General features: G+C 42.6%; 55 protein-coding genes and 1 pseudogene (2 of these 56 cut by a window edge). 9 read left to right on the top strand and 47 right to left on the bottom strand.

Going from position 1 to position 57,671, the window contains the following annotated elements; all coding sequences use genetic code 11:
• The 18 genes from thrS to B6A27_RS10450 form a co-directional block, all read right to left on the bottom strand.
• Positions 1-314: the beginning of a threonine--tRNA ligase gene (gene thrS, locus B6A27_RS10535; protein WP_080862081.1), read on the bottom strand. Its footprint begins 1,618 nt before the window's first position; only the first 314 of its 1,932 coding nucleotides appear in the window; its start codon is at positions 312-314; the stop codon falls past the left edge of the window.
• Positions 315-831: 517 nt separating this feature from the next.
• Entirely contained in the window at positions 832-1,710 is an 879-nt protein-coding gene (ytxC, locus tag B6A27_RS10530) for a putative sporulation protein YtxC (protein ID WP_080862080.1), read from the bottom strand.
• Positions 1,711-1,804: 94 nt separating this feature from the next.
• Positions 1,805-2,731: a primosomal protein DnaI gene (dnaI, locus tag B6A27_RS10525; protein WP_221212038.1), complete on the bottom strand. Its 927-nt coding sequence runs from the start codon at positions 2,729-2,731 to the stop codon at positions 1,805-1,807.
• Between the two features lie 31 nt (positions 2,732-2,762).
• Complete coding sequence (locus B6A27_RS10520) at positions 2,763-4,151, bottom strand: replication initiation and membrane attachment family protein (protein WP_080862079.1); 1,389 nt, start codon at positions 4,149-4,151, stop codon at positions 2,763-2,765.
• Between the two features lie 59 nt (positions 4,152-4,210).
• Complete coding sequence (gene nrdR, locus B6A27_RS10515) at positions 4,211-4,672, bottom strand: transcriptional regulator NrdR (RefSeq protein ID WP_044745962.1); 462 nt, start codon at positions 4,670-4,672, stop codon at positions 4,211-4,213.
• A gap of 36 nt (positions 4,673-4,708) precedes the next feature.
• A complete protein-coding gene (locus tag B6A27_RS10510; RefSeq protein ID WP_080862078.1) occupies positions 4,709-5,107 on the bottom strand; it encodes a cytosolic protein in 399 nt (132 codons plus the stop codon).
• Between the two features lie 113 nt (positions 5,108-5,220).
• A complete protein-coding gene (gene speD / locus B6A27_RS10505) occupies positions 5,221-5,595 on the bottom strand; it encodes an adenosylmethionine decarboxylase (protein ID WP_080862077.1) in 375 nt (124 codons plus the stop codon).
• Between the two features lie 521 nt (positions 5,596-6,116).
• On the bottom strand, positions 6,117-7,145 hold the full coding sequence (locus B6A27_RS10500) for a glyceraldehyde-3-phosphate dehydrogenase (protein ID WP_080862076.1): 1,029 nt from the start codon (positions 7,143-7,145) through the stop codon (positions 6,117-6,119).
• Between the two features lie 121 nt (positions 7,146-7,266).
• Complete coding sequence (gene coaE, locus B6A27_RS10495) at positions 7,267-7,866, bottom strand: dephospho-CoA kinase (protein ID WP_080862075.1); 600 nt, start codon at positions 7,864-7,866, stop codon at positions 7,267-7,269.
• Between the two features lie 19 nt (positions 7,867-7,885).
• Entirely contained in the window at positions 7,886-8,710 is an 825-nt protein-coding gene (gene mutM, locus B6A27_RS10490; protein WP_080862074.1) for a DNA-formamidopyrimidine glycosylase, read from the bottom strand.
• A gap of 15 nt (positions 8,711-8,725) precedes the next feature.
• The gene (polA, locus tag B6A27_RS10485) at positions 8,726-11,359 is read right to left on the bottom strand and encodes a DNA polymerase I (RefSeq protein ID WP_139788110.1); all 2,634 of its coding nucleotides are present in this window, start codon (positions 11,357-11,359) and stop codon (positions 8,726-8,728) included.
• Positions 11,360-12,022: 663 nt separating this feature from the next.
• Positions 12,023-13,777 carry a two-component system histidine kinase PnpS gene (gene pnpS, locus B6A27_RS10480; protein ID WP_080862073.1) on the bottom strand — a complete coding sequence of 585 codons (1,755 nt, stop codon included), beginning with the start codon at positions 13,775-13,777 and terminating at the stop codon, positions 12,023-12,025.
• Positions 13,770-14,483, bottom strand: coding sequence for a response regulator transcription factor (locus B6A27_RS10475; RefSeq protein ID WP_044745984.1), 714 nt, complete (start codon positions 14,481-14,483; stop codon positions 13,770-13,772). The genes pnpS and B6A27_RS10475 overlap by 8 nt, the downstream gene beginning before the upstream one ends.
• A gap of 248 nt (positions 14,484-14,731) precedes the next feature.
• Positions 14,732-15,202 (bottom strand): MaoC/PaaZ C-terminal domain-containing protein, encoded by a 471-nt coding sequence (locus tag B6A27_RS10470; RefSeq protein ID WP_080862072.1) that lies wholly within the window; start codon positions 15,200-15,202, stop codon positions 14,732-14,734.
• Positions 15,203-15,289: 87 nt separating this feature from the next.
• Positions 15,290-16,228, bottom strand: a complete 939-nt coding sequence (mdh, locus tag B6A27_RS10465; protein WP_044745953.1) for a malate dehydrogenase — start codon at positions 16,226-16,228, stop codon at positions 15,290-15,292.
• Between the two features lie 20 nt (positions 16,229-16,248).
• On the bottom strand, positions 16,249-17,523 hold the full coding sequence (gene icd, locus B6A27_RS10460) for an NADP-dependent isocitrate dehydrogenase (protein WP_044745952.1): 1,275 nt from the start codon (positions 17,521-17,523) through the stop codon (positions 16,249-16,251).
• A gap of 75 nt (positions 17,524-17,598) precedes the next feature.
• Positions 17,599-18,717, bottom strand: coding sequence for a citrate synthase (citZ, locus tag B6A27_RS10455; protein WP_066146408.1), 1,119 nt, complete (start codon positions 18,715-18,717; stop codon positions 17,599-17,601).
• A gap of 297 nt (positions 18,718-19,014) precedes the next feature.
• Positions 19,015-19,470: a DUF441 domain-containing protein gene (locus B6A27_RS10450; RefSeq protein ID WP_044745983.1), complete on the bottom strand. Its 456-nt coding sequence runs from the start codon at positions 19,468-19,470 to the stop codon at positions 19,015-19,017.
• 280 nt (positions 19,471-19,750) lie between these two features.
• On the opposite strand from B6A27_RS10450, the gene ytvI reads away from it, so the two are divergent.
• Positions 19,751-20,869, top strand: coding sequence for a sporulation integral membrane protein YtvI (gene ytvI, locus B6A27_RS10445; RefSeq protein ID WP_080862071.1), 1,119 nt, complete (start codon positions 19,751-19,753; stop codon positions 20,867-20,869).
• Positions 20,870-20,993: 124 nt separating this feature from the next.
• On the opposite strand, the gene B6A27_RS10440 is transcribed toward ytvI, so the two are convergent.
• From B6A27_RS10440 to dnaE, 8 genes and pseudogenes are all read right to left on the bottom strand, one after another.
• On the bottom strand, positions 20,994-21,383 hold the full coding sequence (locus B6A27_RS10440; RefSeq protein ID WP_044745949.1) for an FxsA family protein: 390 nt from the start codon (positions 21,381-21,383) through the stop codon (positions 20,994-20,996).
• Between the two features lie 67 nt (positions 21,384-21,450).
• Positions 21,451-23,211, bottom strand: coding sequence for a pyruvate kinase (pyk, locus tag B6A27_RS10435; RefSeq protein WP_044745948.1), 1,761 nt, complete (start codon positions 23,209-23,211; stop codon positions 21,451-21,453).
• Positions 23,212-23,260: 49 nt separating this feature from the next.
• Positions 23,261-24,220: a 6-phosphofructokinase gene (gene pfkA, locus B6A27_RS10430; RefSeq protein WP_044745982.1), complete on the bottom strand. Its 960-nt coding sequence runs from the start codon at positions 24,218-24,220 to the stop codon at positions 23,261-23,263.
• Between the two features lie 232 nt (positions 24,221-24,452).
• Positions 24,453-25,430 (bottom strand): acetyl-CoA carboxylase carboxyl transferase subunit alpha, encoded by a 978-nt coding sequence (accA, locus tag B6A27_RS10425; protein ID WP_044745947.1) that lies wholly within the window; start codon positions 25,428-25,430, stop codon positions 24,453-24,455.
• Complete coding sequence (gene accD / locus B6A27_RS10420; protein ID WP_044745946.1) at positions 25,415-26,287, bottom strand: acetyl-CoA carboxylase, carboxyltransferase subunit beta; 873 nt, start codon at positions 26,285-26,287, stop codon at positions 25,415-25,417. The genes accA and accD overlap by 16 nt, the downstream gene beginning before the upstream one ends.
• On the bottom strand, positions 26,280-26,915 hold the full coding sequence (locus tag B6A27_RS10415) for a FadR/GntR family transcriptional regulator (RefSeq protein WP_066146418.1): 636 nt from the start codon (positions 26,913-26,915) through the stop codon (positions 26,280-26,282). Before B6A27_RS10415 ends, accD begins: the two co-directional genes overlap by 8 nt.
• A gap of 23 nt (positions 26,916-26,938) precedes the next feature.
• Positions 26,939-27,338 (bottom strand): annotated as a pseudogene (locus B6A27_RS19090) (NAD-dependent malic enzyme); the annotation flags it as partial.
• Positions 27,339-27,494: 156 nt separating this feature from the next.
• Complete coding sequence (gene dnaE / locus B6A27_RS10405; RefSeq protein ID WP_080862070.1) at positions 27,495-30,836, bottom strand: DNA polymerase III subunit alpha; 3,342 nt, start codon at positions 30,834-30,836, stop codon at positions 27,495-27,497.
• Between the two features lie 108 nt (positions 30,837-30,944).
• On the opposite strand from dnaE, the gene ytrH reads away from it, so the two are divergent.
• Together ytrH and ytrI are read left to right on the top strand one after the other, a co-directional pair.
• Entirely contained in the window at positions 30,945-31,286 is a 342-nt protein-coding gene (gene ytrH, locus B6A27_RS10400; protein ID WP_044745942.1) for a sporulation membrane protein YtrH, read from the top strand.
• The gene (ytrI, locus tag B6A27_RS10395) at positions 31,283-31,789 is read left to right on the top strand and encodes a sporulation membrane protein YtrI (protein ID WP_044745941.1); all 507 of its coding nucleotides are present in this window, start codon (positions 31,283-31,285) and stop codon (positions 31,787-31,789) included. Before ytrH ends, ytrI begins: the two co-directional genes overlap by 4 nt.
• 469 nt (positions 31,790-32,258) lie before the next feature.
• Here the strand turns inward: ytrI and B6A27_RS10390 are convergent, their stop codons facing one another.
• Complete coding sequence (locus tag B6A27_RS10390) at positions 32,259-33,206, bottom strand: DHH family phosphoesterase (protein WP_066146426.1); 948 nt, start codon at positions 33,204-33,206, stop codon at positions 32,259-32,261.
• An 89-nt stretch (positions 33,207-33,295) separates the two neighbouring features.
• Between B6A27_RS10390 and B6A27_RS10385 the strand changes: the two genes are divergently transcribed.
• On the top strand, positions 33,296-33,610 hold the full coding sequence (locus B6A27_RS10385; RefSeq protein WP_080862069.1) for a YtpI family protein: 315 nt from the start codon (positions 33,296-33,298) through the stop codon (positions 33,608-33,610).
• 17 nt (positions 33,611-33,627) lie between these two features.
• Here B6A27_RS10385 and B6A27_RS10380 read toward each other — a convergent pair whose 3' ends face one another.
• The 3 genes from B6A27_RS10380 to B6A27_RS18655 form a co-directional block, all read right to left on the bottom strand.
• Positions 33,628-34,944, bottom strand: coding sequence for a CBS domain-containing protein (locus tag B6A27_RS10380; RefSeq protein WP_066146433.1), 1,317 nt, complete (start codon positions 34,942-34,944; stop codon positions 33,628-33,630).
• Between the two features lie 125 nt (positions 34,945-35,069).
• On the bottom strand, positions 35,070-35,750 hold the full coding sequence (locus tag B6A27_RS10375; protein WP_080862068.1) for a metal-dependent hydrolase: 681 nt from the start codon (positions 35,748-35,750) through the stop codon (positions 35,070-35,072).
• A 239-nt stretch (positions 35,751-35,989) separates the two neighbouring features.
• Entirely contained in the window at positions 35,990-36,163 is a 174-nt protein-coding gene (locus B6A27_RS18655; RefSeq protein WP_161491042.1) for a hypothetical protein, read from the bottom strand.
• 75 nt (positions 36,164-36,238) lie between these two features.
• On the opposite strand from B6A27_RS18655, the gene B6A27_RS10370 reads away from it, so the two are divergent.
• The gene (locus B6A27_RS10370) at positions 36,239-37,333 is read left to right on the top strand and encodes a M24 family metallopeptidase (RefSeq protein ID WP_080862067.1); all 1,095 of its coding nucleotides are present in this window, start codon (positions 36,239-36,241) and stop codon (positions 37,331-37,333) included.
• Between the two features lie 38 nt (positions 37,334-37,371).
• Here the strand turns inward: B6A27_RS10370 and ald are convergent, their stop codons facing one another.
• The 3 genes from ald to B6A27_RS18825 form a co-directional block, all read right to left on the bottom strand.
• Complete coding sequence (ald, locus tag B6A27_RS10365) at positions 37,372-38,493, bottom strand: alanine dehydrogenase (RefSeq protein WP_080862148.1); 1,122 nt, start codon at positions 38,491-38,493, stop codon at positions 37,372-37,374.
• A gap of 119 nt (positions 38,494-38,612) precedes the next feature.
• Entirely contained in the window at positions 38,613-39,371 is a 759-nt protein-coding gene (locus B6A27_RS10360) for an SDR family oxidoreductase (RefSeq protein ID WP_080862066.1), read from the bottom strand.
• A 341-nt stretch (positions 39,372-39,712) separates the two neighbouring features.
• Entirely contained in the window at positions 39,713-39,868 is a 156-nt protein-coding gene (locus B6A27_RS18825) for a hypothetical protein (protein WP_201722558.1), read from the bottom strand.
• 117 nt (positions 39,869-39,985) lie between these two features.
• On the opposite strand from B6A27_RS18825, the gene B6A27_RS10355 reads away from it, so the two are divergent.
• Positions 39,986-40,444 carry a universal stress protein gene (locus tag B6A27_RS10355; RefSeq protein ID WP_080862065.1) on the top strand — a complete coding sequence of 153 codons (459 nt, stop codon included), beginning with the start codon at positions 39,986-39,988 and terminating at the stop codon, positions 40,442-40,444.
• A gap of 268 nt (positions 40,445-40,712) precedes the next feature.
• Here B6A27_RS10355 and argH read toward each other — a convergent pair whose 3' ends face one another.
• Both argH and B6A27_RS10345 read right to left on the bottom strand, forming a co-directional pair.
• Positions 40,713-42,095 (bottom strand): argininosuccinate lyase, encoded by a 1,383-nt coding sequence (argH, locus tag B6A27_RS10350; RefSeq protein ID WP_080862064.1) that lies wholly within the window; start codon positions 42,093-42,095, stop codon positions 40,713-40,715.
• Positions 42,092-43,300 (bottom strand): argininosuccinate synthase, encoded by a 1,209-nt coding sequence (locus B6A27_RS10345; RefSeq protein ID WP_080862063.1) that lies wholly within the window; start codon positions 43,298-43,300, stop codon positions 42,092-42,094. Before B6A27_RS10345 ends, argH begins: the two co-directional genes overlap by 4 nt.
• Before the next feature lie 198 nt (positions 43,301-43,498).
• Here B6A27_RS10345 and B6A27_RS10340 point away from each other — a divergent pair, with 198 nt between their 5' ends.
• Complete coding sequence (locus B6A27_RS10340) at positions 43,499-43,813, top strand: hypothetical protein (RefSeq protein ID WP_044745931.1); 315 nt, start codon at positions 43,499-43,501, stop codon at positions 43,811-43,813.
• Between the two features lie 137 nt (positions 43,814-43,950).
• On the top strand, positions 43,951-45,609 hold the full coding sequence (locus B6A27_RS10335) for an acetate--CoA ligase (protein WP_044745930.1): 1,659 nt from the start codon (positions 43,951-43,953) through the stop codon (positions 45,607-45,609).
• Between the two features lie 220 nt (positions 45,610-45,829).
• Here the strand turns inward: B6A27_RS10335 and B6A27_RS10330 are convergent, their stop codons facing one another.
• From B6A27_RS10330 to sppA, 8 genes are all read right to left on the bottom strand, one after another.
• On the bottom strand, positions 45,830-46,342 hold the full coding sequence (locus B6A27_RS10330; RefSeq protein ID WP_044745929.1) for a MogA/MoaB family molybdenum cofactor biosynthesis protein: 513 nt from the start codon (positions 46,340-46,342) through the stop codon (positions 45,830-45,832).
• A gap of 507 nt (positions 46,343-46,849) precedes the next feature.
• Positions 46,850-48,049, bottom strand: a complete 1,200-nt coding sequence (locus tag B6A27_RS10325) for an acetate kinase (RefSeq protein ID WP_066146456.1) — start codon at positions 48,047-48,049, stop codon at positions 46,850-46,852.
• A 543-nt stretch (positions 48,050-48,592) separates the two neighbouring features.
• Positions 48,593-49,585 carry a class I SAM-dependent methyltransferase gene (locus B6A27_RS10320; RefSeq protein WP_066146462.1) on the bottom strand — a complete coding sequence of 331 codons (993 nt, stop codon included), beginning with the start codon at positions 49,583-49,585 and terminating at the stop codon, positions 48,593-48,595.
• A gap of 109 nt (positions 49,586-49,694) precedes the next feature.
• Positions 49,695-50,195, bottom strand: a complete 501-nt coding sequence (tpx, locus tag B6A27_RS10315) for a thiol peroxidase (protein ID WP_080862062.1) — start codon at positions 50,193-50,195, stop codon at positions 49,695-49,697.
• 77 nt (positions 50,196-50,272) lie between these two features.
• Positions 50,273-50,737 (bottom strand): GerW family sporulation protein, encoded by a 465-nt coding sequence (gene ytfJ / locus B6A27_RS10310; RefSeq protein ID WP_080862061.1) that lies wholly within the window; start codon positions 50,735-50,737, stop codon positions 50,273-50,275.
• 16 nt (positions 50,738-50,753) lie between these two features.
• Positions 50,754-51,440, bottom strand: coding sequence for a DUF2953 domain-containing protein (locus B6A27_RS10305; RefSeq protein WP_231734579.1), 687 nt, complete (start codon positions 51,438-51,440; stop codon positions 50,754-50,756).
• A 57-nt stretch (positions 51,441-51,497) separates the two neighbouring features.
• Positions 51,498-51,962, bottom strand: coding sequence for an RDD family protein (locus tag B6A27_RS10300; RefSeq protein ID WP_080862060.1), 465 nt, complete (start codon positions 51,960-51,962; stop codon positions 51,498-51,500).
• Between the two features lie 14 nt (positions 51,963-51,976).
• Positions 51,977-52,987, bottom strand: a complete 1,011-nt coding sequence (gene sppA / locus B6A27_RS10295) for a signal peptide peptidase SppA (RefSeq protein ID WP_044745923.1) — start codon at positions 52,985-52,987, stop codon at positions 51,977-51,979.
• A 122-nt stretch (positions 52,988-53,109) separates the two neighbouring features.
• On the opposite strand from sppA, the gene B6A27_RS10290 reads away from it, so the two are divergent.
• Complete coding sequence (locus B6A27_RS10290; protein WP_044745922.1) at positions 53,110-53,913, top strand: NAD kinase; 804 nt, start codon at positions 53,110-53,112, stop codon at positions 53,911-53,913.
• 156 nt (positions 53,914-54,069) lie between these two features.
• Here B6A27_RS10290 and mbcS read toward each other — a convergent pair whose 3' ends face one another.
• The 4 genes from mbcS to B6A27_RS10270 all read right to left on the bottom strand — a co-directional run.
• Positions 54,070-55,662 carry an acyl-CoA synthetase MbcS gene (gene mbcS / locus B6A27_RS10285; protein WP_080862059.1) on the bottom strand — a complete coding sequence of 531 codons (1,593 nt, stop codon included), beginning with the start codon at positions 55,660-55,662 and terminating at the stop codon, positions 54,070-54,072.
• Between the two features lie 122 nt (positions 55,663-55,784).
• Complete coding sequence (locus tag B6A27_RS10280; RefSeq protein ID WP_080862058.1) at positions 55,785-55,997, bottom strand: alpha/beta-type small acid-soluble spore protein; 213 nt, start codon at positions 55,995-55,997, stop codon at positions 55,785-55,787.
• Positions 55,998-56,163: 166 nt separating this feature from the next.
• The gene (thiI, locus tag B6A27_RS10275; protein ID WP_080862057.1) at positions 56,164-57,369 is read right to left on the bottom strand and encodes a tRNA uracil 4-sulfurtransferase ThiI; all 1,206 of its coding nucleotides are present in this window, start codon (positions 57,367-57,369) and stop codon (positions 56,164-56,166) included.
• A gap of 5 nt (positions 57,370-57,374) precedes the next feature.
• A protein-coding gene (locus B6A27_RS10270) for a cysteine desulfurase family protein (protein ID WP_066146582.1) crosses the window boundary here: on the bottom strand, positions 57,375-57,671 show its final stretch. 846 nt of this gene lie beyond the right edge of the window; the window shows 297 of its 1,143 coding nt (coding positions 847-1,143); the start codon falls outside the window, past its right edge — the gene reads right to left on this strand; it ends in the stop codon at positions 57,375-57,377.

Raw genomic sequence — 57,671 nt, 5'->3', positions numbered from 1 at the left:
AAGCCATTCTCAATGACTGGACCAACGCCCAGCTTTACATTTTTGTACAAGCGCTTGATTGCCTGAGCCATTAAATGGGCTGTACTGTGACGTAAAATTTCGAGCGCTTCTGGCATGTCCTGTGTGATGATCGCAATCGCTCCATCTTGATGAATCGGTGTACGTAAATCAAGCAATGTATCGTTTAATTTTCCAGCAATGGCTTTTTTCTTCAATCCAGGGCTGATGGAAGCAGCAATTTCTTCCGTTGTCGTTCCTTTTGGAAACTCCTTCACTGCCCCGTCAGGAAATGTAATACGGATAATCTCTGACATCGCTTTTCACTCCTTTTTGAATATTCATATAAAAATAAAAAACTCGCCCCTCCAATAAGGGACGAGTTGAATTCGTGGTTCCACCCTTCTTCCCACCGCTCTCTCACCCAATCGGCAACAAAAGCCCAAGTGAATAGCGATGGCTCGAATCGCATAACGGTGCTTTCCGTCAGCAATTACTTGATCGCAGCGAGTTTGGACTGCCTACAGCTTTTCTGTCGCGGCCGACATGCTCGACCAGCCAGGCGAGCGAACCGCACGGCTCCCTTCGAACAATGAACTGCAAATGAATTTGCCTGTTGGCGTCCTTGTTCAAGGAAAGCGGCAGAAAAGCAAAAATAACTCCTACAATCGTTCACTGCTGAAGTTCCGAGGCGGTAAGTGCATTTTCCGTGTTAGGAAGGTTACAGCCAAAGCCTTCCCTCTCTGGAAACCGTAAAAACACACCCATGTCCTCATCATGACTTTTCCACATGTTTCATTATGTACGTTATTATAGAATGTCTGATGAGAAAAATCAAGTCGATCGATCATTTATCGACATGGCCGTCTGGGCATCGGCAAAATCCGTCGGTTTACAAAAACGAAGCCGTTCTTGAAACACATTTTGTAGCGTTTGAACCATTCCGTCATCTTCACATGAAGTATAGACATATACCAATTCAGGAGCAATCGAAACAAGCGGCGCTAATACAGAAGAATCGATATACATCGGCTGACTGACAGGCAAATTGCGGTCAATCAGCTGGGTTAACTCCTTTTTTGTCACATGGCGAAACTGTTCATCAAAAAAAAGAAAGTCCGGAGAGCGATGAACAAGATGAACAATCCGCCACTTGGCTTCCCGTTCTGCCACGTAATCGCGCAGTATTTGCACAAAATTTTGATATTCTTGCTCTAGCTTATATTCATCAATGGCCAGTTCGACATAATGATTCAATCGTTCTATATATCGTTTCAGCCGGAATGTAACAAACGAGGTGAGTGAAAAAGAAAGATTATCTTTTAAAAATGGTAAAAGTGCATTCATAATGAGCGCATCGCGCGACATGACGCTTTTTTTCCCGCTTCGATAATCATATCGTTCCCCCTCAAGGAACGAATGAGTTAATTGCAAAATTTGATACTGCTCTTCCTCGTTTTTAAAATAAAATGTTCCAGAAATAATGGACAGCAGCAGCCGATCTTCAATAAAACGAAGAATAAACTGCGTAATCGCAGGTGCCACGCACGATGAAATAGCTTCATCCACACATTGGTCTATGTCAATCGTAACTAAAGAATTTCCATCGTACTTCAATTGCAAATAGGGACGGGTTGTCCCGTTCACTTTTTCTTGCAAAAGATCAAAAAATTTTTCTGCATCGCTTGTCTGTTCGAAGTAAATCTCAATCAATGTCGCCCCCCCTTTGTAAGTGAATGCTTGTTCTATATATATGGGAGGACGCGTTGATTTAGAATCAGAAAAACAAGCGATCCGTTCACTTCGCTTAGTCTAAACGGCGATTTCTTCCTTTTATCTCCACAGGATCTGCTAAATAACGGATGCGTTCCATCAGGCGCGCCGCTTTCATTTGTTCTTCCTCGCCTCTTTGGGAATACGTTAAGTGGTGGGCTAACTGCTGCAAATCAAAATTCGATGTAAAAAAAGTCGGAAGATTTTCCAGCATCCGGTATTGCAAAATCGGACCTAGCAAATCATCACGCACCCAGCTTGACATGGATTCGGCCCCAAGATCGTCCAGCATTAAGACGGGAACTTTTTTGACATAATCCAATTTTTCGTTCATCGTTTGATCCTGCCAAGATCCCTTGAGTTCACGAAAAAATTCAGGTACGTAGACAATGAGAGAGGACACCTTTTTTTGTGCAAGCGCGTTGGCAATCGCTCCAAGAATATAGGTTTTTCCAACACCAAAAGAACCGTATAAATAAAGTCCCTTGATCTTTTTTCCCGGTTCATAATTTGCTACAAAATGCTCCGCTCGCTCAATTGCCTTCATTCGTCCGTCATCGGCAAGATCGACATCTGATAACGAAGCCTGTAAAATTTCGCGCGGTACAAATAAGCTTTGAATTAACGCTTCCTGCCGTTTCCGCTCATCATGCTTGATCTTCGTTGGACAACGGTCATATTGAATATCAATAGCATTTCCATGGAGCACAAGACGCGGGTGGTATCCCTTGAGAAGATTGCGGCACTCGCCTAAGCTTGGACAGCGCTCACAATTTTTACTTTGTTGGATAAACTCATATAATTTCATTAAACCTCGTTCCAAAATAACGTTTGTTACCTGATCCCTGTGCTCCCGCAAAAAGGCCTGTACTTCTCGGTGAGACAAAATCTCATGTTTTAGCTGCTCATATCGCTGCCGGAAATCTTTCCGGTGGAGCAGACGATGAAGGAGCTCGTCCATTGGCTTCACCACTCTCACCTCCTGTTTTTATTTACTGATTCCGGTATTTTTTCAGACGTTCTTCCAGTTCGCGACGCTTCTGTTCAAGGTTGACTTCTTCGCTTGTTCCAGACTCCTTTTGACTATAATCCATATTGAGCCACTCAGGCAACATTTCCTTGCGAACCGTTTTTTGTACCGTTTTTTTCTCTTTCCCGGTCGCCCAGCTCTGATATTTTTTCGTCTCTTTTTTCGCCAGCTCCATCGCTTCCTTAACGGTGCGAATTTTTTTCCGAGCCCAATGGCTCGCAATTTTCTCTACATATGCCTTTGATAGCTTCATATCTGTCCGAAGCATGACATAATAAATTAACACATTGACAACACCAGGAAGAAGCTTTTGCTGAAACATAATCTCTTCAATAAGCTGCAAGTCGCTTAGCGAAGGCTCTGCTCCCCCTGAAATATCGATCAGCAGCTGACGCGGTGAAATCGTTTCGAGCTGTTTGATCAGCAGCTCTTCCTTCGTTTTTGGTTCCGTATTCTCCATTGTGCGGTATGTAAGCGGCTGAACGCGCGTGCTTAGCTGTGGCAGCTCTTCCCCTCGTTCAAACTGATACCAATCGCGTGCCGCTTTTCTTAATGCTTCAATATCAATATGTGTAGCAGGATCAATCACACTAAGTACAATTTTTTGCATTTCTAATGGATCAATACCATATAAAAAGGACAGCTTTTTAATGGCCTCGCGCACTTTTGCGGTAATGGCTCTTTTGGGCACAATCTGCCTTGAAAGCCCTGCAAAAAATAAATCAAAGTCAAATACTTCTTCTCCTAATACATACGTGTCTGCACTCCGTCTCATATATTCATAACCATCAGGTAGATGCAAGTCTTTTTTTGTTTCTTCATTCATGACAGCAACCATCTGTTCCGGATGCACGGAGTAAAAAATATCATTAAATGATCGTGTAATGGCGGTAAATTGACTTTCATCAATTGCTGGCACCGAGAAAAATTGCTTCAAGGTCTGAAATTTCTTTCGCCCCACACGATTGTAAAGAAACACATTGAACACACTATCCGTGAAAAACTGCTCTGGCGTAAGCGGGGGCTGCAGCTCGTAAATAAATAGCTTCGGATCTTGTTTGTCGTTGACATATGTTTTCAACAATCCAATCCCTTCCAGTTTTAGACGTTCGTCATAAATTTCTTTTAGACTGCATTGCATAATCGCCATCAAGCTATGATGGGTTGTTTCTTCCGCCGACAGATGCTGTTCAAGCTCCCCCCATAAGGTCATATATAGACTGAACGCGCGTGAACCGATTAACGGCTGATATAACAGTGTAATCACTTTTCGATCAAAATCATGTAAAATCCCATTGCTTCGCACCATATAACGATCAACAGGAATAAGCTCCTTCCAATGATGTTCCATGCTATCGCCCTTCCCCATTAGACTAAAAAAAGGGCTTTTCCGTAGATCGAGCAAGCCCTTTACCGCTGTTCTTTTTTAATTAATTCCTTAAGTTCTTCAATAAACACGTTTAAATCTTTAAATTGCCGATAAACGGAAGCAAAGCGAACATACGCTACTTCATCGACACTCGACAGTCGCTCCATCACCATTTCGCCGATCGTTTCACTTTTCACTTCAGCCACTCCGCCATTGCGTAGCTCTTTCTCAATCTCTTGGGTAATATGCTCCAGCTGTTCTAGAGCCACCGGCCGCTTCTCGCACGCTTTAATGAGCCCTCGCAATATTTTCTCTCGGCTAAATTCTTCCCGCGTTCCTTCCTTTTTGACGACAATCAGCGGCATTTCCTCTACTTTTTCAAATGTGGTAAAACGATAATGGCACTGTTCGCATTCCCTTCTGCGCCGAATGGAGCGCCCTTCATCAACCGGTCGCGAATCAAGCACCCTTGTGCCATTATGGTGGCAAGATGGACATTTCATATGAACCACTCCATTTTAATAGCCTTTTCTTTTCATTCACCCATTGATTCCAGAACCTATATAAGGAAGACGTTGGTCGATCTTTTGATATAAATCAATCACAATGCGGCGGCTCCATCCAAAATCGAACAGCAAAAGCTTTGTGTCTGTTGTAACAGAAAAATCAATGGCCGTTTCAAATGGGCGAACAGAAATGACCGTAATGACAATAAACGCCTTTCTTCCTCGACGAGTCGCTACGCTAAACTCTCCTCGTTCTTCAGAAACAGAAAGCAGCTCGTACTCATGAGAAGACGCGATTAATTCTTTAACGGCTTTGATGGCACTAGCGGCCGTTGTTTTGTAATAGCGGCTTTGCAATTGCTCATCCTCGTGATTTTCTCTTGTCTCACAATGATTGGTCAATCCGTATTTTAACTTGCTCCAAACACTCATCGATCGCCGCTCCTTGCTTTATTCTTTATCATTATGATACCATTAGTGCCCCATGTATGTACAACACAAAAAAAGAGGTGTATGCAACACCTCTTTTGCGTTCATTTTATTCATTATAGAACTTTGGCATTTTTTATTTCAATTGGACCCATTCCACGAGGAAGCTCAATCGTTTCTTTTGTTTGTGCTCCTAAAGCTTCCGCGATATAATCCGCAGCAATCGTTGGGTCCAAATGCCCACACGTATAAACATCAATGCTTGCATATCCATGTTCAGGAAAACTATGAATCGTTAAATGAGATTCAGAAATAATAACAACACCACTTACTCCTTGGGGAGCAAATTTGTGAAATGCTACCTCACGAATTTCCGCACCTGATTTTAGTGCTGCATCAACAAATGTTTTTTCAATAAATTCCATATCATTCAGCTTATCAAAATCGCATCCCCATAACTCTGAGATAACGTGACGACCCATTGTGTCCATCTAAATCATCCCCCTTTAACAAATTTTACAAAAAAATAAGCATGAAATTCTTTTGCAAATGGCATGTATAACTACCACGGGGGAAAGTTAGTCCAAAGAGGTCCTAACCCTTTAAGTAGTCACATTACCGTGCGTTTAAGAAGTTCACGAAACATAGTATACTTGGTTTATTTTTTTTTTGCAATACACTTTTTCATTTTTTATGCTTCTCGTGTCAGATCAAATCGATTCACTTGTTGTCCTTGGGCTCTATACATGATGATGAATAGACGACATCTGGCAACACTCACAGCAGGAGGGCATTTGGTAACTTTCCTCGGTCACTGCAAAAGGATGACAGCGCGCCGACCATTGAACCCCGTCTCCATACAAAGGTTGAACAGGCCAAATGACATCTGTTCTAAAAATTCTCTATTCATTGAAATAAGGAGGATTTTCAACTTTACAATAGCGTCAACATTTTTTTGTCATAGACGTCGATATAATAAAAAGCGCTGAACCATAGTCAGCGCTTTTTACATTTATGCGTTTACTCGCAAATTTTCCATCATTTTACTCGCCACTAAATTCGTTAAATCAACAACGCGGCAAGAATAGCCCCATTCATTGTCATACCATGCCAATACTTTTACCTTGCGCCCTTCCATTACCATCGTTGACAAACCATCGATAATGGCTGAATGAGGATTGGTGTTAAAATCAATAGAAACAAGCGGCTCTGTTGTAAAATCAAGAATCCCTTTTAATGGGCCACGAGCTGCGTTAATCAATGCTTCATTTACAGCTTCAACCGTTACATCCGTTTTTACGTCTACAACCAGATCGACTAATGATACATTTGGTGTCGGAACGCGAAGAGCCATTCCGTGCAATTTTCCTTTTAAGTGAGGCAATACTAATGCAAGAGCTTTCGCCGCGCCTGTTGTTGTTGGAATAATGGACTGCGCGCAAGAACGGGCGCGTCGTAAATCTTTATGAGGATTGTCAATATTTTTTTGGTCATTCGTATAAGCATGAACGGTCGTCATTAAGCCATTTTCAATGCCAAACGCTTCATCTAGCACTTTAACGACTGGCGCTAAACAGTTTGTTGTGCACGAAGCATTGGAAATGATAAAATGCTGGGCAATATCAAACATCTCTTCATTGACGCCCATTACGATCGTAATATCCTCATTTTTTCCAGGCGCAGTTAAAATGACACGTTTCGCGCCTGCCTCTAGATGCAGACTTGCTTTTTCCTTGGAATTGAACTTTCCAGTTGCTTCAATCACAATATCAATATCTAAATCTTTCCATGGAAGCTCTTTCGGGTCGCGGGAATTTAATAATTGTACTTTTTTTCCATTCACAAGAAGTTCATTTTCTAACGCCACTACTTCTCCTGCAAACTTTCCATGGTTGGAATCATATTTTATTAAATGAGCTAACGTTTCAGCTGGATAGCTCGCATTAATCGCAACGATTTCAAAGTTTTCCGCATCGATAGCGTTTCGGAATACCATTCTTCCGATTCTTCCAAACCCATTAATCGCTACTTTTGCTTTCATTGAATTTTCTCCCCTTAAATATATGTTATACTAATTATCTTCTTTCGTATAATTAGTATAACATATATTTGTTTTTTGTATAGAGTAAATCATGTAAAAAATAAAAAAAGGCGTCCTGTTTTTACAGGACGTTCCACATTTTTAAAATATAAAGCAGTTGTTCACGTGTTCTTTCAATGGTTCCATTATTATCAATGACCGCATCAGCATAGCTTTTTTTGTCGCTGAGCGGCATTTGCGCCCGAATGCGCGCTACGGCGTCTTCTTTAGCTAAGCCATTTCTCTTTATTAACCGCTCCAGTTGAATCGCTTCGTCTACATAGACCACGATCATTTTATCTACAAGATGAAAGAGCTGACTCTCTATTAAGAGCGGAATATCTAAAACAACAGCGTTAGCACCATTACGAAGAAATGCTTCTTTTTGTTCGAGCATTTTTTTCCTGACAGCTGGATGAACAATTGCATTCAACCGTTTTCTTTTTTCCTCATGGTGGAATACGATGGCTCCAAGTTTCGCACGGTTAATTTCTCCATTTTCTTGAAGAATTTCGCTTCCAAATTCCTTGACAATTTGCTTATAGGCTTCTTCACCAACCCGGACGACTTCTCTGGCAATAAGATCGGCATCCACCACTGGAATGCCAAATTCCTTGAGCATGTGAGATATCGTACTTTTTCCGCTCGCAATTCCTCCTGTCAATCCGATCGTTAATGCCACTTTCCTCCCCCCTCCCCATTCAATGCTGGCATTGTTCGCAATAATGGGTACCGCGGCCGCCAATCGTTGTTTTCTGAATGGCATGGCCGCATCGTCTGCACGGTTCCCCTTTGCGACCATAAACAAACAGCTGCAGCTGGAAAGTACCGCTCTCTCCTTGTGTATTCACATATGTTCGAACCGTGCTTCCTCCTTTTTCAATGGCTTCACGGAGCGTCGCCACAATCTCCCCATGAAGGCGCTTCATCTCTTCGTCCGTTAATGAAGAAGCCTTTCGTTCTGGATGAATGCTAGAGCGAAACAGTACTTCATCGACATAAATGTTACCGAGCCCAACGACAATGGTTTGATCTAAGAGGGCGCTTTTAATCTTTCGAGACGTTTTTTGCAGCTTTCCCGCCAAAAAATCCGGTGTAAACGATGGGGAGAATGGCTCAGGACCCAATTGGAGCAGCGGAGAATGCCGCTCTTCCTCTCCCGTTTGGAACAAATGCATCGTCCCAAACTTTCGTACATCGCGATATCTCAGTTCTGTTCCATCGGTAAACTCAAAAATAACATGTGTGTGCGGCTCAAGCGGCACACCTGTTGTTTGTAACAAATAGCGGCCCTCCATACGCAAATGAGAAACAAGCACATATTCATCCAATAAAAATTTTAAAAATTTTCCACGACGATCAATCTGATGAATCGTCTGCCCTTGTAACGTTTGGATAAACATACCGATATCGGCAGGTCGCTTAATGATATTGGGCCAAAACACTTTAACATCTTGAATCGTTTTACCAACAGTCAATGGAATCAATGTCCGCTTGACTGTTTCGACCTCTGGAAGTTCCGGCATTGCTGATCCCTCTCTCTATTTCGCATCATACCAAGTCGGTCCAAAATGGTAATCGACTTTCAGCGGCACACGCAGTTCAATGGCCCGTTCCATCACTTCCGGAACAAGCTGCTTCAGCCGCTCAATCTCTGATTTCGGCGCTTCTAAAATTAGCTCATCGTGCACCTGCAGCAAAATTCGCGCTTGCAGCTCCTCCTGCTTCAACCGCTCAGCTAAATCAATCATCGCTTTTTTTATAATATCGGCCGCACTTCCTTGAATCGGCGTATTCATCGCTGTTCGTTCGGCAAAACTGCGCAGATTAAAATTCCGGCTCGTAATATCCGGCAAATAGCGACGGCGATGCAACAGCGTAGTCACATAACCTGTTTGTTTGGCATAGCGAACAATATCCTCCATGTATTGCTTAACTCCAGGAAAGCTTGCAAAATACCGTTCAATAAATTGCGCTGCTTCCTTTCTTGAAATATTCAAGTTTTGCGATAAACCGTAATCGCTAATACCGTATACAATGCCAAAATTAACAGCCTTTGCTTGGCGGCGCATTTGTGATGTCACTTTTTCTTCACTTACATGAAAAATATCCATGGCTGTTTTTGTATGAATATCGAGATCATTGCGAAACGCTTCAATTAAATTTTGATCATTGGCGATATGTGCAAGAACGCGCAGCTCAATTTGTGAATAATCAGCCGCAAAAATCACCCAATCCGGTTCTGATGGAATAAACGCCTGACGAATTTTTCGTCCTTCTTCCAGACGGATCGGAATATTTTGCAAGTTCGGTTCTGTCGAGCTGAGACGTCCGGTTTGGGTCAGCGCTTGGTTAAAGATGGTATGCACCTTATTTGTATCCTGATGCACTACTTTTAGTAATCCCTCTACATAAGTAGAATACAGCTTTCCAAGCTGGCGGTAATGAAGAATTTTCTCCACAATTTCATGGTAAGGAGCCAGCTTTTCTAATACATCGGCAGAAGTGGAATAGCCTGTTTTTGTTTTTTTGATAACCGGCAGCTGCAATTTTTCAAATAACACTACTCCCAGTTGTTTTGGCGAATTAATATTAAATTCTTGCCCCGCAGATTGGTAAATGTCTTGCTCGATCATCTTCAACTGCTCGTTAAGCTCTTCTCCCATATTACGCAGCCTTTGGACATCCACTTTGACCCCGGTGAATTCCATTTCTGCTAAAATGAGCGTCAACGGCAATTCGAGTTCAGTAAATAACAAATATTGCTCGTTTGCTTTGAGATCAGCAACGAATTCTCGTTTTAAGGCTCGAATCGCTACGGCTTTGCGAACGAGATGGTCAGCTAAGCTTTTTTTATCAGGGATTGCCTGTTTCGCACCTTTTCCATATACCGCTTCATCCGGCTGTACTTCTGTATATTGCTTAGTTTTAGCTACAGAAGCGACATCGTCGGTTGAATGTGAAGGATTTAAAAGGTACGAAGCAATGAGCAAATCAAAATCGATCCCTCTCATTTCAATGCCTTGCCATTTTAAAGCGACAAGCGCTCTTTTAGCATCAAATACGCTTTTCTTCTTTTTCTCATCCTCAAGCCAAGCCTTAAAAATGGGCGATGATAAGGCGACATCGGTCGGAATAAACAGGGATTTCTTTTCACTGGCCAATGCAAAACCAAGAATCGGCGCTTTGTGATAGTTTGCTTCAAGCACCTCCACAATCAGTGCCGCTTCGTCCGCCAGCATGGTCTCGTCCACTTCCTCAACCGTTTCATAATCAATGTTCGCTAACTCTGTCTGAACATCCGGGTCTTCATTCTGTTCCAGCTTCCCTAGCAAGGAATTAAATCCAAGCTCTTTAAATAAAGCGATCACCTTATCAAGATTGTAGCCTGTATATTTCGTATCTTCTAATGTGATTTCAAGCGGAGCATCGCGCAAGATGGCGGCTAACTGCTTGCTAAGAAGCGCCAGTTCGCGATTTTCTTTGAGATTTTCTTTCAGCTTGTTCCCGCTGACCTGTTCAATGGATTCTAAAAGCCGCTCAACAGTGCCAAATTCCTTCAGCAATTTTAACGCTGTTTTTTCACCAACACCCGGCACTCCTGGAATATTGTCCGATGCATCTCCCATAAGACCTTTTAAATCAACAATTTGCGGTGGAGTAAGCCCATATTTCTCTTGAATCATTTCTGGCGTATACGGTTCCACATCCGTAATTCCTTTGCGAGTAATCGCAACGGTTACATGCTCAGAAGCAAGTTGTGTTAAATCGCGATCGCCTGAAATCACCTTAATTTCAAATCCTTCTTGCTCTGCTTTTGTGCAAAGCGTGCCGATAATGTCGTCTGCCTCGTAGTTATCAAGCTCGTACGAGCGAATTTGATAGGCATCTAGCAACTCACGCAAAAGCGGGAATTGCTCGGATAGCTCCGGTGGAGTTTTTTGCCTTCCACCTTTATAATCTTGAAAAGTTTCATGGCGAAAAGTGGTTTTTCCAGCATCAAAAGCGACAAGCATGTGTGTCGGCTTTTCTTCCTCCAAAATTTTCATCAGCATCATCGTAAACCCATAAACAGCATTCGTATGGATGCCTTTTTCATTATGTAAAAGCGGCAATGCGAAAAACGCACGATACGCGATGCTATTGCCGTCAATGAGTACAAGTTTTTTTCGCAAAATGAGTCCCTCCTCACCACGATCGTCCAGATTAAACATTTTGTTCGCTAGCACAGCGACGCTCGGAAAAATCCTGCCGCTTGCTCTCTTCACACATTTGTGAGCCATGGCTTTCAGATCCGCTTATAAGTCTGCGAGGCGGCGTGTTCGACCGCCAAAAAACAACACGATGTCCATATTCATCTGTTTGGTTACATCTATATAGCCAATTCCTGCTGAATCTCCTAAAAAAGACGAGCGTTTGATTCATTCCTTCTCTTTTATTTTATCATGATTAACGGCAGAATGAAAAAAAGACGAGAACATTTTTTCGTTCTCGCCTCTCAAGGGTTGGCTCCTTGGATGAAGGGGTTTTCAATATGAGTGTAGCAAATATTTATGAACACACAGTAAAGAAGCGATTAACTTTTTGTAAAATGGCATGCATCATTCCCAAACAACCATGCGCCTGTCCGTTCTCCCATATAGAATATCACTTGAACATTGAACATATAGTCCGTCCATTCAAAAGCAGCATTTCCATTTTTCTGACGATCGGAAGCAAGCCGCTGACTTGCCTGTCCTGACCAAAAGGCTGGTATAAATTTTATATCGTTCGACTGATCCTCTTCGGTCCAGATTGTATAGGCGACATACTGTCTTATTTCCTGGTCAAATCCACATTCAACCTATATGGTTCTTTGGAAAATGCACTGTGAATGTTGTACCATGGCCGACTTTACTTTTTACTGTCATATATCCGTGATGCGCTTCCACTAAATGCTTAACGATCGCCAATCCTAACCCCGTTCCTCCTGAGTTGCGGCTTCTTGCTTTATCGACACGATAAAATCGCTCAAAAATGCGGGGAATTTCCTGCTCTTCAATCCCAATGCCTGTATCTGAAATATGGACAAGCACTTCATCATTCTGTTCCTCAATGCTCGCTTCTACTCGTCCAGACTTTTGCGTGTAAGTAAGAGCATTTGTAATCAAATTAATAAAGATTTGCTTCAGACGATCGCCGTCGCCAGTCAAATAAATTTGTTTAGCAGCATGTAAGCGCAAATCAATTTTCTTCTCCTGTGCCTTGCCGCGAAACATGACCATTAACTCTTCCAAAAGTTGTGTCATATTCACCTTCTCGAGCTGAAGCTGAAATCCTTGTTGTTCAATTTTGGATAAATCTAACAATTCCTGAACAAGGCTTTGTAGCCGTTCACTTTCATTCAGAATGATGGATAAAAAATGCTCCAACGCCCGTTCATCTTTCATCGCCCCATCCAACAGCGTTTCCGCAAATCCTTTAATGGATGTAATAGGCGTTTTCAGCTCATGCGACACATTGGCGACAAAATCTTTTCTCATTTGCTCCAGCTTTTTGAGCTCGGTAATATCATGAAAAACAAGGACAATTCCTTTCCATTCGTCATTTGTTCCAATAATGGGCGCCCCGTATACCTCAAAATGCTTTCGCTCAATATCGATTGTCAAAACAAGCTGTTTGCGCACTTTGGTTTCCTTCATAAAAATTTCGTTGACGAGCTCAATGATTTCTTGATGAGAGAAAGCTTCCGTATACAGACGATGTAAATAATCAACAGGACGAATGTGGAAAATTTCTTTATAGGATCGATTGACAAGATTAATGTAGCCGCGGCTGTCAATCAGAATCAGGCCGCTGCCGACATTTTCAATCAACGTATGCAAACGGTCCGTTTGCATTTCTTGAATTTTATTCATTTCTTGCAAATTGCGCGCCAAAATATTAATGGACTGGCTGAGCATCCCCGTTTCATCACTACGCGTTTCATAAACTCTTGCCTTATAGTTGCCGCGCGCCAACTCAAACGCCACCGTTGTCGCTGCCTCAATCGGCTTCATATAATGATCAGCGATTTTAAGACCTAGAAAAATAATCACAATTAACGCGGTTCCTAAACTGCTAATTAATACTCCCCAAATTTGTTGGTTAATTTTTTTTAGAGAGTTGACAGGAGAGCTTAAAATAACATAGCCACCATTTTTTCCGTTTTTTGAAAACGGCACGATGTAATAGTAAACATCTTGTTTTTCTTCAATAATAGAAGGATGATTTCTTTTCTTGCTGTGCAAAATATCGCGCACAATTTGTTCATGAGCGCGATCGCTAATATTAGCAAGGCGCCCGGTATCTAGCAGCGTCCGCTCTTGGTTATCGAGCACGGTAATACGAGAGGCTAACGTTTCGCTCATATCTGCCATTTGCGATCGAACCACATCGATATTTTGCCGTTCAAGCAAAAGAGCGATCATTTCTGCTTCTTTTTCAATTCGCTTGTTCATGGTCTCTAAATAAAAATCTTTAAATAGTTGACCAAGCAAAAGACCAAGACAAATCAGAACGGTTACAATCAAAGAAACAAGAGCAAATAAAAGCCGTGAACGAGGACTAGACATCCATTTTCGGCTCCTCAAGTTTATATCCTAAACCGCGAATGGTTTTAATATATACCGGTTTTTTTGTATTTTGCTCAATTTTTTCACGCAAATGGCTGATGTGTACATCAACGATGCGGGTATCGCCAGCAAAATCATAGTTCCATACAGCGCTAAGCAGCTGATCGCGCGTCAGTACCCTCCCTTTATGCTTGGCCAAATAAACAAGTAATTCAAACTCTTTCGGTGTTAACTCAAGACGCTCCCCTTGAAAATAGGCTTCATAATGTTCAGGAAGAATTTCTAAATCAGCAATACGAATTTTATGAGGATCTTCCGCTTCTTCATGCCCTTGCTGCGATGGAATTCGTCGTAAAATCGCCTTGATGCGCGCCAATACCTCGCGCGGACTAAAAGGCTTTGTCATGTAATCATCGGCTCCAAGCTCCAAGCCTAACACTTTATCGAATTCATCGTCCTTTGCCGTCAGCATTAAAATGGGAAGCATGATTTTTTGTTGGCGCAGCTGCTTGCAAACCTCGATTCCATCCATTTTCGGAAGCATTAAATCAAGAATCATTAAATCGGGTTGCTCGCGAACTGCTTTTTTCATTCCTTCTTCTCCATCATTTGCAGTAATCACTTCAAATCCTGCTTGTTCTAAATTATACTGCAAAAGCGTTACAATGGATGGCTCATCATCAACAACCAACACTTTTTTGCCCATATTTTCCTCCATAAAAAAGATCTCTTCATTATTATACCATACTATAAATCCTTTTTATGAGCCATCCTGCTTATAACGCCTATTGAATTTATCGACACCGCCTTTTATGAATCCAGTTTTATAAAAGCTAAAGCACCCTTTCACCACAAAAAAAGATTCGCTCCTCTATTTCAAGAAACGAATCGCTCAAACGACAAGCATATCATTCTCTTTTCAAAAAACCGCTTCTTTTCTAAAACAGGAAGGAATCAAAAGTTTTCCAAGAAACGGCTGTCTAACACGGAGATCGCATACGGAGGACAAACCGTCACCGTGCCCTCCAACACCTTTTCTGTTTCATCGCGAAGCGCCTCAACAGCAATGATAATCGAATGATCTTCTGCATTGACATCTTGCACTTCAAATAAAAATTGTAAATTCTCGTAATGATAAACAGGTTTCAAAAAATCAAGATAATGCTTCTTGATATGACTTCCAGGACCAGGCAAATATTTGGAGATAGCAGATGTGATCATTCCCGTCAGCATAACCGTTGGGACAATCGGTTTCTTCAGCGGTGTTTGTGAAGCATAGTCATGCTGAATATATAAAGGATTCGAATCGTCTGTTAATCCAAGATAAAGCAACAAATCTTTATCCTCGATTTTTGAATTAATCACTAACTTTTCTCCAACCGTGATTTCTGATATATTTCTCCCTAGTTTTCGTTTTTTAAGCATGATTTACACCCCTTTGTTCAGAAAGCGCTTCCAAGTTGTCGTAGAAGCAAACATTCGAGAAAAAATCCCGAATGCTTGCACGCTTCATTATTCCAATACCTTCATCACATTTTTTACAGATTCAACCGACTTGGCAAGAGCCTGTTTCTCTTCATCCGTCAGCTCTAACTCAATCACTTTCTCGATTCCATTTCCGCCTAAAATAGTTGGTACTCCCAAATAAATGCCTGCATAGCCGTATTCTCCTTCAAGATAAGCAATAGCCGGAAGCACACGGCGTTGGTCTTTGAGAATCGCTTCAACCATTTCAGCGAGAGAAGCAGCGGGAGCGTAATACGCACTGCCGTTTCCGAGCAGATTGACGATTTCACCGCCGCCTTTGCGCGTGCGCTCCACAATCGCATCTAACCGTTCTTTCGGAATGAGCGTTTCAAGCGGAATACCGCCAGCATACGAATAACGCACAAGCGGAACCATATCATCCCCATGGCCGCCTAACACAAAACCAGTAATATCTTTCACAGAAAGGTTTAATTCCTGTGCAACAAATGTGCGGAAACGTGCTGTATCAAGCACACCTGATTGGCCAATCACACGGTTTTTCGGAAAGCCAGACTCTTTGTACACGGTATATGTCATCGCATCAACAGGATTTGTCAGCACAATAATATAACAATTCGGAGAATATTTAACGATTTCCTGGGTTACAGCCTTCATGATTTTTTGATTGGTTGTAACAAGATCGTCCCGGCTCATTCCCGGTTTACGGGCAATACCTGCTGTGATGACCACGATATCGGAATCCGCTGTATCGGCGTAATCAGATGTACCGATAATGTTGGCGTCAAAGCCTAGTACAGGGCTGGATTCAAGCATATCAAGCGCTTTTCCTTTAGTCGGATTTTCCAATTGTGGAATATCCACAAGGACAACATCCCCAAGTTCTTTTTGCGCTAAAATAAATGCCGTTGTCGCCCCCGTAAACCCTGCACCAATCACAGATATTTTTTTACGTTTAACCGCCATTTGTTACCGTCTCCCCTCTATTATTCTCCCATATTACGGATCAATGCATCAGCAAACTCAGAGCACTTCACTTCTGTTGCTCCTTCCATCAGACGGGCGAAATCGTAGGTGACGACTTTCGAAGCAATTGTTTTCTCCATGGATTCAATAATCAGCTTAGCCGCTTCATTCCAGCCAAGGTGCTCAAACATCATGACGCCTGACAAAATAACAGAGGATGGATTTACTTTGTCTAATCCTGCATATTTTGGAGCCGTGCCATGAGTCGCTTCAAAGATGGCATGCCCTGTTTCATAGTTAATATTTGCACCTGGAGCAATGCCAATACCTCCTACTTGAGCTGCCAAGGCATCTGAAATATAGTCACCGTTCAAATTCATGGTTGCGACAACATCAAACTCACGTGGACGCGTTAAAATTTGTTGCAAGAAAATATCAGCAATCGCATCTTTAACGATAATTTTTCCTGCTGCTTCCGCTTCAGCCTGAGCTTTATTTGCAGCCTCTTTTCCTTCCGCTTCAACGATGCGATCATATTCCGCCCATGTAAAGACTTTATCTCCAAATTCTTGCTCTGCAAGCTCATAGCCCCAGTTTTTAAATGCGCCTTCCGTAAATTTCATAATGTTTCCTTTATGTACGAGCGTAACAGACTTGCGGCCGTGCTCGATAGCATAGTTGATGGCTGCTCGAACGAGACGTTTAGTTCCCTCCTCGGAAATCGGCTTAATACCGATACCAGATGTTTCCGGGAAGCGAATTTTACGAACGCCCATTTCATTTTGCAAAAAGTGAATCACTTTTTTCACTTCTTCAGTGCCTTTGGCATACTCAATTCCGGCATAAATATCTTCTGTATTTTCACGGAAAATAACCATATCCGTATCTTCAGGACGTTTCACTGGAGAAGGCACGCCATTGAAGTAACGGACTGGGCGCAAGCAAACAAACAAATCAAGCTCTTGACGAAGCGCGACATTCAATGAACGAATCCCTCCGCCGACAGGGGTCGTTAATGGGCCTTTAATGGCAATTATGTATTCGCGAATCACATCAAGCGTTTCTTGAGGCAGCCATTCTCCCGTTAGCTTATATGCTTTTTCGCCAGCAAGAACTTCTTTCCAAGCAATTTTCTTTTCTCCTTTATAGGCTTTTTCAACCGCAGCTTCTAGCACGCGGGAGGCTGCCGCCCAAATATCAGGGCCTGTCCCATCACCTTCAATGAAAGGGATAATCGGATTGTTTGGTACGTTTAACACACCGTTTGTGACTGTAATTTTTTCACCTTGAACCACTTGTAACAACCTCCAATGTATTAATGTGAAGGGCGAGAACATGTATAGCCATCTTCACGCCCTGTTTCCCTAAAGTTAGCCTCTTTGTTCAATCGGAACATAAACTTGTTTCGCCGGTCCAGTATACTCAGCACGCGGACGAATGAGACGGTTGTTCTCATACTGCTCTAAAATATGTGCGAGCCAACCTGACATCCGGCTTACAGCAAAAATCGGCGTGAATAAATCATGATCAATTCCTAAACAATGGTAAACCGATGCAGAATAAAAGTCAACGTTCGGCGGCAACGGTTTTGTTGAATTCATGATTTCCTCAATTTTTACCGACATTTCATACCAATGCGGCTGTCCAACAAGCTTTGTAAGCTTCTCTGACATTTTCTTCAGATGTTTAGCACGCGGATCACCTTTGCGGTAAACGCGATGGCCAAAGCCCATGATTTTTTCTTTGTTTGCTAATTTTTTCTGAACATATGGTTCCACATTCTCAACGGTGCCGATTTCTGTAAGCATTTTCATAACGGCTTCATTTGCACCGCCATGAAGCGGCCCTTTTAACGCGCCGATCGCAGCTGTAATTCCAGAATAGATGTCAGACAGCGTCGCTACACAGACTCGCGCTGTAAATGTCGATGCATTTAATTCATGATCCGCATGCAATACAAGCGCTTTATCAAATGCTTCGACAGCGGTTTCATTTGGTTCGCTGCCTGTCAACATATACAAAAAATTCGCAGCAAAGCCTAAATCAGGGCGTGGGGCCACAGGATCTAACCCTTTACGAATACGAGAAAAAGCTGTCACAATTGTCGGAATTTTTGCTTGCAAACGAATCGCTTTGCGATAATTTGCTTCCGCATCCATGATGTCAGCTTCTTCATCATATAAACCTAACAAAGAAATGGCTGTACGCAGCGCTGCCATTGGATGTACTTTCTCAATTGGATACAATTTGAAATGCTCAATAATTTCAGATGGAATGGTTGCATTTTCTGCCAGTTGCTTCCGTAATTCTTCTAGTTGCTGCCTTGTCGGAAGCTCACGATGCCAAAGCAGATAAACAACCTCCTCAAACGTCGCATTTTCTGCCAAATCGTCAATATCGTAGCCCACATATGTTAATGTGTCATCAATAATTGAGCTGATGCTGGACGTCGTTGCGACAACCCCTTCTAGACCTCGTGTTACTGTCATATACATCTCTCCTTTTCTCTAAAAATTCCCCTTCTCCCATTGCAGTACATCATCCGAGAGCGAGCGCTTGCTCAAAATCATTGAATAAAAGTCCATAAAGAAAATGCTTACATTTTATATTGTATTCATACTGCCCTTATTCATCTGCTACGTGACAGTATGAATATCTACAAACATGTATAAATGATGAAAATAAATATAAAAGAAAAGGGCTGTTGTCTATATTATAAACAATTATCTGACTTTTGTGAATCAAAACGACTTATTCTCTATAATATTATCATAAAAAAATGATTTTCATAAATATTCTATCACCTTCATAACCATATACGCAATGCCTGCGCCAATCAGCGGACCGACAGCTACGCCGTGGAAAAGAGAGACGGCAATAATCGTGCCAAGCACAAGAGCGGCGGTCATATGCGGATCCGTGGACAACAGCGTCACTCCTCCTTTAGCTATTAAAGCAACAAATACGCCAGACAAAAGCGCGATCCAAGCAGATAGCGACTGAAGCGAAGCACCAAGCTGCTTAAATCCAATTTCCCCTGTCGCAATTGGCGCAAGCACGGCAATTGTAATCACTGTCACTCCCCAATTAATTCCTTTTGCCTGAATAACCGGCAGCCACTTTCCTTCCAATCCGATCAGCTTAATCCCCAGCAGTACACCGACCGCAATAATGAGTGAATGATTTTTGGCTATCATGCCAATAAATAATAAAATGAGTAAAAATAATACAGATTGATTCAACAAGATCCTCTTCCTTTCTATGAATAAATTGAAACCTCTCGCTTTTCATTAGCGTATATAAATTGTAATATAGTACTATACAGAAGAGTCTCATGACTTACCTTTACGCCACGCGAACGAATAGCAACAACGCAACGCCGCTATCAGCTCCATCTACGAGCCTGTGAAGCGATTTGATGTTCAGTGACTCGGCTGTGTAAAAACAACATGAGCTTCATGTCCATACGAATATGAAGTGATATCTATATAATATTTATAGAAGAATTTCGGAGGTGGAATTTTGTCCCATAACCACTTATATAGCATTCTTCGCTTTCTTTTTGTCGTTGCGGCTGCTGTACTGGGCATCACTGCTATTTATTATGCGGCAACCGTTACATATCCCTTTATTATTGCTTTTTTTATTGCATTTATGATTAACCCATTAGTCAACTACTTAGAAAAAAAAGCAAAAATGCCGAGATCTTTAGCGGTTATTTTCATATTAGTTCTATTGTTTGCTGTCTTGGCAGGATTGGTTACGTTGCTGATCGCCGAGATTGTATCGGGCACTCAATATTTAGCAGCGGTAGTGCCGACCCATTTCCAAACGTTAGTTTTCTATATTGAGGACTTTTTTGCTAGCCAAATTATCCCAATATATAAAGATTGGGCCACTTTATTCAAAAGCCTAGATGCAAGCCAACAAGATACCATTATGAACAACATTCAAGCGGTAGGCACAAAAGTGGCAACAACCGTCGGCGCATTTGTGCAAAATGTGCTACAAAACATTCCACAGCTGATCGGCTGGCTGCCAAATGCAGCAACTGTCATTATCTTTTCATTGCTGGCTACATTTTTTATTAGTAAAGATTGGTATCGCTGGAGCGGCGCTGCTCAGCGTTTATTGCCGGCTAAAGCGCAAACGAGCGGACGTACCGTATTTATGAATTTAAAAAAGGCGCTGTTTGGTTTTATTAAAGCACAAGCGACGCTCATTTCGATTACAACCGTCATTGTTCTAATTGGCCTCCTGATTTTACGGGTCGATTACGCGATTACCATTTCGCTTATTATCGGTATCGTTGATATTTTGCCTTATCTAGGAACAGGAATTGTCTTTGTTCCATGGATTATATACTCCGCTGTCAGTGGAGACGTTCCCTTCGCCATCGGGTTGGGCGTTTTGTATATCGTTGTACTTGTTCAACGACAAATTATGGAACCTAAAGTTTTATCATCCTCGATTGGTCTTGATCCGCTTGCCACATTAATTGCTTTATTTGTTGGCTTTAAATTGCTCGGGTTTCTGGGCCTTATTGCGGGCCCGGTGCTCCTTGTCATTATTCGTGCTTTGCATAGTGCCAATGTATTCCGTGACATTTGGCAGTTTATTAAAGGAAAACCTAGCACATAAGATCACTGGTAGACAAAGTCCTTGTTGCCTTTGTCTATCTCTATTTTAAGCATCCGTTCCTCTCAATTAGAAGCACTTATCAACAGTTTGAAGAGCCCTTCTTTTCGTACATAGAAGGGCTCTCTTATCTTCTTACATAAAAAAATGTTTTGGTTTCAATCAACGTTTTTAGCCAGCGGGCGATGATGGGTTTGGCCATCCTTCTTGTAGCTGGAAAAAGCAGAAGGGAGCCAATGACATCAGTCAGAAAGCCTGGTACTAATAATAAAAAGCCGCCTGCTAATACGCATATTCCATCCAACAATGCCCCGTTTGGAAGACGCCCATGCATTAGTTCCCATCTTGCTTCCTGAAGCAAAGTCAACCCTTGACGCTTCGCTAACCACACTCCACCGATGCCGGTCATCGCGATACAAGCAATCGTCAGCCAGACTCCAACTAGGTGACTGAACAGGACAAATAAAGAGATCTCAAGAGCTGGAATAAGAATAAACAGCACCACCAAGATTTTCATTTGGCTCCATCCTTCCTTGGAAAAAATAAAAACAGAGAAGATTTGGACTTCTCTGTTTTATTATAGCTTATAACACGCTTGCATGTCCTTGATAGATGGCGCCGAAACCCGGATCCACTGTGATTTCTTGACCATCTTTTAAGATAGATGTAGCATTTGCTACTCCAACAATGACCGGAATGCCAAGACTTAGTCCAACAACAGCAGCATGGCTTGTTAAACCGCCTTCTTCAGTAATAATGGCGGCCGCTTTTCCAAGCTCTTCAATCATATCAGCATCCGTGTTATATGTGACTAGGATGCCGCCCTCGACCATTTTCTCCTTTGCTTCCTCTGCCGTTTTAGCAATTACCGCTTTTCCAAAAGCTGATTTGCGGCCGATGCCTTGTCCTTTCGCAATGATGTCACCAATGACATGCACTTTCATTAAGTTGGTTGAACCCGTTTCTCCAATCGGCACGCCCGCAGTAATCACCACTAGATCACCGTGTTTAGCGATGCCGGATTTTACGGCAGCTTCCACAGCAATATCAAGCATTTCATCGGTCGAATTAACGTGCGGTGCTACTTGTGTATATACTCCCCAAGCAAGCGCAAGTTTTCTTGACACAGCTTCGCTTGATGTAACAGCCATAATCGGCGCTTTTGGTCGATACTTCGAAATCATCCGTGCGGTTTGCCCGCTAACAGTCGGCGTGACAATAGCTGCCACATCCAGATTTAGAGCCGTATGAGCAACCGATTGGCCGATCGCATCCGTAATCGTCGTACCGCTCTCTTTTGTTCGCTGTACTAACAAATCACGATACTGCAACGCTTGCTCTGTGCGCAAGGCAATGCGATGCATCGTTTTTACAGCTTCGACCGGATAATGCCCTGCCGCTGTTTCTCCTGACAGCATAATCGCGTCTGTTCCGTCTAAAATGGCATTCGCGACATCGCTTGCTTCCGCTCGCGTTGGCCGCGGATTGCGCTGCATGGAGTCCAACATTTGTGTCGCAGTAATGACTGGTTTGCCAAGAGCGTTACATTTCTTGATTAGCTCTTTTTGTACAAGCGGAACCTCTTCTGCCGGAATCTCAACTCCTAAATCGCCGCGAGCCACCATCAATCCGTCTGCCACTTCAAGAATTTCATCAATATTATCGACGCCCTCTTGATTTTCAATTTTGGCAATGATTTTTATATCCAGCGCATTTTGCGCCTCAAGCAATTCACGAATCTCAAGCACATCTGAAGCGCGGCGCACAAAAGAAGCAGCAATAAAGTCAATTCCTTCTTCGATGCCGAACAAAATATCTTGGCGGTCTTTATCGGTAATGCCAGGCAAATTGACGCGAACTCCTGGAACATTGACCCCTTTTTTATTTTTCAGGATGCCGCTGTTTAATACTTTCGCGACAATTTCTCGTTCCTGTTTATGAACAGCGATTACTTCAAGAGCAATTAAACCGTCATCAAGCAAAATCTTATCGCCCAAATCAACATCGTTCATGAGCCCTTCATACGTGACAGAGAATTTTTCCTCTGTTCCTAGCACTTCATCCATCGAGATGATAATTTGCGAGTTTTCTTTTAATTCAATCGCCCCATTTTTCATATTGTGCGTACGGATTTCCGGGCCTTTTGTATCAAGAAGAATCGCTACTGTTTTTCTTGTCTGCTTAGCTGCTTCACGAATATTTTTTATTCGTTGTCCGTGCTCTACATAATCTCCGTGCGAAAAATTCAAACGCGCCACATTCATTCCTGCTTCAATAAGCTCAATAAGCGTTTCAACACTTTCGCTTGCGGGACCTATCGTACAAACAATTTTCGTTTTCCGCATTTTTGCATTCTCCCTTTCATCCATCTTTATGGTAACGATACCACGCTTTCTAGATGGAAAGTTCTTTTGACAATTGGTACATTTTTGGCTCAATCGTATGCTTGTGCGATAATGCTTCGATGATATCGTGATCCACTAGCTGATTATTTTGAATGCCGACACAGCGGCCCCCTTGTCCTTCAAGCAGCAGCTCGACTGCGCGCGCTCCTAAACGGCTTGCTAATACGCGATCGAATGCGGTCGGAGAACCGCCTCTCTGTACATGTCCCAATACCGTTACACGCGTTTCAAACCCGGTCGCCTCTTGAATTTTGCTGCCGAATTCGACTCCGCTTCCGACACCTTCTGCGACAATAATAATACTATGTTTTTTCCCGCGTTCATGTCCTCGTTTTAAACGGGCGACGATATCATTCATATCATAGTCTGCTTCTGGGATTAAAATCGATTCAGCACCGCCTGCCAGCCCCGCCCAAAGAGCGATATCGCCAGCATGACGTCCCATGACTTCAATCACATATGTGCGTTCATGAGAGGTGGCTGTATCGCGAATTTTGTCGATTGCATCAATCACGGTATTTAATGCTGTATCAAAACCGATGGTAAAATCCGTTCCAGGTATATCATTATCGATTGTTCCCGGCACCCCTACACATGGGTATCCGTGTTCGGTAAGCTTTTTTGCCCCTTGATAGGAACCGTCTCCTCCAATAACAACCAGCCCTTCGATTCCATGCTTTTGCAACTGTTCAATTCCTTTCAGCTGTCCCTCAAGTGTTTTAAATTCCGGGCAGCGTGCTGTATAAAGCATCGTTCCTCCGCGATGAATAATATCCCCTACATCGCCGATTTCTAGTTTCTTAATTTTTCCTTCAATGAGTCCTGCGTACCCGTGGTAAATACCAAAAACCTCTAATCCGTGATAAATGGCTTTACGCACAACTGCACGAATCGCCGCATTCATTCCTGGTGAATCGCCGCCGCTTGTTAACACACCTATTCTCTTCATTTTGCTCACCTCATGTTCATCGATCTTTCCATACCCCTTAAGATGTCCGACCTCATACATTGTATAAAATACCATGAAGAGTAGCTGAAAACAATAGAAAACTCTTAGTTTGCCCTGAATGAACCTCTCTCACCTACACGTGGTTTCGAAGGGAGAGGCTGCTCGATGGATATCGTTCAATTTTGATAGGCAAAAAGCTGTCCCAATCGATGAGACAGCTTCGTTTCTATTTTTATTTTACTTCTAAATAATCTTCTGAAAAAGCAATTTGACCGATTTGTCTAAATTTTCGATAGCGCTGTTCGACAAGAGCCAGGCCGTCTAATGGAAGGAGCTCCTGCAAAGATTGCTTCAGCACCGCATCAATCGATTGGGCTTGCTCATCTAAGTTGCGATGAGCGCCACCGCGAACTTCAGGAATAATTTCATCGATGACTCCAAGCTTTTGCAGGTCAGCAGCAGTAATCTTCATCGTTTCAGCAGCCCGTTTTGCAAGCGACGCATCCTTCCATAAAATCGCGGCGGCTCCTTCTGGAGAAATGACTGAGTACGTTGAATTCTCCAACATATGAATATGGTTGCCGACACCAAGCGCCAAAGCGCCGCCGCTTCCCCCCTCACCGATCACAATGCAAACCACCGGCACCGTCAATCCTGCCATTTCAAATAAATTTCTTGCAATTGCTTCACTCTGTCCGCGTTCTTCTGCGGCTTTTCCTGGATAGGCACCTTTTGTATCAATAAAACAAATAATCGGACGATTAAATTTTTCCGCTTGTTTCATCAGACGTAAGGCTTTGCGATATCCTTCCGGATGAGGCATCCCAAAATTGCGGCGAATGTTTTCCTTCGTATCTTTGCCGCGCTGATGACCAATTACAGTTACAGGAAGGCCATGATATTTCGCAATTCCTCCAACGATCGCTTCGTCATCGCCAAACAAGCGATCTCCATGGCATTCTAAAAAATTGGTAAACAGCCGTTCAATATAATCAAGCGTCGTTGGCCGATTCGGATGACGAGCAATTTGTACGCGATCCCATGGCGTTAAATTTGCGTATGTTTCATTTTCTAGCTTTTCAAGTCTCGCCTCGAGCTTTTCAATTTCCGCCGATAAATCTACATCGGCTGTTTGAGTGAACTCTTTTAATTCGCTAATTTTCTTGCGCAATTCAATCAGCGGTTTTTCAAATTCTAATTCGCCCACCATTCGCCATCGCCTCCTGTCTGATGAATATCAAGCACATTCGCTAACGTCTCCTTTAATTCGTGCCGATGGATCACCGCATCAAGCTGTCCATGCTTAAGTAAAAATTCCGCTGTTTGAAAGTCTTCCGGCAGCTCCTCGCGCACGGTTTGCTCAATGACCCGGCGGCCGGCAAATCCAATTAATGCGCCAGGCTCAGCAAAATTATAATCGCCAAGTGAAGCAAAGCTTGCCGATACTCCTCCCGTTGTTGGATGGGTCATAATCGAAATGATCAGCCCGCCGTCATCGCTAAACCGCTTTAATGCCGCGCTCGTTTTCGCCATTTGCATCAGGCTCAGCACTCCCTCTTGCATACGTGCTCCCCCGGAAGCGGTAAAAATGACAAATGGCACCTGAAGCTCCCTTGCTTTTTCGACCGCTCGCGCAATTTTTTCACCGACAACGGATCCCATACTTCCCATACGAAACGCTGAGTCCATAACAGCAATGACAAGAGGGCGTTCATTTAATGTTCCCGTTCCTGTCACAACTGCTTCGTTTAATTGCGATTTGCGGCGATCTGCCTCCAATTTTTCAAGATAATCAGGGAACTGGAGCGGATTTTCGGAAATCATTTCTGAATCGTATTCCTGAAAGCTTCCTTCATCAAGCAAGCTATCAATGCGTTCGCGCGCTGGCAGAGGATGATGGTAGCCGCAACTCATGCAAACACGCAAATTTTTCATTAGCTCTTTTGTATACATAATTTTTTTGCATTTTGGACATTTTGTCATAATTCCTTCAGGAACGTCTTGTTTTACTTGCTCTGAAGGAACAGAAGCATATTTTTTCTTTTTTGTAAATAGCTCTTTAAGCAAAGGGTGTTCCCTCCTTTGGCAATCGGTATAATGGTGTGGCCGTATTCTCGGTCAACAATTTGAGAGCATCAGGAAGCTGTTGCTTTTCTAAAACGATGTGCATTTGCTGGTAAAAAGCAAGCGGAAACAATCGTGTATCATGATGAAGCTGGAAAAAATCGCTTAGAACTCGCCAAATCCGTTCAAGCAAATAATTATTTCCTACTTGAAATACCCACTGAAAAAATGTTTCATAGTCAATGGAATGTTGATCAATCATCGCTTTAAGCTCATTCAGCTGTTCTTTCGTCCTGCGCTCACATGCTAGCGTCAAGCCAAGCTGTTCGATCAGCTGCTTTGTTTCCACGAGGTCAGCATTGGCTTTTTTTTCTTGTAAAATAAACATGCCTAGCAATTGAATGAACTGATGCTCACCAAATTTCTTTAAATAGGTTCCTTCTCCGCGTCTCGTTTCAATAAGCCCAAGAAATTCAAGGGAGCGGAGCGCTTCCCTTACAGAGGAACGCCCCACCTTCAGCCTTTCGGACAATTCCCGCTCAGAAGGAATTTTATCTCCTGCGACAAGCCCGTCTTCTTCAATAATATGATAAATACTTTGCAAAATTTCAACGTATACTTTTTCCGTCATCCTTTCATGATCACTCGCCTACATCATCGCTGCATTTGTCTTGTTTTACTCTCCATTCCTTCAGAACTCATACGAATGCGGGCAGCTCCTGTCTTCACCGCTGGCTTAGCTGCAACAACCGATGCAACCCGCGGATCAACTGGTACGCCATTCATCTTCTGAAACAAGTGAAGCGGCTGCTTCCACAGCAGCGATTTTCATTCATTTATCGCGCCGAACCTCTAAAGCACCTCGGAAGATGCCTGGAAACGCCAGAACATGATCGACTTGATTCGGATCATCTGATCATCCTGTTCCAACGACAACAGCTCCTGCTTGAAGTGCTTCTTCCGGCATCATTTCCAGAACCGGATTGGCCATTGCAAAAATCATTGGCCGGCCGTTCAGCGAACGAATCATTTCCGCTATCCAAGCTCCTGCTATCATTTCTCGCTTTCCTTCATGCGCTTTATGAATATATAAGGCCTCTTTACGCAAAGACACATACATTCATTCCTTATAATTATGAAACGGCCATAACTGGTCTGACCACCTAACGTTTATACAATATAATAAAATGAAGCATTAGTAAAGAAAACATTATTTTAGCACAACATATGTGCCTCCTAACAATGCTTTTAATTCTGCTAGGCAGTCAGCAGAAGCGTTCACTTGGTATTCGTCAGACAGCTTCACCGTTTTGCGCTCTTTTTCATAATAGAGAACGACAGGTACATAACCGTGATGATGCTCCAAAATCGTTTTGAGCTTTGCCATTTTTCCGCTGTGGATATGATCAGGGCGAATTTTTAAATAAAGCGTTGGCTTGTCCAGCTCATCGAGCGGAATCACCTTTTTTATAATGAAATGAATCGCCGCTTGCCGGACTTCTATTTTTCCTTCCAGCAACAAAGTCTCGCCTTTTTTTAAGGAAGAATGATAGCGATGATACACTTCAGGAAAAGCAATAGCGGACAATTCGCCGCTTTCATCGCTTACTGTCAAAAACGACATTTCTTCGCCTTTTTTGGTTCTCGTCTTGCGCTCCAAAAGAATATAGGCGCCAATCCGTAAATAGGAGCCGTTTTGCTCTTTTTTGATCGAACTGACCGGCACTGCTCCTGCCGCTTGAAATTGATCAAGATGCGCTAAAACGGGATGAGGCGAGACATACACACCAAGCAAATCCTTTTCATATTGAAGCTTTTCGTCAAAAGAAAACGGAGAGGCTTCTACATATTTTGGTTTAAAAGATAGTCCGGCTATGATCGATTGATCGCTTTCATCATACTCATAATATGGTCCCATCAGTTCAGCATGCTCCATCGCTACTTCGACACTTGCCAGCAATGTTGCACGCTCAATGCCAAATTCATCAAAACAACCTGCCAATATGAGAGATTCGATCATTTTCCGATTCACCGTTTTTTTGGATAGGCGAAGACAAAAATCGAATAAATCGGAAAACGGACGTTTTTTTCTTTCTTGAATAATCGCGTTGACCGCTTGAGCACCAACATGCTTAATCGCTGCAAGACTATAACGGATTGATCCGTTTTCAATGGAAAATGAATAATAGCTTCGATTAATCGAAGGCGGAAGCAGCACAATCTTCCGTTGTCTCATCTCTTGTATGCATGAGCTCACTTTTTCTTCGTCTCCAATGGAAACAGTCAATAAAGCCGCATAAAAATATAGCGGATAATGCGCTTTTAAATAGGCCAATTGATAGGAAATCATACTGTAAGCAACCGCATGGCTTCGGTTAAATCCATAATTGGCAAAGCGGACAATCAAATCGTATAGTTCATGAGCAAGCGTTTTGTCATATCCTTTCTCCATACATCCTTTGACAAAGCGGGATCGCTCTTGATCAAGAATCTCCTTGTTCTTTTTCCCTATCGCTCGCCGCAATAAATCAGCTTGACCTAATGAAAAGCCAGCCATTTTTGCTGCTATTTGCATAATCTGCTCTTGATAAATCAAGACCCCGTATGTTGACTGTAAAATAGGTGCAAGGTCCGGATGAAGAAAGACAGCGGCTTCATGCCCATGCTTTCTTTTGATATATATTGGAATAAAGTCTATCGGTCCCGGACGATATAAAGCATTGACGGCGACAATATCCTCAAATTGCGACGGTCTTAGCTGCTTCAGTACGTTTTTGATCCCTTCTGATTCCAATTGAAAAATTCCTGTTGTATCTCCTCTACTTAGCAAGGCAAACGTTCGTTCATCGTGGAGCGGAACATTTTGTACATCAACAAATTTCCCTGTTTTTTGATAAATCAGCTTGCACACATTGCTAATGAAGGTTAAAGTGCGCAGGCCAAGAAAATCCATTTTCAACAAACCAAGCTGTTCTAATACGTCCATTGGATATTGAGTTAAGTAAATGTCGCCATGCCCTTGCTGCAACGGTACGATGTCCGACAGCGGCTGTTCGCTTATCACCACCCCGGCCGCATGAGTGGATGAATGCCGTGGAAGCCCTTCCAATCGCAATGCTGTAGCAAAGACTTTTCGCAGCTCTGGCGATGTCTGAACAGCTTTTTTTAACAAAGGGACCTGGTCATATGCTTCTTGCAGTGTGATCCCCATTTTGTTAGGGATATGCTTTGCGATTTGCTCTATTTCTTCCGGACGCACTCCCATGGCCTTAGCGACATCGCGAATAGCGGCTCGCGCTCCAAATGTACCAAATGTAATAATTTGAGCAACATGTTGCGTTCCGTATTTGCGTGCCACATACTGAATCACTTCATCGCGCCGCTCATCTGGAAAATCGATATCAATATCAGGAAGAGAAACGCGCTCAGGATTCAAAAAACGCTCAAATAATAAACCATACTGAACAGGGTCGACATGGGTAATATACAGAGTAAAGGCCACAAGCGATCCCGCAGCTGAACCACGTCCCGGTCCCATTGTGATTCCTTGTTCTCGCGCAAAGCTGATAAAATCAGCGACAATTAAAAAATAATCGCTAAAATTCATCTCCTCAATCGTTTTTAACTCATAACGAAGGCGCTCAAGATATTCCGATGATGGAGACGGGATGCGTTCATATAATCCTTTCAAACAAAGACGCTCCAAATGCTGATGAACATTTTCGTTTGCTGGTACAGGATATTTAGGAAGCCGCAATCTGCCTAATTCAATGTCAACTTGGCACAGGGAAGCAATTTTTTCTGTATTGCTTACTGCTTCAGGTAAATCAGCAAACAGGCTCGCCATTTCATCGGTTGATTTTAAATAGTATTCGTCACTTCCAAGCGTTCTCCTTCCTTCATCATGAAGTTTCATCCCCTGCTGAATTGCAAGCAAGCAATCGTGAACGAAAGCATCTTCCTTCTCGATGTAACGCACATCGTTGGTAGCAACAAGCGGCGTATTCGTTGCCTTGCTCAGCTGTACAAGCTCATGCTGCCATTTTTCTTCCACACCATGCCGTTGAACCGCCAGATAAAAAGCATCATCTCCAAATAGTTGTTTATATGAGGCCATACACTTGATCGCTTTTTCGAACTCATTTCTTCTCACTAATGACTCAACATAACCATCCCTTCCTGGAGAAATGGCGATCAGCTCATTGCTATAACGCTGAAGCCGTTCTTCTGGGATTCCATCAGGTTCACTTGTTTGAATGATGCTGCTAATTTTCATTAAATGGCGATAACCTATATTGTTTTTTGCTAAAAGCACAAGCGGATACGCTTCCCTCTCTCCCACTTTAATATGTGTAATCATACCGATGATCGGTTTAATCTGATATTTTTGGCATTCTTGATAGAAAGTCACCGCCCCGTATAGTACGTTTTCATCTGTTAAAGCTAACGACCTAAAACCCAGTTCACTCGCTTTTTTCACTAAATCATGAATTTTTACTGCACTCTTTAACAAGCTATAGCCGCTCCGTACATGAAGGTGGACAAACGACAATGCTCCTCCCTCCTTTTCCTTCATTATAGTCGACAAAACTTTGGCAACGCAAAACATACTTATATCTGTTCGTCCATATATATGTTTAAAGAAAGGAATGAGGCGATGATGGGAACGAAACTTGCGTTTTTACCGGCGTTTATTCAAAGCTACTTTATTGCTCTTGGAGTTCTTTTAGGAGGAGCAGGCATTGGCGGAATCGGGGCATTTCTGATGGGACAGCCACCGCTGACGTCCATGTATCGTTTTGCGATGGATTTAAAAATTTGGGCGGTCGTAGCCGCAATTGGCGGGACATTTGACACGTTTTATACAGTCGAGCGCGGCTTATTTTCAGGAGAAACACGTGACATTGTCAAGCAGTTTCTGCTCATTATTTCCGCGATCGGTGGCGCACAAACAGGTGTTACCATTATTACATGGCTGACACAGGAGCATATTTCTTCATGAGAATTCCTCCATACTATCGCGACAAAACTTGGCAGCGTTTTTTTGCCGGCGCCGCGATCGGTGCGGTCCTAAGCTGGTTCATATTTTTACATTTATTTGGTGTATTGCAAGAAAAGCAGGTGCGCCAGATCACTGAACTTCAAGACAAAATTGCTGATTTAAACAGCGATATTCAAATTTGGCAGGAAGATTATATTAAACTAAACAAACTGAACAAAAAAAAGCTGACCGTCCAAGAAATTCGCATCCAGCTTGTCAACGCAAATGAGTATAAACTCGATTCCTATATGAAATTTCATATTGAAGAAAGCGTCAAAGAAGATGTATCCCACCTAGTCGCCAAAGATATCGAAACCGTCTATCAAAGCAAGGATTTATTAAAAAAGACGATTGAAAACAAAACCTATACCATCAATGAGCAAACGTATCGACTTGAAATAACGGAGCTGTTTTTATTCACTACATTATCAATTGAATTAAAGCTAAAGCCCGTTCACCGCTAGCAGGATATCATCGAGAATGACCATATAAAAATAGGATGAAGGGGATTTCAAAAAAGATGATATCTTTTCACTAGTGTTGATGATCCATTATTTTACTAAAAATATGGAATGATTGAGCTAGACACACGCTTTTCTGCATGTCCAGTCGGCAAGCGAGTGGCTTGCCGACTACGGTAGAAAAGTAAGGAATCAAGCAATGTCGATTGATTTTTATTGGATCATCAACACGCTTGACATATTTTTTAAACAAAAATTACGTTTGGTTGTATTTGGTCATTTTCCTTAATAGCAGTACTTGCAACATCGATCTACCAAAACAGCAACATAAATATAAATGGAAATCAAAAAATCTTTCAACAAACAGAAAGAAGTCACCGAACAACGAACAAGTGATAACTGCTGGATTATAGCCGGGGACAAAATCTCCGACCACATAAAAAACGGACCTTCTCTAGATCGGTTTGAGTTATTAATGGGCTTGGCACGCCAATTCTAAATCAGCAATCACCCGATCCGCATCCTCCCAAGAATAAATCGACGCACCTGCAGCGAAAGGATGTCCGCCGCCCCCGTATTTTTTTGCTACTTCATTGACAATCGTTCCTTTTGAACGGAGGCGAACACGAATTTCTTTGTCCTCCTCAATAAAAAAGACCCATGCCTGTATTCCATCAACGTTGCCAAGAAGACTTACAAGCTGCGACGCTTCGGACGGAGAAGCGTTATATTTTCCAAGCAGTTCTTTTGTCATTTTTACAAACGCGACTCCGCTTGGAGAAAGCTGAAAATTTTGTAACACATATCCGCTTAAATGAGCAATATTCACTTTTGTGCGATATAGCTCATCATATAGATCGGTCAATGAAAAGCCGTATTCAACTAGTTCGCTTGCATATTGGAATGTTTTAGAGCTTGTTCTTGAAAAAAGAAAACGTCCCGTGTCCCCGACAATCCCAGCGTAAATCAAACGAGCTGCTTCTTTCGTCATGACCAAGCCTTTCTCTTTGCCTGCTAAGTAAAACTCATAAATCATTTCACTTGTCGAGCTGGCGTTCGTATCGACCCACAATAAATCTCCGTACGGATCTTCGTTCGGATGATGATCAATTTTAATCAGTTTTTTTCCTAACCGATAGCGCCCATCACAGATCCGCTCCTGGTTCGCCGTGTCACATACAATCACAAGCGCGTTTTTATATACATGATCATCGATTTGATCCAACCGTCTTAAAAAATTAAGCGATTCTTCTTCTCTTCCTACTGTATAAACATTTTTTTGTGGAAATGAGGCCTTCAGAATTTCCGCCAATCCTCCTTGGGAGCCGTATGCATCTGGATCAGGACGGACGTGGCGGTGAATAATGATCGTTTCAAATTGCTGAATCACCTGTAAAATTTCCAATGCCTTCTCGTTCATATTCGTTCCCTCTTTTACGATAGTTTTCTTTCATTATAAGGGAAAAACATGTACAATGGTAGAGAAACAAAAGATGGAGGGGTGCGTTCATGCCTGCACTAGTCATTCTCATCATTTTTTCTTTTTCCTTCTATGCCTATTATAAAATGAAATATTTTCGTAGCCAGCGCCCGCTCGAACGGCGATGGCTTTCTGCAAAGTCAAGCATAGCTCTCGGCCTATTTGTCTTTTTTTTCGGCATCAACCAATTCTTTTTACATTCTTCAACCGTCACCTATATTGTCGGAATCATTTTTTTATTGGTGGGCAGCGGAAGCGCATGGGCTGGATATCGGTCCTATAAGCATTATTTGCCGTTGGTGATAGAAGAGGCGCAGCAAACAGCTAAAAACGGGGGATCATGATCCCCCGTCCATAAAAACTACCTGTCCATTAACTGGCACATCATTAATGCTTTTCCTACAACCACTCCGTCATGATATACTTCAACATCCACCTTTCCGAATTTCCGGCCAATTTCTAGCAGCCTTGCTTTAATATCAATAATACTGTCAATTTGCACCGGTTTAATAAAATAAATCGTAATATTTTCGATCACTAAATCTCCGCGTTTATATAGCCGCAATACCCGCGTCGCCGCTTCCGTCACAATCGTTGTAAACACTCCATAAGATAGCGTTCCTAAATAGTTCGTCATTTGCGGCGTTACCGTGCATTGAAAGACATTTTCTGTTTTCGATTGCTGCTCTGCTTCTTGAAATTGGCCTGTAATGAGATCATCGATCGTTTCCCCGACTTGCGGCTGTCGCTGAATCATTTGCAGCGCCTTTAATACGTCCTGCCTGCTTATAATTCCCTGAAGACGATTATGGTCATCGACAACCGGCAACAATTCAATGCCTTCCCATACCATAATATGTGAGGCAAAGGCAACCGACGTTTTTCCGTTTACAGTAATTGGATATTTCGTCATGACTTTTTCAATCGGCAGCGTCCGTTCACAGTCTAATACATCTTTTGATGTCACCATTCCTTGCACTTTTAAATGATGGTCAACGACAGGAAAGCGGCTGTGCTTCGTTTCGCGATTGAGCTGATACCACTTTTCGACTATATCAGTGGTTTCTAAATATACCGTTTTTTCGAAAGGAATTAAAATATCTTCGACAAGAACGATTTCTTTTTTAATGAGCTGATCGTAAATCGCACGATTGATCATCGTCGCAACTGTAAACGTATCATAGCTTGTCGATATAATGGGCAGCTGCAGCTCGTCCGCCAGTTTTTTGACATAATCATCTGTATCAAAGCCTCCGGTAATCAACACGGCCGCACCTGCTTCTAGCGCAAGTTGATGCGCCTTCGTCCGGTTTCCGACAATTAATAAATCTCCTGCTCCTGTATAACGCATCATCGCTTCAAGTTTCATTGCACCAATGACAAAGCGGTTGAGCGTTTTATACAGACCTTCACGTCCTCCTAGCACTTGTCCATCCACAATATTGACAACTTCCGCGTAAGTGAGCTTCTCAATATTTTCTTTCTTTTTTCTCTCGATTCGAATCGTTCCAACACGCTCAATCGTGCTGACATACCCTTTATTTTCCGCATCCTTAATCGCCCGGTAAGCCGTTCCTTCGCTTACCCCCATTTCTTTCGCAATTTGCCGAACAGAAATTTTTTCTCCTACCGGCAAGCTATCAATATATTGCAAAATTTGCTCATGTTTTGTCGCCAAATGTCTTCACCCTTTGTGCCAAAGTCTATTTTTATTATAAAGGTGAATGAAGCGCGATTCAATGAAGGGCTAGTCACATGATTCGCAAACAAAAAAGGAGCTTGGATAAAAGCCCCTTTTTTTCGCTATAATTCCATGCTTTCTCCTGGTTGTAATACTTTTCCCACGCCCTCTTTGAGCAGCGAAACAAACTGGTGCGGATTTTGCTCAATGACCGGGAATGTGTTGTAATGAATCGGTACAACGGTTTTGGCACGCAGCCAGTCCGCTGCCAACGCCGCATCCTCTGGTCCCATTGTAAAATTGTCGCCAATCGGCAAAAAGGCCACATCGATTTCATTTCGCTCGCCAATCAGCTTCATATCCGAAAACAGCGCCGTATCTCCCGCGTGATAAATCGTTTTTCCTTCCGCATAGAATAAAATCCCGCACGGCATTCCCGTATAAATGATTTGCTTGTTTTCGTCAATATAACTGGAGCCGTGGAAGGCTTGGGTTAATTTGACTTTTCCAAATTCAAATTGGCGTGCTCCGCCAATATGCATCGGATGCGCATTGACACCTTGCCAGCTTAAATACGTAGCCAATTCAAACGGAGCCACTACCAGCGCATTGTTGCGAAGCGCAAGCGGAATCGTATCGCCTACATGATCACTATGCCCATGTGTCAGCAAAATCACATCTACCTTTACGTCGTCAGCATTCAGATCCGTCGCCCCATTTCCTGTAATAAACGGATCAATGAAAATCGTCTTTCCGTTCGTTTCAATTTTGACAACTGAATGTCCATGATACGTAAGCTTCAATTTGATCTGCTCCTTTCCTATGTACAAGGTCTTTCATTGATATATTTCGCAAAAACTTTTATATTTCCTTCTTCATGTAGCGAATGAACACCTAGCAGGCAAACGGATGGGCCCGCAGGTGTTCTTAAGAAGCAGAAACGCTAGTCTGCAGTGCTAGATAAAATCCATTCACTTATTGTCCTTATACTATTATGAACGGACGGCATCTGCTTTGGCAAAGTCATAGACTCGCTTAAGAATCATGCATAATCGTTTACATACGGCAAAATTACTGGTACTCTCAAATATAGAGTCTGCTCATGAGCATCAATCATCCACCATTTTAACGCAAACGCTTTCTTCATGCTTTTTAAAACAAGAAAATCGACGAAGTATTTGCTTGCGATAAACCTCTTGTTCAAATGCTGAGTCATTGATGGGCACCTCGCCAATGAAAGCGACGGATGGATTGATGTTTATAAATATAGAAATAAAAGGAAGGGAACACAATGAACCAACGACTTCAATCTCTTTCAAACTGGATGCAGCAAGAGCAGCTTTCCTTCGCCCTTATTACATCCACCGCTAATGTCTTTTACTTAAGCGGATTTTACAGTGAACCGCATGAACGGCTTTTAGCGCTGCTCGTCTTCCCAAATGATGAGCCCGTTCTCGTCTGTCCACAAATGGAAGTGGCTCAAGCTAAACGCTCCGGTTGGGCTTATTCTATTATCGGCTACAGCGATATTGAAAACCCTTGGGAGCACATTTATACGCATATGAACAAAAGATCTTTGACCGTTGAAAATATCGCGATTGAAAAAGCACACCTATCTCTTGAACGATATGAACAGCTATGTACCTATTTTTCCGTGCGCTCAACCGTTAATGTAGAGGAAAAATTGCGACAGCTGCGCATGATTAAAGATGAACAAGAAATCGCGATTTTACGGCAAGCAGCTTCTCTCGCTGATTATGGCGTGGAAGTCGGCGTAAAAGCGATTGCTGAAGGCAAAACAGAATTAGAAGTGATTGCCGCCATTGAGTACGAATTGAAGAAAAAGGGCGTTCGCCAAATGTCGTTTGCAACGATGGTATTGACGGGGGCCAAAACGGCTGATCCTCATGGCACCCCAGGCTTAGCCTCTATTCAAAAAGGAGATTTTGTCTTATTCGATTTAGGCGTTATTTTAGATGGATATTGTTCAGATATTACGCGAACCGTTATGTTTGGCCAACCAAACGATGAGCAAAAGCAAATTTATCATACCGTCTTAAACGCCCAGCTCGCTGCTATTGCAGCATCAAAGCCAGGAACAGAGATTGGTGCGGTGGACAAAGCGGCAAGACAGTTGATTGAGCAAGCTGGTTACGGTTCTTATTTTACTCATCGCGTCGGGCACGGATTAGGCATTGAAGTTCATGAGTATCCTTCGATGAATGCAACCAATACGATGCCGCTCGAGCCGGGGATGGTCTTTACAATTGAACCGGGCATTTACATTCCGGACATCGGCGGTGTGCGCATCGAAGACGATATCTTGATTACTGAAAACGGCGCAGAGATTTTAACAAATTATCCAAAAGAATTCATCCTATTATAAAAACAAGCGGCGTTCACGTTGGAGAACGCCGCTTGTTTTCACATTGACTCTAACAAAGGTTTGGCATCTTGAAATGAGAGGTTATGCGCCCTTGCTACAGCTTCATATGTCACATAACCGTTCAATGTATTCATGCCTTTTAACAGCGCTGGATGATCAAAACATGCTTGACGATACCCTTTATTGGCAATTTGCAGCGCATACGGCACGGTGACATTTGTCAGGGCAAAGGTCGACGTGCGTGGAACAGCCCCTGGCATATTAGCAACCGCATAATGAACAACGCCATGCTTCGTATAAGTTGGATTACTATGGGTCGTGACACGATCGGTTGTTTCAAAAATTCCGCCCTGATCAATGGCAATATCAACGACAACCGAGCCGGGAGACATGGTACGAATCATCTCTTCGGTCACTAGCTTTGGCGCTTTTGCTCCTGGGATGAGTACCGCTCCAATCACTAAGTCCGATTCTTGAACAGATGCAGCAATATTATACATATTTGACATCAGTGTCGTAACGTGGTCGCCAAATAAATCATCAAGCTGTCTCAGGCGCTCCGGATTCACATCAATAATCGTGACTTCTGCGCCGAGTCCCACTGCCATTTTGGCTGCATTCGTTCCAGCCACGCCTCCTCCAATAATCGTCACCTTTCCTCGTTTGACTCCCGGCACACTTCCTAATAAGATTCCCTTTCCACCATGCGGCTTTTCTAAAAATTGCGCGCCAATTTGCACCGACATTCGGCCAGCCACTTCGCTCATCGGCGTCAACAGCGGTAAGGAGCCATTAGCAAGCTGTACGGTTTCATAGGCAACCCCGACTACTTTGTGATCAATAAGAGCTTTCGTTAATTCAGGCTCTGCTGCCAAATGGAGATATGTAAATAAAATTAAGTTTTCTCGAAAATATTGATATTCCTGGGGAAGCGGCTCTTTTACCTTCATCACCATTTCTGCCGCCCAAGCGTCTTGAGCCGTTTTAACAATCGTAGCTCCCGCTTTTTCATATTCCTCATCTAAAAATCCTGATCCTTCTCCAGCTCCTGCTTCTACATACACCTCATGCCCCGCTTGAACGAGCGTCATCACTCCAGCTGGGGTCATCGCCACACGATTCTCATTGTTTTTAATTTCCTTCGGCACACCTATTTTCATCATCAACCGTCCTCCTCCATTACGAGCGCTGTCGTAATTTTTTCTTAAAAAAACCGCACCAAGAAAGTATTTCCATCTGTACTATATAGAATGGAATGAACGCTGGAAAATTATTCACATTAACGATACCGATGAATGACATCCATTCCTCCTGTCACTTCAATAATGGAGCCTGTAATCATATCCGAATCTTCTTCACATAAAAATGCAATCATCCGGGCTATATCTTCTCCCGTTCCTGAACGCCCTATCGGCGTCATCTCATCTCTTTGCTTTCTTGATTCCGCAATGGTCGCCTCTTTCATATCCCCTAATATGTTCCCGGGACAAATCATATTGGCTGTAATTCCATATTCCGCTTCCTCTACCGCAATCGTTTTGGTTAAGGAAACCAGTCCAACTTTCGCGGCACTAAATGCAGAACGGTGAAGCCAGCCTGGTGCATTGGCTGCTCCTTGAAAGCCGTACGTAATAATGCGGCCAAATCCTTGGTTTCTCATAATTGGAATCGTTTTTTTAAACAAATGAAAAACGGCGCTCAAATTTCCTTCGATCATCTCATACCATTCTGCCTCACTATAATCTGCTAGCTTTTTTCGTTCGAAAATATAAGGCCCGGCATTATTAATTAAAAAATCGATACGGCCGAATTTCGCTAGCGCTTGAGCAACCAAATGATGTAAATCTTCTTTTTTTGTAACATCCCCCTTCACGAATTGCAGCCGTTCAGAAACATAAGCATATTTTTGTTGAAGTGAATGGACGGCAGCTTCATCGCTTCGGTAGTTTACGGTTACCGAGTATCCTTTTTCAAGCAGCACCTCCGTCACCTTTCGTCCCAATCCTTTTGCACCAGCTGTTATGAGGGCATGTCGCACTCGAAAAACTCCTCCCCATAAACAAGTATCTAATTTTACTTTACTACAATCCCGAAAGAAAAAACATCCATTAGATTTATCATACCATGAAACACACCTAGCATCAGGTGGTAGACAAAATCAAAATTGATTTTGTCTACCATTATTGCGTTCAGTGATTGTGATTTTTCCTATCAGGCTGGCTCAAAAATGCTTGGTAGGCAAGGAACGAAGCCAAGCGAAGACGCGAATGGAACAAAAGAAGCTCATGAGCGGAGCGGGACAAGCGAGGCCAGTGACGCAGGATAAAAGCGTTTGCCAACAATCTGAAGCCATCATGGCGTTATACGCCATGATGGCTTTTATAATTCTCCTATCTCTCTTTGCGGTTGATAATGCGGTTGCTCTTGTTCAATGCCATCACTATGATAAGCAGACATGATTTGTTCGCTAATTTCTTGCGCTACCTCTTCATCATCGTATAAATTCCATTCATTGTTCTTCTTTTTATCCTCCATGCCTGTCTGTCACTCCTTTTTCATAAAATTGTTATGACAGCTCTAGTTTTCCTAGTTTTCTATATGATATACTTCAATTAGAACTAACATTTCTATCCAAAAGGGGAGTGGGGACACATGACAATGACGTATAAAACGATTGTTGTCGCTGTAGATGGCTCGCAGGAAGCTGAATGGGCGTTTAAAAAAGCGATCCAAATCGCCAAACGCAACGAAGCATCCTTGATTTTAACCCACATTATTGATATTCGCGCATTTGCTGCCGTTGAAGCACACAGCCAATCAGTAGTGGAGCGTTCTGAGCAATATGCAAAGGAACTGCTAGAAAACTATAAACAGCAAGCTCTAGAAGCTGGAATTGAACATGTCATTGTCGACATTGAATTCGGTTCTCCAAAAGTAAAAATCGCCAAAGACATCGCTCCAAAACACAAAGCAGACTTAATCATCTGCGGTGCCACAGGATTAAATGCTGTCGAGCGTTTATTGATTGGAAGTGTTTCCGAGCATATTACTCGCTATGCCAAGTGCGACGTGTTAGTTGTCAGAACGGAAAAAGAGCTTGGGGAAGTATAAAATAGTCCGTAGTGTTATATAGAGATTCGGGTTGAAAAATCGACATAAAGAGGAAGCGACGGGGCTTTTGCTGAAAAATCCATCTGTATTTGTATAGCTGCGACCGGCTTCTCCAACATTGCTCCTTAAGTAAACAGATGATGAGTCGGTTTCGACAGCCGGTCATACTTTGACATGGCGCAAGCTGATCGAATCAATGATTTGTTATCCCATTTATCAACACTCCAAGACCGATCCACCTTTTGTGGATCGGTCTTGTTTATTCGTATCACTTTTTTTCACTCAACCGTTTTTTCGCGTTGGCCACTGCTTTGCGCACTTCGGCAAACCCCGTCCCTCCAGCGCTGTTGCGCCGATCCACCGCCGTGTACGGATTCAGCGCCTCGTAAATATCAGATTCAAACAAAGGTGAAGCTTTTTGATACACCTCAAGCGGCAAGTCAGCTAAAAATATTCCTTTTTCAATGCATGTTAAAACAAGCTTTCCTACAATTTCATGCGCTTCGCGGAAAGGTACTCCTTTTGCCGCCAAATAGTCAGCAAGCTCTGTCGCGTTTGAAAAATCTTGCTTCGTCGCCGCTTCCATAGCCGCCACATTCACCTTCATCGTTTCAATCATACCGGCAAAAATTTTTAATGAGCCCATAACGGTTTTGACCGTATCAAACATTCCTTCTTTATCCTCTTGCATATCTTTATTATAAGCAAGCGGTGTCCCTTTCATGACCGTTAGCAATCCAAACAAGTTGCCATATACCCGCCCCACTTTTCCGCGTATGAGCTCTGCCATATCGGGATTTTTCTTCTGCGGCATAATGCTGCTTCCTGTGGCAAATGCATCATCCATCTCGACGAATCGAAACTCTTGGCTCGACCAAAGAATCAATTCCTCACAAAAACGCGATAGATGCATCATCAACATCGAACTGTTGCTTAAAAATTCAATAATAAAATCTCGATCGCTCACCGCATCGATGCTATTTTCATATATTCCATCAAACCCCAGCAATTCAGCGGCATACTCGCGATCAATGGGAAAAGTCGTTCCGGCCAACGCTCCCGCTCCAAGAGGCGACTTATTAATGCGTTTTAAAGATTCAGCAAAACGCTCATAGTCGCGCTCAAGCATCCAAAAATAAGCAAGCAAGTGATGAGCAAATGAAACTGGCTGCGCCCGCTGTAAATGTGTGTATCCTGGAATTAATGTTTCAATATGTTGCTCTGCTTTTTCAACAAGCACCTTTTGCAACTCTTTCATCAGATCCATCATTTCTGTAACACGTTTACGCAAATAGAGATGCATATCCGTTGCGACTTGATCGTTGCGGCTTCGTCCAGTATGCAATTTTCCGCCCACATGACCAATTTCATCCATCAGCATCTTCTCGATATTCAAATGAATATCCTCATATGCAACAGAAAACTCCAGCTGACCCTGTTTTGCTTTTTCTAAAAGCGCAAGCAAACCAGTCTTGATGATCTCGACATCATCATTGGGCAAAATGCCGCATTTCCCAAGCATCGTCACATGTGCAATGCTTCCTTCAATATCTTCTTCAACGAGCTGTTGATCAAAAGGGATCGACGCACCGAACTCGTCGACCCACTCTTCTGCTGTTTTTGTAAATCGTCCGCCCCAAAGCTTTTTCACACATTCACCTTCTTTTTGCTGTTCACGATGCTGTGTACTTTCGTTGGCAAGCCAAATAGGGAGATAAAGCCGACAGCTGCTTGATGATCAAATTCATCTTCCGCTGTGTATGTCGCCAGCTTTTCATCATATAGCGAAAACTCCGATTTTCGCCCTTCAATGATGGCATGACCTTTAAACAATTTGACGCGCACAATTCCTGTGACATTTTTCTGCGTTTCATTTAAAAATGCAACAAGCGCATCTTTCAGCGGTGAAAACCACAAGCCGTTATAGATGATTTCCGCTAATTTCTGCTCAATTAACGGTTTAAAATGAGCGACCTCCTTCACAAGGGTTAAATCCTCTAATTCTTTATGCGCCTTAATAAGCGTCATCGCGCCAGGGCATTCATAGACTTCACGTGACTTGATGCCGACAAGGCGGTTTTCAACATGATCAATCCGTCCAACTCCATGCTTACCAGCCAACGCATTAAGCTCCAAGATCAATTGAGCAAGCGAATAATGCTTTCCGTTTAGCGTTTTTGGAACTCCTTGCTCAAAGCCGATCTCGATGATCTCTGGAACATCTGGCGTATCCTCTAATGCCGCTGTTAACTCATAAGCTTCCTCTGGCGGAGCGGCCCAAGGATCTTCGAGAATACCGCATTCATTGCTTCTTCCCCATAAGTTTTGGTCAATAGAAAACGGGCTATCTAAATCAATTGGAATCGGAATACCGTGCTTTTTCGCATATTCAATCTCTTCTTCGCGTGACCAGCTCCATTCCCGAACAGGAGCCACTACTTCCAAGTTCGGGTTCAGCGCCTTAATCGACACTTCAAAACGAACTTGGTCATTTCCTTTTCCTGTGCAGCCGTGAGCAACCGCTACCGCACCTTCCAACTCGGCAATTTCAACTAGCTTTTTTGCGATTAATGGACGCGACAGAGCAGAGACAAGCGGATATTTTCCTTCATAAAGCGTATGAGCCTGCAACGCTACGAGCGCGTACTCGTTGGCAAATTCCTCCTTCGCGTCGATAACATATGATTGGATAGCGCCAACCGTTAAGGCTTTACTTTGCACAAAATCGAGATCTTTTCCTTCGCCTACATCTAAGCAGCACGCGACAACATCATAGCCTCGCTCTTGTAACCACTTAATAGCAACCGATGTATCTAAACCGCCGGAATAAGCTAACACAATTTTTTGATTAGCCATTATGATTCCCCTTCCCTCGATATACATAAATATACTTAAAACTAAATAAATATTCAAAAATTCACATTACCAATTTATCAGCTTTTATGATTTTTTTCAATAGTTATTCAACAAAAAGTATAAAAATACTATTCTTTTCTCTCTTGTTGCCCGCTTATGCTTTTTTGTAAAATAAAAGGAAGAAAGCGAGGGAGAGAGATGAACGCTTACTTTATCCATGATCAGCGGCTCGGTATTTCGTTGCCTTCACTTGATAAAGAGTGGGAAGAATATAGCGAAAAAGAGCAGCACGAAATCTTATTGGAATGGGAAAAAATCCGCGGAACGATCCCTGATCGGATCGCTGAACTCGAACAAATCATCAATCATAAGCAGGAGCAATTAAGCGATGAAAATAATTTTACCCGTTCATGCCAGCTTAACTTTGAAATTGCCGAGCTTGCTTCTGTCATTAATGACTTATGGATTTGGTATCGAATGAACCAAACGGTATCAAAGCAGGTGCATCAATAAAAGAACGAATCGGAGAGACAGAAACATTCATCCCTCTCCATTTTTTTATTTTTGTAAAATATATTGAATATTTATTTTTTTCATATTATTATTTGTATATTAACTTTCACTAATTGAAGCAACAGAGGGGGATTTATATGGAAAAGACGGCATCATACACTTCGCTAATCGAATCTTTTTCTTGGGATGATGTATTTAAGCATTATGATTGGAATCCGAAGGAATACTTTAACGTCGCCCATGAAGTTTGCGACCGCTACGCAGGCGATCCGCAACGCATTGCATTATTTTATGAAAACCATTCGGGAGAAAAGCGAATCATTACATATGAAGAGCTTCGCAACTGGTCCAATCAAATGGCCAATGTCTTTCGCAAAATCGGGATTAAAAAAGGGGATCGGGTTTGCGCGCTTTTGCCAAAAAACCCTGCATTAGTCGTCTACATTCTCGCTGCTTGGAAAGTTGGCGCCGTTTATGTGCCGTTATTTACTGCCTTCGGTCCGCAAGCGGTCGAATATCGGATTAATAATTGTGAGGCAAAGGCGATCCTAACGAATCGAGAACAGCGGGCAAAGCTGCCGACAAAAGATAAGGCGCCTACACTTGAGCACATCTTTGTCATAGATGGCCCTACTGAACCTCATGATTGGGATTTTTGGGAAACGCTTTCAAAAGAATCTAGCGATCATGTAACGGAAAAAATGACGGTCAACGATTTATTAGCGATTCAATATACTTCCGGCTCTACTGGAATGCCAAAAGGAGCGATGTGGACACACAACCTTTTAATCAATATCTATCCGTATATGCGCTATGCTGTCGATTTACGGGATGACGATATTTTTCTAGGAGGAGCTGACCCTGGCTGGGCCTATGGTCTAATCTTTTGCACCTTTGCACCAATGTGCTTCGGCGTGCCAATCGTCCTATATGAAGGGCCGTTCAAGGCAGAAACATATTACGAATTAATGGAAAAATACGGTGTTACCAATTTCGCATTTGCACCGACCGCTTATCGAGCGATGGTAGCGGCTGGAGAAGAACTAATCACAAAGTATGATATTCGTGTCCGTGCGATGAGTTCTGCCGGTGAGCCGCTCAATCCTGAAGTCATCCGCTTCTTCCAAAAAAATTTAGGGGTCACCGTTCATGATCACTACGGATTGTCTGAAACATTGATGCTCATTGGCAACTTCAACTCTCTCGATATGGACATATTGCCGGGATCGATGGGCTGGGCGCTGCCGGGATTTGAAGTGGCCTTGCTTGACGATCAAGGACAAGAAGTACCAACGGGTGAAGTCGGACAAATTGCGTTCCATACTCATTCGATTCCAAATGTTTTCCACGGTTACTGGAAAGATCCTGAAAAAACGGCGCAAAGAATGATCGGTGATTGGTTCCTGACTGGAGATTTGGCGCTGAAGGATGAAAATGGATACTTTTGGTTCCAAGGGAGAGCAGATGATATCATTTCCAGTGCCGGATACCGCATCGGGCCTTTCGAGGTCGAAAGCTCACTCATCGAGCATCCAGCTGTGGTAGAAGCAGCTGTTGTTGGAAAGCCCGACCCGCTTAAAGGAGAGATTGTAAAAGCCTTCGTTGTATTGGCAAATGCATATGAACCTACCAAAGAATTGGCCGAAGAATTATCTTTATTTGTTAAAAATCGCTTATCTAAACATGAATACCCGCGCGAAGTGGAGTTTGTAGCAGAACTTCCTAAAACATCAAGCGGAAAAATCCAACGCTTCATCCTTCGCAACCAAGAAATAGAAAAACAAAAAAACGCTTAATCAGATAAAAAGGGGCGTCTATAAGCTGGAGAATCGGCTTATAGACGCCCTTTTATCTTTTTATGATTTTCCACTTTCATAGATGTTGATTTTCTGGACAGCCCATCGTGGTGATAGCAAAATCGAACTGCCTAAGATAAACAAGTGAGGCAAAAGAAGCAGGATCAAAGCATTTATCGACAGTCTGAGCGTCCGCTTCAGTGAATAAGCACGTTTTTTCTCATGCATCCTTTCTTATTTCCCTGACAACATGCGGCAATTCCGGCAATATTAATTTCGTCATCGCCAGACGAACAGCTCCCGTCGAGCCCGGCGTCGCAAAAATGGCTGTATCATTTGCCACTCCGGCGATGGCGCGTGACAGCATAGCGGCAGACCCGATATCTTCGGTGTAGCTGAGCATCCGAAACAATTCGCCAAAACCAACGATTTCTTTATCAAGAATTTCTTTCATCGTCTCAATCGTCACATCGCGCTTGGCGATTCCTGTTCCGCCGTTTGTCAAAACGACGTCGATCTCCGGATGCCGGCACCCGGCTAAGACCGCTTGGCGAATCTCTTCTTTTGTGTCTTTGACGATTTCATAATCCACGATCTCATGTCCAGCTCCTTGAAGCAGCTCAAACATCGCTTTTCCGCTCTTATCTGTCTCCATAGTTCTCGTATCACTGATCGTAATAATTTTGCATTTTACCACTTTCGGTGCTTCCTGTTTATGCTCAAATACAGCCATAACAAACTCCTTTCTTTTTTATCTCTTCTAGCATTCGGCTTATAGCTCATGCGGTTGAAAAAACGAGTGGTTTTTTCTAAGTGTGATAAGATGGAACACGAAACCATATCGCATGCTCAGTCTAAGAGATTTATGACACTTGCAATCAATCCAGCTCATTCCCTTCCGTTCATCATTCCCCTAGACTAGTAGCCACAAAATGGAATCATCCATAAAAAATCTTTGCTCTCCTTTGGTACTAGCCAACCATTCCTTTATATTCTCCATCATATCATTCAAAATCCTTTTTCCTAAGGGCTATGTTATAGTGGGAGAAACGATTTTTAGGATGGCACGGTTCCAAAGCAGCAAAAAGTGAACGACAAACCTTTCCTTTTCATTCATAATAGCCATATTGGCCATAAAGGAAGGAGGGCGGGTAATGAAAACAGCTACGATTGTAAATCAGCTGTTTCTCAATTAATGTCTATATTGAAAAAAGCCAGACGTTGACGTCTGGCTTTTTTCTTATACATAGGCAATATCCGCTAAGCGAACAACATCGCGAGCGATCATAACCTCTTCATTCGTTGGAATGACTAATACTTTTACTGGAGAGTGAGGATAGCTGATAAACGCTTCTTTACCGCGCACTTTATTGAGCGACGGATCCCAGTAAACGCCCATAAATTCAAGGCCGCGCAATACTTTTGCCCGCACGACATCACTGTTTTCACCAATTCCCGCTGTAAAAATGATGGCGTCCACACCGCACATGCGAGCCGCATAGGAACCAATATACTTGTGAATGCGATTGGCAAACACTTCAAGAGCAAGCTCAGCCCGTTCGTTTCCTTCCGCCGCAGCCTTTTCAATATCGCGCAAATCGCTTGAAAAACCGGAAACTCCAAGCATTCCACTTCTTTTATTTAAAACATCGATCACTTCTTCAGCAGTCTTTCCTGTTTTCTCCATGATATAAGGAATAAGCGCTGGATCAATATTTCCAGAACGAGTTCCCATCGCTACCCCTGCCAACGGTGTAAAGCCCATCGATGTATCAATCGATTTTCCGCCTTCTACCGCTGCAATGCTCGCTCCGTTTCCAAGATGGCAGGAGATTAAACGAAGCTGCTCAATTGGACGGCCCAATAGTTCAGCTGCCCGCTGCGTCACATACTTGTGAGATGTCCCGTGAAAGCCATATTTCCGAATTCCAAATTTCGTATAATATTCATATGGCAGGCTGTATAAAAACGACTGCTCTGGCATCGTCTGATGAAATGCCGTATCGAACACCGCTACTGCTGGGACGTTTGGAAGTATTTCTTTAAATGCTTTCACACCAATAATATTCGCTGGGTTATGCAAAGGCGCAAGCTCGGATAACTCTTCAATTTCCTTTAGCACTTCATCCGTGATTAAAACAGAATCGCTGAACTTTTCGCCGCCATGAACAATGCGGTGGCCTATTCCATCGATTTCTTCAAATGAGTGAATGATCTCGAAACGAATGAGTTTATCAAGCAGCATTTTAACAGCAACGGCATGATCAGGAATTGGTGTGACCTCCTGCACCTTTTCTCCGTTTACTGTAATGGTAAACGCGGCATCTTCAAAGCCGATTCGCTCGACTAATCCTTTCGTTAATACGGTTTCGCTAGGCATATCAAACAATTGAAATTTCAATGATGAGCTGCCTGCGTTAATCGCAATAATTTTCGACATCTCCGATAAACAACTCCCTTATATTTAGAAAATAGTCCTTTGTTACTTGATAATAAAGAATGAATACAGATGAATTCTTCTCCATTTTACGATTCGTTCAACTATAGTTTCAAGCATTTCTCATGATTGTAATCGTTTGCAGAAAATATGTTTTTATATTCCTAAAATTTTAAATTGAAGCACGCGATGATATGCTTGGTAGGTGTCGTCCGAACCATCTCCGTGCTATTTAAGCCATTTCTCTCTGGACGGTGGAAGCAGCATCCATTCTATGATGGATCAACCATAAAAAAACGCCCGGATCGCGCTTCCGAGCGTTTGTCATAAGCTTCAGGCAAATATACATTCACAACGGCTGGCCTTTTCCTTTCGTCACGCGGCTGCGTGACGAAGGTGGAACAAGACACAAGACTGCTTTCAGACTCATTCATGGTTCTGTGAAGTGGACTTATTCAGCCGCCCCACCTTCGAAATTGGATCACCTGCCATCAAGCTGGAACGCGCCGTGCTCAACTAGCATCACGTGTATGGATGATCGAATTTTTATAGCCCCTGCTTTTCTGTTGTGAACCATTCGTCGATTTTATGCATCATTCCCTGCATCGCCTGCTTATTTGAAAAGCTAGGAAGCTCAGCAAGCAAGGCTTTTTTAGGAGGCTTTACGCTGCTGCCTTTCTTTTGCAAAATAAAAATGCTTTTGGCCGCCTGCTCATTTTTGAACATCGAAAGCGGGAGCTGCAACAATCCTTGTACTACCGTGTATTCTTTCACAAACGAATGGAGCTTGTCCGCTTGATCGCTAGTAAACAACGAATTGGGAATTAAGAAAAATAAATAGCCTCCTTCTTTCGTATAAGAAACGCTTTGCTCAATAAATAAATGGTGGGCATACGAATGCCCCTTTTCTGCTTTCAATATAAAGCGTGAGGCATTATCATCATTTGGATAATAGCCAATAGGCAAGTCGCACACAACCACATCCACCGGTTCAACAAACAGCGGCTGCAGGCTGTCTTGATTAAAAAAGTGGATCGAATGCTTTTGCAAATTTGCGTTGACATAAGCCACCTTCATCAGTAAATCGTCAATGTCGCCCCCATAACTTTTTACTTGTTTTTCTGGCAGATGGTTCAGCACGGCTGTCAGCAAATTCGCGGTTCCAACCGCAGGATCGAAAATCGTAAACGCAAAGTAGCGGTTCATAAATTTGCCGACTAAATAGCTGAGGAATAAGCTAACAGCGTCTGGAGTCATTTGATGATGGGGCTGCGTATGTTCCTTCATTCCTTTTAATACAGCGAGCTGAAAGGCTTTGCGAATTTCTTCATTTGTGAAGCGTTCGAGCTGAATTTGCCGATATTCGTTTTTCAATCGCTTCCTATTCAGTTCGCTAACTTCTTCCTGCAGAACATCGCCATAAAAAAAATTTTCTCCTGTTTCTGCTACAGCTTCTAAGTATGTACACCGCAGCTCTTCCTGCAAAATAACCGCTGTCTGATCGAACAGCGAAAACAAGCGTTCAATTGGTGAATGCATCATTGTTCCCCCTCTTTTATGGGTATCTAATCTTTTATTGTATGAGCGATCGTTTTTCTTTGCAATGAAAAAGACCCCGAAAGCCAATCGAGGTCTTTTCTTCTCTTCATTATTTTGCTGCTTTAGCGGCTTCAATAGCCGCTTCATAGTTCGGGTGGTTGGTTGCTTCCGAAACATACTCGACGTATGTGACTGTGTCGCTGCTGTCAACAACGAATACGGCCCGAGCAAGCAAGCGCAATTCTTTAATTAACACACCGTATGCTTGGCCAAACGAAGCATCGCGATGATCGGAGAGCACTTGAACATTCTCAATGCCGTTGGCTCCGCACCAGCGCTTTTGAGCAAATGGTAAGTCAACACTGATCGTCAACACTTTGACGTTATCTAACTTTGCCGCTTCTTCGTTAAAACGGCGCGTTTGCGCATCGCATACACCTGTATCAATGGATGGAATAACGCTGATGAGGCGAACAGAGCCTTTCGTATCCGAAAGAGTCACTTCAGATAAATCATTTGCCAAAACTTTAAAATCTGGAGCTTTGTCGCCCACTTTCACTTCATTCCCGATAAGCGTAACCGGATTTCCTTTAAATGTGATGTTGGCCATAAAAATTCCTCCCGTAAAAGTATGTATAGCGTAATCATACCGGGAATGAGAAAATTTTTCAACGATTTTGATTTCAATTAAATCCCTAAATCGTTTTTCCGTACTTCATGTCTTTCCTCTTCTTCTTTATTTCTTCGCAGCATATGCTGAAGTTTCTCAATAACCTGTGGAGCGAAATCGAGAATTTTTTCATACAAATGTGTATTTTCATCAAGATGAAGCAGCTTCACCCCAGAAGAGTTAACAACTAAAAACGCGATCGGAGTAATGGAGACTCCACCGCCACTTCCTCCTCCAAACGGATGCTCTTCGTTTGGCTTTCCGTTAGCAGACGAAACAGCTGTATTTGTGCCGTTTTGCTTCCCTTCAAGCATAAATTCGCTTCCGCCAGCGGCAAATCCAAATCCTACTTTTGAAACGGTCAAAATAACGCTTCCGTCTGGCGTTTCTACAGGATCGCCAATGATTGTATTCACATCAATCATTTGCTTTAAGTTTTCCATTGCTGTTGTCATTAATCCTTGGATTGGATGGTTGCTCATATACAAACTCCTCCTACTAGTAGCTTTCATTTGCCTGACGGCTGACGAATGATTTTAGTTTTAAACGATTACCGCGCCAATATTTCAAAATTCGTATTCCTGCTAACATAGCATACCCGATTCGAAAATGAATCATACATGTGATTTTTGTCTCTGAAACAGCTTTTTGAAATGAAGGAGTAATGGAGAGAAGCGGCTTTGTTTTTAATTTCATAAATTTGCTAACAAGTGCAACAACTCCATATTTCAACGTCCAGCCGATTCCGACAGCGATTCCCGTTTGCGCGGCATCACCTGTCCCAATGTTTGTACTCCATTCCAGCTTCGTCACCGACACACGGGCCATAAATTTTCGAATAATGACATGCAAATGGATGACGTGCCGGGCAAAGTCTCTTGTTTCTTTAAAACTATGAATAATTTCGCGCGGATCATATTTTTTTCTTTTTGCCGGGCTTTCGGAACGATGGTTCAGCTTCTCTTTATGCAAAAAAACGATTCCCGGGGATGACTCATCCACTTTAATTAAAGGAATAAGAATGGTATAGCGAATAAGTCCAAAAAATGTTTTGAATATAATCCGGCATTCATCATTATCTTGCGCATGTTGAAACAGAATCGTTATGGACAGCTTCATAAACAGAAGAATCAGCAAAAAAAGGATAATGATAGAGATGATGATGATAGCTATCACGATTCGCACTCCCTTTCATCCTATCATTGTCACCATATTGCAAAAAAATAAACCTGCTTGCGCAGGTTACTCATGAATAACGGTCGTATCAGCAATTTGATCATGCAAACCTTGTTTTTTCTTAGAGAACGCCACAAAAAGAAAGCCGATAAATAAAATAAACTTAGAAATAAACTTGCCGACAACTTCACGAAATAAGACCGTTAGCCATGTTAAAGGCCGATCGTTTAAATTCGCCACTTTCAAGCCGAAAACCATCTTTCCCAATGTTTGTTGAAAATATTTCGTCATGAGCACAAAATAAGCATAAAACGTCACAGCTGTAGCTACAGCGATCGGAGAAAACATACTTGTTTCCTCTGATGAAAGATGAAGCCATTGAAAAAAAGGGTACACAATCAAACGATTAATGCTTCCTATAATAAGCAAATCAAATAAATAAGCCCAAAAACGCATCCAAAATCCAGCATAGCGGATGATCGGAACAGTTGCCATGACCGCTTCTTCAAGGTGGGCATTTTCTTCTACCATCACTTTCCCTCCTCCTACTCCACATATAAATACATCAGGCGCGGCGATTTCGGTTTTGAAAACAATTGGACAAGTTCAAGCTCTTCAACATGATTGGATGTGAAGGCCGGTGCCAGCATGTGAAATAGCGATGCGAGGCCAGCATTATTTGTATATTTTATAACTTGTGCTCCTTGTAAATGGTAATCCCTTTTCATGGCTGCAATTGTGTCATCTAAGTACCCAAATTCATCAATCAGCTTTAACTGTTTAGCTTGGCGACCATCGTAAATGCGGCCATCTGCAATTTTACGCACCTCATCTTCCGAAAGATGTCTGCCTTCGGAGATGACTTTGACAAACCCGTCATAAGAATTGTTAATAAGCGACTGTAAAATTTTCTGTTCTTCTTCTGTCATTTTCCGAGACGGGCTCATAATATCTTTGTAAGGTCCGCTTTTGATCGTTACAAACTCCACTCCATATTTTTTTGCCAACTCTTCATAATTCACATTTTGCATAATAACCCCGAGCGAACCTGTCATGGTTTCAGGACTTGCGAAAATTTTATCCGCTGCCGTAGAGATATAGTATCCTCCTGAAGCAGCCATCGCTCCCATCGATACATAAACCGGTTTTTTCGTTTCTTTCCTTAATTTCAGAAGCTGGTCATGAATTTCTGCGCTTTCTACCACTCCGCCGCCTGGCGAGTTGACACGCAGCACGATGGCTTTCACTGTCTCATCCTCTTTAGCCTGCTCAATCATTTGCAAAAAACTGCGATGATCGTAGCCTGCTGAAGAAAATAAAGAGCTTGCTGTATCTCCTTCTTCAATAACCCCATTTACTTCCAGTACCACAATTTTCTTCGCTGTATTTCCTTCCTCCAGCACTTCTTCCTCAAAGTTTTGATTGCTTAAAGCCAGCCATTCTTCTGACCATTTCCCTACATCCTTAGTCATAAATGATGTAATTACGCTGACTAGCGATGAAATAACAAATAGAACAACAGCGATCGCCAAAGCGATCCATCGCTTGCGGTTCATCTTCATTCCCCCTTTACAAATCATTTTTTTCATAAAGAAATAAGTGGTAAACTATATGTACGATTTATTTATTTTACCATAATTATCGATGAACTAAAATATGGCAAACTGGAGGATGGATGATGGAACAAAGGCGAAATCACTTGTACTTTTTCTATAAACACGATGAACAACTGAAGAAGCAAGTTGAACCTCTGATCAAAATTGCAGAACAAAATCATTTCGTTGTAGTGGATGACCATCGAAAAGCAAATATCATTGTCAGTATTGGGGATGACGGCTCGTTTCTTCAAGCGGTACGACAAAGCGGATTTCGGGATGACTGTTTATATGCCGGCATTTCTACTCTGCCATCACGTGGGTTTTATTGCGATTTTCATATCGACGATACAGACCATATGGTGGAAGCGATGACGCATGAGCAAATTGAGGTGCGTAAATATCCTATTATTCAAGTAACCATTGATGATACAGCATCCTTTTTTTGCTTAAATGAATGCTCTATCCGTTCCGGAATTATTAAAACATTTGTGATGGATGTATTTATTGACGATTTGCATTTTGAAACGTTTCGGGGCGATGGAATCATTGTCGCGACTCCGACAGGAAGCACTGCTTACAATAAGTCCGTCAATGGAGCGGTCGTTGATCCTCTTCTGCCGTGCATTCAAGTCAGCGAACTTGCTTCATTGAATAATAATCGCTACCGCACGCTAGGTTCTTCTTTTATTTTAAGCGGTCAACGAAAATTAACATTAAAAATCTCTCCAGATGGAAACCATTATCCTATCATTGGCATGGATAATGAAGCGTTAAGCATTCAACATATTGAAAAGATTGAAATTTCTTTAAGCAGCCGCATCGTGAAAACGGTTCGTTTAAAAGATAATTCATTCTGGGAAAAAGTGAAACGAACATTTCTTTAAGCATAAAATCACCTTGCTGTAAAAAACGTTTTTGTCGTTGACAAAATCGTTTTTCAGCAGTCTGAAAAGGCTGATCTCATTTTTGAGATCAGCCTTTTTATTGAAAATGCTTTATCTTTCTTCAAAAGATCGATCTGTTGATGTCGCGCTGCTTCGCTATTTTTGCTGTGCTAGCTTCATTTCCCGCTCCCGCAGTTCAACACGGCGAATTTTTCCGGACGTCGTTTTAGGCAATTCTTCAATAAACTCAATTTTGCGAGGATACTTATATGGTGCGGTTAGTTGCTTAACATGCTCCTGCAAAGCTGGAATAAGCGACGGATCGCTCGCATCCACGCCTTCACGCAGCACAATAAACGCCTTCACGACATGTCCGCGTATCTCGTCTGGGCTGGCAACAACAGCGCACTCTTTGACAGCTGGATGCTTAACAAGCGCGTCTTCCACTTCAAAAGGTCCAATCGTATAGCCCGAGCTGATAATAATATCGTCACCGCGGCCTTCAAACCAAAAGTAACCGTCCTCATCCTTTTTCGCTTTGTCTCCCGTAATGTAGTAATCGCCGCGAAACTGCATGGCTGTCCGTTCAGGATCTTTATAATAATGCTTAAACAGAGCCGGTGTTTCAATATGAACCGCAATATCTCCTACTTCTCCAACTTGACAAGGCTCCCCATTTTCATTAACAATCTCGACACGATTCCCCGGTGTCGGTTTTCCCATGGAACCTGGCTTTATTTCCATTCCCTTCATCACACCAACAAGCAGCGTATTCTCTGTTTGTCCATATCCGTCGCGTACTTGTATGTTAAAATGCTTGGCAAATGTATCAATCACTTCCCGATTTAACGGTTCTCCAGCAGATACGGCACTATGCAAGTGCGGCAACTGATACTGGCCGATTGTCGGCACTTTTGCCATTAAGCGATATTCCGTTGGCGTACAGCAAAGAACATTGACTTCATATTTGCTTAAAAGCTGCAAATACTTTTCTGGCTCAAATCGTCCGTAATAGACAAATCCCGTTGCTCCTGAACCGAGCACCGATAAAAACGGGCTCCAAATCCATTTTTGCCATCCAGGTCCTGCCGTCGCCCACACCACATCATTCTCTTCAATACATAGCCAGTTCGTTGCTGCCGTGCGTAAATGGGCATAGGCCCAGCCGTGCGTATGGACAACTCCTTTTGGATTTCCTGTTGTCCCCGACGTATACGATAAAAATGCCATATCGTCACGAGACGTATTGGCTGCGAACAATTCACCGCTTTGCGATTCGCTTAGTTTCATCAAATGAATCCAGCCTTCCTCTTCGCGATCGCCAATGACAAATTTCAAAATGCCGTCCATATGTTGAATGGGTTCAAACTGTTCGACATATGGTTCATAAACGATCACAGCCTTAACCTCTCCATGTGACATACGATACTGCAAATCTTTTGTGCGCAGCATTTCTGAACTTGGAATAACGACGGCCCCAATTTTTAATGCTGCTAAATAAGCTTCATACGCTTCAATTAAGCGCGGTACCATAATCAAAACCTTATCTCCTTGATGAAGACCCGCAGAAAGTAAAGCGTTTCCAATTTGATTCGTTCTTTTGAGAAGCTCCTCATACGTAATTTCCTTTTTATGCCCTTCTTCATTCTCCCATTTTAACGCGATTCTCTCAGGAGCTCGCTTGGCGTGTGCCTCAATTTCAGAAGTTAAATTATATTGCTCAGGCGCAATTAAATCTTCACGGTTCATTCTCCTCATCCCCCCACTTCTTTTCTCAAAGTAAATTATACAAAACAATTAGAATTTTTTGAATAATTTTTTGAAATAATAAAGGCGGGAAAAATTCCCGCCTTCATAGCCATAATATTTAATTAAAATTGAGTAGGGTGTGCTCCACCTAATTGTTGTTGCGCCATAGCAACAAGACGTTTTGTAATTTCTCCACCAACTGAACCGTTAGCACGAGAAGTTGTGTCAGCACCAAGATTTACGCCAAATTCTTGAGCGATTTCATATTTCATTTGGTCAAGAGCTTGTTGAGCTCCAGCCACTAACAATTGATTAGAGTTGTTATTGCGTGCCATGTGTTTTCACCTCCCTTGTATCTATAGAGTGTGTGAAAACACAACGAATCATGCGTTTAGATTTTTGGTAATTTTTATATACAAATCCTATGATATGCACATGTTATATATGAACCTCCCCCACCTACGCTTGGTTTAGAAGCGGGAGGCTTTTTGGTGGAGTATGTTAAAATAAGTTCTCAAACTCATCAGCTGACGTAAAAGCCTCATCAATGACCCATGTTTCTGTGCTGGCGACCGCCGTTTCAATAAGTGGCTCTAAATCGATAAAGCTTTCATAGTAAGCCACTTTTTCTCGCTTCGGTCTTGTTTTTGGTGAGCTTGGAGTAAAAATGGTGCAGCAATCCTCATACGGCAAAATAGAAATATCATGTGTATCAATTTTTCTCGCTAGTTCAATAATTTCCGTTTTATCCATCGAAACGAGCGGCCGAAGCACAGGCGTTGTTGTCATATCATTGATGACAAACATGCTTTCAAGCGTTTGGCTTGCTACTTGGCCAAGGCTTTCCCCCGTCACAATCGCTAAGCCATTATGTTTTTTTCGCAATAAATCGGTGATTTTTAGCATCATTCTTCTTGATGAAATAAGCGAATAACCATCTGGTACTTGGCGATGGATGGTCTGCTGGATATCTGTAAACGGAACGATATGCAGCTTGATTTTGCCGCCAAACTTCGTGAGTTTTTTAACTAAATCAATCACTTTTTGCTTGGCTCGTTCACTTGTAAACGGCGGGCTGAAAAAATGGACGGCTTCAATTTCTAGCCCCCTCTTCATCGCTAAGTACCCGGCAACTGGACTGTCAATTCCTCCTGATAACATGAGCATGGCTTTTCCGCTCGTGCCCACTGGAAGACCGCCCGCTCCCGGAACATCATGACATGTTACATACGTTCCATCTTTTCGTACTTCCACGCGAACATGAATGTCTGGCTGATGAACGTTCACCGTCAAATTTTGCGTATTTCGCAAAATGTGGCTGCCAATTTCATAGTTAAGCTCGCTGCTTCCGACTGGAAACTGTTTATCCACTCGTTTAGCACTTACCTTAAACGTTTTTCCTTCATATTCATTTTGTTGAACAGCCGTTAATGCCGCTTCTCGAATCTGCTGGATCTCATTTTCGCATTTGATGGCTAAGCTGAAGGATTGAATTCCAAATACCGTTTTTAGCTGTTCCATAACCTTTTCATGTGGTTCACCATTCAATAAAATGTACATCCGGTCTCTCATGTATTCAATTTTTATATTTGAAAATGAGGCTAATTTTTTAGCAATATTTTGCTTCAAACGGACAACGAAACGATTGCGGTTTTTCCCCTTTGTCGACATTTCTCCGTAGCGGATTAAAATACGATCATATTTCATGTTCTCTACCTCGTCACTTCTTTTAATTTTTGAATGGCGTGTTGAATGGCGTGAATCGCCACAGGAATTTCTTCCAGCTTATTTTCATATGATAGGCTAATCCTTACAGCGCTTTCGGCTTTTTGTTGATCCACTCCCATGGCCATCAACGTTTTGCTCGGTGTGCGCTTTTTCGAGGAACAAGCCGATGTTGTAGAAACAAAAATATGTTGTTTTTCCAATTCATGCACAAAAACCTCAGATTTTAAGCCATTAAGCGAAAAATTAATAATATGAGGAGCGGAATGCTCAGCAGGCGTATT

Origin of the sequence: Anoxybacillus sp. UARK-01 (assembly GCF_002075365.1) — a bacterium.
Taxonomy (GTDB): domain Bacteria; phylum Bacillota; class Bacilli; order Bacillales; family Anoxybacillaceae; genus Anoxybacteroides; species Anoxybacteroides rupiense.
This window is presented reverse-complemented; position numbering and strand designations above follow the sequence as displayed.

Coding starts and splice junctions, on each gene's coding strand:
- dnaI (WP_221212038.1), bottom strand. CDS start 2,731: ATGGACGAGCTCCTTCATCGTCTGCTCCACCGGAAAGATTTCCGGCAG.
- B6A27_RS10520 (WP_080862079.1), bottom strand. CDS start 4,151: ATGGAACATCATTGGAAGGAGCTTATTCCTGTTGATCGTTATATGGTG.
- nrdR (WP_044745962.1), bottom strand. CDS start 4,672: ATGAAATGTCCATCTTGCCACCATAATGGCACAAGGGTGCTTGATTCG.
- B6A27_RS10510 (WP_080862078.1), bottom strand. CDS start 5,107: ATGAGTGTTTGGAGCAAGTTAAAATACGGATTGACCAATCATTGTGAG.
- speD (WP_080862077.1), bottom strand. CDS start 5,595: ATGGACACAATGGGTCGTCACGTTATCTCAGAGTTATGGGGATGCGAT.
- B6A27_RS10500 (WP_080862076.1), bottom strand. CDS start 7,145: ATGAAAGCAAAAGTAGCGATTAATGGGTTTGGAAGAATCGGAAGAATG.
- mutM (WP_080862074.1), bottom strand. CDS start 8,710: ATGCCGGAACTTCCAGAGGTCGAAACAGTCAAGCGGACATTGATTCCA.
- pnpS (WP_080862073.1), bottom strand. CDS start 13,777: ATGTCTAGTCCTCGTTCACGGCTTTTATTTGCTCTTGTTTCTTTGATT.
- B6A27_RS10475 (WP_044745984.1), bottom strand. CDS start 14,483: ATGGGCAAAAAAGTGTTGGTTGTTGATGATGAGCCATCCATTGTAACG.
- B6A27_RS10470 (WP_080862072.1), bottom strand. CDS start 15,202: ATGCTTAAAAAACGAAAACTAGGGAGAAATATATCAGAAATCACGGTT.
- mdh (WP_044745953.1), bottom strand. CDS start 16,228: ATGGCGGTTAAACGTAAAAAAATATCTGTGATTGGTGCAGGGTTTACG.
- citZ (WP_066146408.1), bottom strand. CDS start 18,717: ATGACAGTAACACGAGGTCTAGAAGGGGTTGTCGCAACGACGTCCAGC.
- B6A27_RS10440 (WP_044745949.1), bottom strand. CDS start 21,383: ATGAAAATCTTGGTGGTGCTGTTTATTCTTATTCCAGCTCTTGAGATC.
- pyk (WP_044745948.1), bottom strand. CDS start 23,211: ATGCGGAAAACGAAAATTGTTTGTACGATAGGTCCCGCAAGCGAAAGT.
- pfkA (WP_044745982.1), bottom strand. CDS start 24,220: ATGAAGAGAATAGGTGTGTTAACAAGCGGCGGCGATTCACCAGGAATG.
- accA (WP_044745947.1), bottom strand. CDS start 25,430: ATGGTGGGCGAATTAGAATTTGAAAAACCGCTGATTGAATTGCGCAAG.
- B6A27_RS10415 (WP_066146418.1), bottom strand. CDS start 26,915: ATGACGGAAAAAGTATACGTTGAAATTTTGCAAAGTATTTATCATATT.
- ytrH (WP_044745942.1), top strand. CDS start 30,945: ATGGGAACGAAACTTGCGTTTTTACCGGCGTTTATTCAAAGCTACTTT.
- ytrI (WP_044745941.1), top strand. CDS start 31,283: ATGAGAATTCCTCCATACTATCGCGACAAAACTTGGCAGCGTTTTTTT.
- B6A27_RS10390 (WP_066146426.1), bottom strand. CDS start 33,206: ATGAACGAGAAGGCATTGGAAATTTTACAGGTGATTCAGCAATTTGAA.
- B6A27_RS10385 (WP_080862069.1), top strand. CDS start 33,296: ATGCCTGCACTAGTCATTCTCATCATTTTTTCTTTTTCCTTCTATGCC.
- B6A27_RS18655 (WP_161491042.1), bottom strand. CDS start 36,163: ATGACTCAGCATTTGAACAAGAGGTTTATCGCAAGCAAATACTTCGTC.
- B6A27_RS10370 (WP_080862067.1), top strand. CDS start 36,239: ATGAACCAACGACTTCAATCTCTTTCAAACTGGATGCAGCAAGAGCAG.
- ald (WP_080862148.1), bottom strand. CDS start 38,493: ATGAAAATAGGTGTGCCGAAGGAAATTAAAAACAATGAGAATCGTGTG.
- B6A27_RS18825 (WP_201722558.1), bottom strand. CDS start 39,868: ATGGAGGATAAAAAGAAGAACAATGAATGGAATTTATACGATGATGAA.
- B6A27_RS10355 (WP_080862065.1), top strand. CDS start 39,986: ATGACAATGACGTATAAAACGATTGTTGTCGCTGTAGATGGCTCGCAG.
- B6A27_RS10345 (WP_080862063.1), bottom strand. CDS start 43,300: ATGGCTAATCAAAAAATTGTGTTAGCTTATTCCGGCGGTTTAGATACA.
- B6A27_RS10340 (WP_044745931.1), top strand. CDS start 43,499: ATGAACGCTTACTTTATCCATGATCAGCGGCTCGGTATTTCGTTGCCT.
- B6A27_RS10335 (WP_044745930.1), top strand. CDS start 43,951: ATGGAAAAGACGGCATCATACACTTCGCTAATCGAATCTTTTTCTTGG.
- B6A27_RS10330 (WP_044745929.1), bottom strand. CDS start 46,342: ATGGCTGTATTTGAGCATAAACAGGAAGCACCGAAAGTGGTAAAATGC.
- B6A27_RS10325 (WP_066146456.1), bottom strand. CDS start 48,049: ATGTCGAAAATTATTGCGATTAACGCAGGCAGCTCATCATTGAAATTT.
- B6A27_RS10320 (WP_066146462.1), bottom strand. CDS start 49,585: ATGCATTCACCAATTGAACGCTTGTTTTCGCTGTTCGATCAGACAGCG.
- tpx (WP_080862062.1), bottom strand. CDS start 50,195: ATGGCCAACATCACATTTAAAGGAAATCCGGTTACGCTTATCGGGAAT.
- ytfJ (WP_080862061.1), bottom strand. CDS start 50,737: ATGAGCAACCATCCAATCCAAGGATTAATGACAACAGCAATGGAAAAC.
- B6A27_RS10300 (WP_080862060.1), bottom strand. CDS start 51,962: ATGGTAGAAGAAAATGCCCACCTTGAAGAAGCGGTCATGGCAACTGTT.
- sppA (WP_044745923.1), bottom strand. CDS start 52,987: ATGAACCGCAAGCGATGGATCGCTTTGGCGATCGCTGTTGTTCTATTT.
- B6A27_RS10290 (WP_044745922.1), top strand. CDS start 53,110: ATGGAACAAAGGCGAAATCACTTGTACTTTTTCTATAAACACGATGAA.
- mbcS (WP_080862059.1), bottom strand. CDS start 55,662: ATGAACCGTGAAGATTTAATTGCGCCTGAGCAATATAATTTAACTTCT.
- B6A27_RS10280 (WP_080862058.1), bottom strand. CDS start 55,997: ATGGCACGCAATAACAACTCTAATCAATTGTTAGTGGCTGGAGCTCAA.
- thiI (WP_080862057.1), bottom strand. CDS start 57,369: ATGAAATATGATCGTATTTTAATCCGCTACGGAGAAATGTCGACAAAG.